We start from the raw sequence: 57352 nt of genomic DNA, 5'->3' as shown, positions 1-57352 counted from the left end.
GCCGAGGAACACCTGGCGGTCGGGGCCGCCGACCATCATGTAGTAGGTCTCGTGCTGGGTGTACGGCCAGCCGAAGACCCGCGACATGTAGTCCGACTGCGGGTGGCAGTGGACGGACAGGTTGCCGCCGCCGACGGTGTCGAGGTAGTCGAAGCGGATCGGGAACGAGGTGCCGAACGCCGTGTGCACCGGTTCTCCGAGGACGTCCTCGGGGTGCAGCGCGACCAGCGCCTGGAGCGGGACCTCGACGCGCGGGCCGTCCGGTGTGCCGACGAGGATTCCACTCTCCGGCGCGATCAGCTCGTACCCCAGGGCGGTGTTGGCGGCCTCGCGGTTGAAGCCGAGCTGTTCCTGCGCCCAGTGCCCGCCCCAGGACGTGACGTTGAAGGTGGGGCGGGTGCGGAAGGGCCGCCCGGCCAGGTCGGCGAGGGTGTCGCGCAGCGCGGGTCCCGTCAGCCAGGTCGGGGTCTCGCTCTCCTGGGTGTCCAGCCAGAGGTCGACCTTGGGGACGAGGGCGTCGCGGTGCCGGTCCAGGACGGGCCAGTCGATGTAGAAGAGTCGGCGAGTCGTGCCCGCCCCGGTGCCGGCCGGCTGTCCCAGATTGCGGCCGGTCCCGCCGGTGATCCCGGCCTCCGCGTAGCGCTTGGGCAGGTCCGCGTACCAGAGCCGGTCGTACGGCACGAGGGACGCTCCCGGCCCGAGGACGACGGTGACGGCGCCGTCGGCTGCCTCGGGCTTCGGCATCCCGGTGAAGAAGTCGGCGAGTCCCGCCCGGGACAGCGGGGCGAAGTCCGGGTCGTCCTCCAGCACCGCGGACGCGGTGCGGGCGAGGATGTCCGGCCAGGGCGCGAAGTGCTCGCGCATGTCGATCTGCTTCGCCGCGAGGCCGCGGGCGGCCAGCGCGTCGCAGATCCCGGCGCTGACGGCCGCCCAGTCGACGGCCACCGGGCCGTCCACGGCGAGGACCAGACCCGGTGCGAGTCCGGCGACGGCGTCCCGGAATCCGGCGCCGACCTTCCCTGTGACGCTGTGGCAGGGTTCGGCTTCGTAGCCACGAACTGCCGGCATGACGATGTCAGCCCTTCTGTCAGTACGGCTCGGGGTGTTCAGGCGGCCGGGCCGAGACGCGTGAGCGTCCCGACCCCCTCGACGGACAAGGCGGCGGGCAGCCCGGCAGGAGTGCCGGTGGCGAACGTCGGATTGATGTCGAACAGGGCGGAGAGCACCGCCTCGGCTCCGGCCGCACCCGCGATGCACTCGCGCGTGGCCACCCCGCGCTCCGCCACCCGGGCCCGGTGCCGTCCGTCCGCACCGGTGACGATCTCCATGGCCTGCCCCCACAGTCCGCCCGAGGCGGCCGACGGGAGGTCACGCAGCAGGGCGATCGCCCGGTCGCGGTGGCCGAGGCGGGCCAGGCCGTGGGCGGTGATGGCGGGCCAGGCGGGAAAGGCCCCGCCCGCGCCGTGATCGGGCCGGTCGGAGGCGGCGGCGATCGGGTCGTCGGGACTCAGCGCTCGCATCCACCCACCCACCAGCAGACGGTCGGTGACGAAGTCCGTCATCTCCCGCCGTATTCCGTCCGGGAGTTCACGGTGGAGGGTTGCCGCGACGAGGCCGAAGTCCAGGCAGTGCCCGATCGTGTCGGTCCCGTCCGGGCGGCGCACCTGCCAGCGGCCAGATCCGGCGTACAAGTCGACGAGCGCATCGGCGAGTTGACCGGCCTCGGTCTCGGCCCGGTCGGCGTCCTCGCGGCGGCCGAGCCGCCGGTACAGTCCGGCCAACGAGCGCGTCGAGGCGACGTAGGCGGCGTTGAACGAGGCGACGACCCCGGTGTAGGTGGGCACGCACTCCAGCAACTGCCATGGATCGTCACCGAAGTCCGCGAGCACACCACCGGTGGCCGGACTGCGCCTGTCGCGCCACCCGAGCCCCAACCGCTCCAGGTGCCCGAGGACGGTCGTCCCGCCGACGGTCTCCTCAAGGAAGGCGAGGTCGCCCGTGACGCAGACGTAGTGCTCGATGAGCCGGAACAGGGCGTAGTCGGTGGAGCTGTAGGCATTGCCCAGGGGGCCGCCGCCGAGGTTCTCGACACCGAAGGAGTCACGGTAGGGCCCGGCCAGGACCCGCAGCAGCCAGGACCGCAGCCCGGCCGGCTCCAACAGGGCGTACATCCGGCTCCACTCGCAGTGGTCCCAGAAGTAGGTGGTGGTCGGGCCCAGCCGGGGCCCGCCGGTGAGGAACACCGGCTCGCCGGGCCGGATACGGACGCTGCGCATGTACAGCGCCTGCAACGCCCCCATGTAGTAGGTGCGCGCGAGTTCGGCGTCCTCGGCGGTGAAGGTCGGCAGGTGCCCGGAGAAGTCGGGATTGCCGGGCGTGAACATGCTGGCCCAGAGCCGGCGCCAGCCGTCCGTCCCGGCACGCATCGTCGCCTCGAAGTCCTCGGCGGCGCCGCGGGCCTCGGCCGAGACGGCGTCCACGTCGGTTCCGTAGGCGCAGCTGATCCCGACGGACACGCTCCCGCCGGGCTCGATCCGGCAGGTCCAGGTCGCCCGGCCCCCGGCGCCCTCGATCCGCAGCCCCGCGGGCGGCCCGGCGAAGGCGAAGACGGCACGCGCAGGCGACCGTGAGTCCGCGACGGCGACCGTACCGCCCTCGATCCGGGGCACCCAGCGGCGTGACTCGCTCCAGTGCCGGGTACGGGCGACCTCGGTGCCGTCGAGACACATCACGACCTGGTCCGCTTCCACCCGCACCCGCACGTGGTGCCAGTCCCCGGCAGCGAGCGGGGCGTCGGTGGCCTCCCGTTCCCCTGTGACGCCGAGCCACGGACGGCCGTCGTCCACGCCGATCTGGAGCGAGTCGGGGTGGTTGCCATGGGTGAGAACGGTCCCGGACTGCCCGGCCGTGTCGAGCCGCAGCTCGAAGCCGATCGTCAGCCCCGGGGAGAGGGCGAAGGTGTCCAGGCCGGTCTCACCGTCGGGCGTCAGGACGACCGTCTCGTCGGCCCGGACGATCACGCCCCCGTCGGCCGTCTCCACCCGGAGCCCGCGTACGGCCCCGGCCACGCCGACCCGCGGCTCCGGCTCCCTGTCGTGGCTGACGTGCGCCGGGAGCGCGTCGTCCAGGAGCATCGGGCCGTGGTCCTCGTCGCGCTGGATCCCCGGGACCCGGGGCCTGCCCAGCCGCAGCCGCCGCGGTGCCGGGGAGAGCAGGTAGTGCCGCTCGCGTCCGGCCGTGGTGGCGCGGACCCGTTCCAGTGCCATGAAGTCGTGGTGCATGCCGTGGTTCCACGGGCCGTCGTACAGCCAGCCGTAGCCGACCTCGGCATGGGCGGCCATCGCGAACAGGTCCTGGGCCAGCTCGACCGTCCGTGCCTCGCTGCTCTCGTTGGTGACGACGATCCGCCACAGCAGCAGGTCCCGGGACAGCGCCATCCGGGTGTCGGTGGACAGCAGCAGCCCGTCGCCGCGGTGCTCGCGCCGGACGCCCCACGGCTTCCACAGGAACCGCTGCGCGGCCGGGACCACGCCGTCCACGCGCAGTTCGCCGGTGTGGTAGCCGAAGGTGAACGGCGGGGCGGCCAGCCAGGACAGGGAGGTCAGGTCGTGGTTGACGTGGGCCTGCCCCTGCTGGTTGCGCAGGGAGGGCAGGTGCGCGATCTCGTCCTGGTCGACCCAGTGCCCGGCGACGTCGTCCAGGTCGGGTACGCCGGTCGCGCCGATGTCCACGGGGCCGGCTGCGGTGTTGGCGGTCACTTGCTCGCTCCCGAGGTCAGTCCGGCGATGAACTGCTTCTGCAACGTGAGGTAGCCGGCGACGGGAACGACCGCCGCGAGGAGCATCACGCCGAACAACTGCGCGTAGTTGGTGGAGAACTGGCCGACCGACAGGTACAGCCCCGTGGTGATGGTCTGGCCGTGCAGCGGGCCGAGGATGAACTGCGGATTCATGAAGTCGTTCCAGATCCACAGCGACAGGAAGATCGCGACGGTCGCGGTGGCCGGACGCAGCAGCGGCATGACGATCGTCCGCCAGATCCGCAGCGTTCCGGCGCCGTCCACGGTCGCGGCCTCGATGATCTCGCCGGGGATCGACCGTAGGAAACCGGAGTACACGAACACCGCGAAGGACAGATAACCGCCGCCGACGTTGGCCAGGATCAGCCCCGGATAGGTGTGGTCCAGGTGCAGAAAGGTCAGGATGCGGATGGTCGGCAGCAGCACCACCGCGGGCGGGATCATCAGGCCGGCGGCGAAACCCGCCAGGACGATCCGGCGCAGCCGGGCCGAGCGCCGGGACAGCCAGAAGCTGAGGGCCGCCCCGAGCGGGATGATCAGCAGCACCGAGGCGAGGACGGTGACCGCGGAGTTGGTCAGCCCGATCTGTACGATCCGGTCGGGCCGGGCCAGGGCGTCCGTCAGGTTGTGGGTGGTCGGCGGAGCCGGGGGAGCCGCCGGGTCGCGGATGATCTGGTCCTGCGTCTTGAAGGCGTTGACGAGCGTGAGATAGACCGGGCTGACGAAGGCCAGCGTGATCAGTCCGGCCGCGACGAGATGGACCCGCCCGCCCCAGGCCCGGCGGTGCCCGCCCGGCGCGGGTACGGCCCTCGGTGCCGGTGTTCGCCGCTGGAGGGCCGGCCGTGGCGATGTCGACGTACTCACAGGTCCACCTCCCGGCGGCGCAGCAACGCGGTCACGGACAGCGCGATGACGACGGAGACGGCCAGCAGCAGCATCGCGACGGCCGAGGCGTAGCCGTAGCGGTCGTCCGTGAAGGCGAGCTGGATGATGTAGAGGGCGGTGGACTGGGTGGAGTTGGCCGGTCCGCCCGAGGTGAGCACCGAGATGATGTCGTACAGCTTCAGCATGGTGATCAGCGAGATGGTGACGCTGATGGTGGTGCCGGGGGCCAGCATCGGGAACGTGATCCGCCTGAACCGCTGCCAGCGGCCTGCCCCGTCCACCTTCGCGGCGTGGTACAGCTCCGCGGGGATCGACTGGAGTGCGGCCAGGTGCACGACGGTGGTGAAGCCGGTCAGCACCCAGGCCGCGACGAGCCCGACGGACACGACGGCCAGGTGCGGACTGCCCAGCCAGGTGATCGGCTCGTCGATGATGCCCAGGGAGACCAGGATGTTGTCGAGGACGCCGTCGCGGGCCAGGACGTAGCGCCAGACGTATCCGACGATGACACCGGACAGCACCTGCGGCAGGAACGCGACGGTACGCATCATCCGGAAGCTCAGCGACGTCTTGTCGAGCAGGATCGCGAAGCCGATACCGACGGCGTTGGCCACGACCGTGACCGCGGCGGCCAGCAGGAGGGTGAAGCCGAGGCTGCCGGCGAGGGCGCTGTCGTGCGCCATCTCCGTGTAGTTGGCGAGGCCGACGAAGTCGGACCGCGCCAGCAGCGGGTTCTCGTTCGTCAGGCTCTTCCAGGCACTCATGATCACGGGAACGATGATGAACAGGGCGTACAGGCCCAGCGCGACGAGCGCGATCGACCCCAGGGCGGGGTCGCCACGGCGTGGGCGGACTCGGGTGGTCATGGCTCTTCCCTCGAAGGAGATCTGCGGCGCCGGAGCCGGTACGGCCGGGGCCGGTGACGTGGCTTACTTGGTGGCCGAGTCCCAGGCGGCGTCCAGCTTGGCCAGCTGCCCGTCGATGTCGTCCGACGAGAACAGCGCCTGGCCGGCCGCGTAGAAGGCGTTGTTCACGCCCGAGGGCATGGAGTCGTCGTCGGTCGCCCAGCCGACCGCCGGGACCTTGCTGTTCTGCTGCGTGACGTAGGAGTACGAGTCCTTGAAGACCTTGGTGACGTGGACGCCGTAGTCGTCCAGGGTCCTGCCCTTGAGCATCGGGAACGCGCCGTCACCCTCGATCAGGGCCTTGTAGTTGGCCGGGTCCAGCGACCATGCCTCGGCGAACGCCGTCGCCTTGGCCGGGTCGGCCGTCTTGGCGCTGATCGCCATGGATCCGCCCACCGAGAACGGCACCACGAGCGACCCGTCCTCGGTGGGCGTGAGGAAGGCGCCGAAGTCGTCGGCGTGATCCTTGGGAACCGAACCGAGGAACCAGCTGCCCATCATGTACATCGCGGCCTTGCCGGAGGTGAAGTTCGTGAGGGAGTCGGCGTACTTGACGCCGAGGGCGCCGTCCTCGAAGTAGCCGTTCTTCACCATCGTCCGGTACTTGGCCACCGCCGCCCTGACGTTGGCGTCGGTGAAACGGACCTTGCCCGAGTAGCGCTTCTTCAGCCAGTTCGGGTCCTTGCCCAGCACGTCCGCGGACAGGATGCCGACCAGCGGCATCGCCGCCGAGAACGGATCGCCGCCGCCCAGTTCGACGGGGGTGACGCCGGCGGCCTTGAGTTTGGCGCACACGGCCATGAAGTCCGACCACGTCTTCGGAGCCGCGTCGATGTGGGCCTGGGCGAACAGCTTCTTGTTGTAGAACACCTCCGGGATGATCTGCGAGTTGGTCGGCGGGATGTACACCTTGCCCTTGTACGCGTTGCCCATGGGCAGCAGGAAGTTGGCGTTCACCCACTTCTGGTCGTACGGCCTGAGCAGCCCGGCCGTCGCGAACGTCGACGGGGTGATCGACTGGAGCAGATCCGGGAACTGCCCGGAAGCCTGCAACTGCTTGGCGTACGCGTCCCGGTCCGTGCTCGGCGCGACGATCTTCCGCACCGCGACGTCCGGGACCTTCTTCTCGGCGTCGGCGATCGAGGTGTCCCAGAACCCGGCGGTCAGGCTGGGGGTCTCGAAGGTGAGGTAGGTCAGGGTGCCGCCACCCTTCCCGCTTCCGGTCGACGCGGCAGAGCATCCGGTGAGGGCAAGCCCCGCGGCGAGGCAGGCAGCGGTCAGACGTGTACGCCGCATGGAAGTCTCCTGGAGGGACGATGGGGCCCGACGGGACGGGGCGGACCGGACAGGTCGACGCCGCCTCATCCTTCGAGATAACGTTATCCCGAGGATAGAAGCGCGTTGCGGGAATGTGTCAAGGGCCGGTCTGATATCGGTCCACTGTTTCGACGAGGAGCAACCGGATGGCCCGAGCACGACGTGAGAGCGGGGAACGGCCCAAGCGCCCGACGATGGTCGATGTGGCGCGCGAGGCCGGGGTGGCCCTGCGGACCGTCTCACGAGTGGTCAACAACGACCCCACGGTGGGTCCGGAGTACGCCGCCAAGGTCGAGGCCGCGATCACCGCGCTGAACTACCGCCCGGACGAACGCGCCCGGCAGCTGCGCACCGGCGTCACCGGAACCATCGGCGCCGCCGTCCGCCGCATCGCCGAGGTCAACCCGGAGCTGGCCGCCATCGAACGCACCGCCCGGGACTCGGGACTGACCCTCCTGGCCGCCTCCACGGACTTCGACGAGGCCAGAGAGCGCGACATCCTGATCTCCATGTGCCGGCAGCGCCTCGACGGCATCATCGTCGAGCCGTTCGGCGAGAACCACGCCTACCTCCAGCCCGAGCTGGACGCCGGCATGCCGCTGGTGGCCATGGACCGCCCGATGAGCGGAGTCTCCGTGGACTGCGTCATGTCCGACAACGCCTCCGGCATCGGCATGGCCTTCCACCACCTCCACCAGCACGGACACCGCCGCATCGCGTACATCGGCGACAGCGAACGCGTCTTCTCCGGCTACGAGCGCGCCGCGGCCTTCCGCGCGGCCCTGCGGGCCCACGGCCAACCCGTCGAAGGCATGGTGCACCCCGGCGAGATCACCGCCGAGCGGGTGGCCGCCGCGCTGGACACCGCCCTGCACGGCCCGGATCCGGCCACCGCCCTGGTCACCGGCAACATGGACACCACCCTCGCCGTCCTGCGGCACCTCGGTCCGCAGGCGGCGGCCGACCTGGCCATGGTCGGCTTCGACGAAGTGCCCCTGGCCGACCTCCTGCAACCGGCGCTCACCGTGGTCGCCCAGGAGACCGCCCAGATCGGTCGCACCGCCGTCGAACTGCTCCGCGCCCGCATCGCCGACCCCGGCCGCCCGGTCCGGACGGTGATCGTCCCGGTCACCCTGAAGGTCCGCGGCTCCGGAGAGGTACGCGTCTGAAACTCGGGGCCACAGGTCTTTGCCGGAGCTTTGGCACAGCTGCCCAGGGCATCGGGATTGCTTGCGATAACGTTATCTGAAACGTGGTTCGAAGGCGGCCGACCTGGACTCTTTTCCCGGAACGGCGCACAGCTCCGATCTACACCCTGCACTGCGAAGAACCCAATATCCGGCCCAGCCCCGAATCGCTTGTCCTGCTGGTGATCGACTGATGAGATCCAGTCATGACTGCTTCTGCTTCGGGACCGGCTCCGCTGACGGCGACGTACGACCGCATCGGAATCGGATACCAGAACGTCCGCCGGGCCGATCCCCGCTTGGCTGCCCTGATTCACCAGTCGCTGGGCGGGGCGCGCACTGTCGTCAACATCGGCGCGGGCGCCGGCTCCTACGAACCAGCCGACATGGAGGTCACCGCGGTCGACCCGTCACAGGTGATGCTCGATCAGCATCCGGGCAGGAAGAAGGTTCTGGCTGGAGCGGAGGACCTGCCCTTCGAGGACGGCATGTTCGATGCCGCGATGGCGGTGATGACGGTGCAGCACTGGCCCGACCTGCAGCGTGGTCTTGATGAGATGCGGCGCGTCTCCCGTCGGCAGGTCCTCTTCACCTTCGATCCGTACCATCTGCCCGAGCTGTGGCTGATCGAGGAGTACCTTCCGGAGCTCCGCCAGTTCGAGCAGGCCCGCTTCACGCCCCTGTCCACCGTGGTGGAAGCACTGGAAGCGCACACGGTGCTTCCGTTCCCCATTCCGCACGATTTCACCGACGGCTTCCAGAGCGCATACTGGCGGCGACCGGAGCACTTCCTTGATCCCGTCATCCGACAGGCGAATTCCACCTTCGCCCAGATGCCCGCGTCAGTGGTCGAGCCAGCGATCGAGCGGCTGCGCGCGGACCTGGCTTCGGGGGCCTGGCACCGCCGCCATGCCGACCTGCTGGAGCGGGACTCCGTCGACTATGGCTATCGCCTGCTCATCGCGGGGCGGTGACTCCGGCGCGGTGTGGCGCAAGGAGTGGTTGGCCTCCCTGGTCCTGCCCGGCCCCGTCGTCGTCCTCGTCCAGCACGGCACCTTCCGGGCCAGGCTGAGCCTGCTGAGCACGGAGGAGCGCCGACCGCGCACGCCACCGCCTGTCCAGGCGCGGCGACCGCCGGCTCAACGCGGCACTTCACACCGTGGCCATCACTCAGATCCGCGTGCCCGGGAGCCGGGGCCACACCTATTACCAGGCCGAACTCGCAGAAGGAAAGACATCTCGGGAAGCACAACGCTGCCTGAAACGCCGCCTCGCTGATCACGTCTGGCGCACGATGGTCGCCGACGAACGCCGCCGAACGACGGGCCCAGGAGGACAACCGGGGGCGACTACAGCATCCAGCGCGGCCGACCCAACCCCGACGGCCGACTCTTCGGACAAGTCACTCCCCGGACCCGCCAAAACCGTGCCTGCGCCACCGCACCAGGCGGCTTGACAAACACTGAGGCACCCAAGGGCACCGACCTGTCCGTCCACACCCGCGAGGACCTGGCCGCCGTCGTCGCCGAGTTCAACGGCCGCCCACGCAAGACGCTCGGCTGGGAAACCCCAGCCAAGCGCCTGCATACACTGCTCACGGCCGCCTAACACTGACCACGTGTTGCGATGATCGCTGGAATCCGCCCCACACACGCTGACGGGGGGCGACATGGTTGCTCTGGCGGGCCGACCTCCCGGGACCGGCATGATGTCAGTACCAGGTGGCATGCTCTGCCGCCATGAACAAAGAGCAGTTCTGGCAGCTCATCGAGGCAGCCCGCAACCAGGCGTCCAACCCGAACGACGGAGAAGCTGTCGCCCGCCGGGCAGCCTCGCAACTGGCCACGCACCCGGCCGAGGAGATCGTCGCGGTGAAGACCCGTCCGGCCGCGGTCACGTCACGGCCGCGGAAGACAGCCTCTCGCACTGTTGCGGGTCAGGGTTTCGCAGGAGTGCTCGCGATCGCCCCCGGCGGGCGCGTCATGAAGACGTCGATCGGGTCCTGGGCTTCCACGACGAATCCGTGGCGCTCGTAGAGCCGACGGGCAGCACTGCCCTGCAAGACGTTCAAGCCCACAGTCATGCCCTGTGCATCCGTTCGCTCCAGTACCGTGCGCAACACAGCGGAACCGAGACCTCGGCCCTGCCGGTGCGGAGCAAGGTAGAAGTGCTCCAGCCACTGCCTGCCCTCGGTGGGCCGGACCGTGACGCAGCCTGCCAGTTCACGGTCGATCACGATGATCGACGTGTGCTGCGGGGAGAAGGTGTCCCGCAGGCGCTGCCGTACCCGGTGCTCGTCGTAGCGCCCAAGGCGTTCCAGGTCCGCACGCATGACCGTGGCTCGCAACTCCGCGATCACCTCGATGTCCGCTGCCCCCGCGGAACGCAGCACCCAGCCCGTGCCGTGCGCCGACGTGGTCCGTGCGGGCACGGCCCTGCCCGATCCCGTACCGCTCTGTGTCACCCCGGCATCCATGGCCGGAGTATGCCAGTCCGCCTGTCCTGAACAGGCACGTGGGCATCTCAGCCGAACTGCCCCGTCCCACCGCGACCCCAGTCGTGGACCGCGGCCCGGGTCGTTGGCGGCCGGCGGCTACACCTCCGTCGCCCTCCTCGACACCGTCGTCCGCACCCACCGCATCCGTGTGTGCGGTCGGCCCGCGCCGGCCCAGCCTGACGCAGACAAGCCCCGGTGCACCCGCGCGGAGCCCCTTCAGGTGGCGTCGATGTCGAGTTTGCCGATCTTGTTGGGTGTGAGCAGGCCGAACCAGATGGCGCCGGGCTGGTGCGGGTTGATGTCGCAGGGGTAGGAGGCCGACGAGGGGGTGGGCCACATCGTGACGTCGCCGGTGCGTGGGTCGAGCCTGGCGATCTGGTAGCCGAGTCCGGCTGCGGCGGGGAAGCTCACCGAGGCGTAGATGTTGCCGTCGCTGCCCTCGGCGACCGGTCCGGGTGAGGGCAGGGGGTTGCCGATGCTGCCCTGGCCGAGCCCGTTGAGGACGCTGGTCAGGATGGCTGCCGGGGCCGCCAGGGGGTACTCCCTGATGTGCCCGGTGCGCGGATCGATCCGGGCGAGCTTCATGCCCAGTGACTCGCCGACCCAGATGGAGCCGTCCGAGGCGGTCCGGACGCCCACGGGGAAGGACGCGGGCGTGGGCATGGTGTAGCGCGTGAACTTCTTGGTGTCGACGTCGATCGTGGCGACCTGGTTCATCTGGGGCAGGCCGAACACGACGGTCCGGCCGGGGCCCGGCTTGATGATGCCGAACAGCGCGTGCACCTGCCCCAGAATCTCACCGGGCACCTTGTACTTGGTGAACTCGCCCGTGTGCGGGTCGTACCGTCCGACGGAGTTCAGGCCGCCGAGCGTGAACCACAGGGCCTTGTCCGGTCCCCAGGCGATGTCGTTGGCCAGACCCAGTCCGGTGTGGAGGGGGATGCCGAGGAGCGAGGTGGCGAACGCCTCGGCCCAGGGCAGCGGTACCTCGGTCATGCTGCCGTCGCGGGTGTCGACGCGCAGCAGGCTGTTGCCGGTCACTTGCGGCATCCACAGGTACCCGTCGCCGTCGAGGTCCATGCCGCCGGGCATGGACAGCGGCATCGGCGTGTCGAAGTTCGTGAACTTGCCCGTCCTGGTGTCGAAGCGGGCGATCTGGCTGCTGAGGTACTGCTCCACCCACAGGTTGTTGTCGTGGTCGAACTCGACCTCGCACACCCCGCCGACGGGGAGCGACGAAGGAACCGGACCGTACTCGGTGATGGGCGACCGCGCCGTCGCCTCCGGAGCCACCAGCAGCGCGCCTGTGAGTGCTGCCGCCGCGGCGAGCGTACCGAGAAGGGCGTGCCTGCGCCTGCCCGGCGCCCGCCCGGTCCTCGCCGCAGAATCCGTTGTCCGGTTCACTCCGCCCCCTCCGTTCGGCCTGTCACTGACTGTACGTCAGATCTTGCCCGGCGGGCGCACGACGGCACCGATGGCCGGATCCGACGATGAAGCGGTGGGTGACCTGTTTCAAGCTCGGGCTGATCAGTCCAGGTCGGACATGTCGAGCACGAAGCGGTGGCGGACGTCGTTGCGTGCCAGGCGGTCAAGGGCCGTATTCACCTGAGACGACGGCAGTAGTTCGATGTCGGCGGTGATGCCGTGTTCGGCGCAGAAACGCAACAGGGCGGCGGTGGACGGGCGGCCGCCGCTGCCGGCGGAGCTGAGGTTCTTGCGGCCGATGAGCAGGTCGATGGTGTCCACGGTGACCGGCCCGAGGTGGCCGAGGTGGCTGAGGGTGCCGTCCAGGGCGACCATGCGCAGGTAGGGGGTCAGGTCGTGGGGGGCGGAGATGGTGTCGATGACCACGTCGAACCGGTCGCGGACGGCTTCCAGTTGCCCGGCGTCGGTGGAGACGACGAATCGGTCTGCGCCGAGGCCGTGCGCCTCGCCGGCCTTGTCCGGGGTGCGGCTGATGACGGAGGTCGTGGCGCCGAGTGCGACGGCCAGTTTGACGGCGAGGTGCCCCAGGCCGCCCAGTCCGGCCACGGCGACCGTGCTGCCCGGGCCCACCTCCAGGGCGCGCAGGGGTTCCCAGACGGTGACGCCGGCGCAGAGCAGGGGAGCTGCCGCGGCCGCATCGAGGCCCGCGGGCAGGTGATAGGCGAACTTCTCGCGCACGAGGTGTTCACGGGAGTAACCGCCGAGGGTGGTCGCTGAGTCCTGCCGGTCGCTTCCGCCGTAGGTCAGGGTCGGGAAGTCGCGGCAGAAGTTCTCCTGACCGGCCTGGCACATCGGGCACGTCCCGCACGAGTCGACGATGTTGCCGACGGCCACGGGGTCGCCCGGGACGAAGTCGGTGACCGCGCTGCCGACCTCGCTCACCGTGCCTGTGAACTCGTGTCCCGGGACCAGGATCCCGTCCGTGTCGCTCTTGTGGGCGTGCACGGCGTGCAGGTCGCTGTGGCAGACGCCGCAGTAGTCCACGCGTACCGCGACGTCGTCCGGGCGCAGGTCTCGGCGGTGGAGGGTGGTGCGGCGCAGCGTGTGCGTCGTGGGGTCCGAGTACCTCGCCCGTCCCGATCTCATCCGCCTCGCCACCTGGGCCCGCCTGGAGCGGCGCCCGTCCGGGCATCTCGTCGCGGGGCAGCGCTACGACGATCACAAGCTCCGTGTCATCGCCGAGGCCCAGGCCGCTGGGCGCGTCAGGCAGGGCGACCCCTTCGACCTGATGGCCATGGTCATCGCCATGTCCATGGCCTGGTCGCCGGTGAGCAACGTCTACGCCGCCACCGCGGCGGAGCCCCCGGACGTACACGATCAGCGGCGCGCCCTGTTGCGGGACTGCGTTCGCCGCGCCGTCGCCCCTGGATGAGCAGCGTTCGCCGCGCCGTGAGGGGTGGCGCGTTCCCTCCGGTGCGAGCGGTACGGCCCGGTCGCCCGGCCGCGACGTGCGGGTGCCGACGCCACGGTGGTCGGCGTACGGCAGGGGCCGGGGCGGCGCGGGGCCCGGACCGTCGACGCGGTTGGGCGGCCCGCCCGTCCGCGGTGCACGGGAGGCAGGCAGATGGCTTTCCGTGCGCGAGTCAGGCAGATGGCCTTCCGCACCCCGCGCGAGTCAGGCAGATGGCCTTCCGCACCCCGGTCAGGCGGGCGGCTGCTCGAACTCGACATCGTGCAGGGCTCGGCCTGCGGAGGTGACGCGGATCGAACCGACGGCGGGTGGGTAGCCGGTGGCGATGATCGTGTAGTCGCCGGGGGGCAGGCCCTCCACGGTGTAGCCGCCGTCCGCGCCGGTGAGTGCGGTGGCGATGGCCCTGCCGTCGGGGTCGACGACCATGATCCGGGCCTCGCGTACCGGCCGGCCGTCCGACCCGGACCGCGCCGTGCCGGTCAGCAGGGCGTTCCCGAGCAGTTCGACGTCCTGCCGTACGGCGGCGTTCCGGGCCAGCGTGACCGTGGTGGCGGTGGGCCGATGGTTCTCGGCGCTGACCACCAGCGTGAAGCTGCCGGCGCTCGGACCGGGCAGCGCGAAGCCGCCGTCCGCCCCGGTGAGCGCGCTCGCGAGCACCTCACCGTGCACGTCGGTCAGCGTGACCGCCGCACCGGCGACCGGGGTACCGGGTCCGCTGACCGAGACCGAGCCGTGGAGCCGGGTGCTGCCGGTGAGCACCAGGTCCAGGGCCGACGGGCCGTTGATCGTGACGGTGGAGGCCTGCGGCTGGTGGGTCCCGGACGAGGTGACCAGGACGTAGCTGCCGGCGGCCGGGGCGGCCAGCCCGTACCGGCCCGAGCTGTCGGTGAGCGTGCCGGCCACCTGGTGGCCGTGCGGGTCGATCAGCGTCAGCGCCGCGCGGTCCACCGGTGTGCCGTCGGTGTCGGCCACGGTGCCTCTGAGCTGGTGTTCCGCCCCCGCCCGTAGGGCGGCCCCGTCGGTTGCCGCCGTGGCTGTCACCCGGGATCGCGGCAGGTCCGACGGCGGAGCCGCCGTCCGGGCGCGCGGGCTGCCTGCTGCCGCTACGCCGTCGGCCACGGTCCCCGGCACGGTGCGGCCGGGCTGCGTGGGGGGCGCGTGGGGCGGGGCGGAGCCGTTGTGGGTCACCATCATGAACACCACCGCGACCGCGATGCCGACGACCGTCTCGACGGCCCGGTCCCGCAGGAGCACGTGGACGGGCGACGGCCTGACGAGTTGGATCATCATGAGCGCGAGGGTCGTGATGAACACCACGCCCATGCTGTAGTTGCGGCTGACGGACAGCTCGGCCAGCACCTGGAACACGGCGACCAGGATGATCGCTCCTACGCTGTTGAGGCCGAGTTGCAGCAGGAACCCGGCGACCGCGAGCCCGACGAACGTCCCGATGACGCGGTGGCCGGCCCGCAGCACCCGGTCGGGGGTGGACGGCGCGGCCATCGGGACCACCGCGGTGACCGCGGCCCAGTACGGGTGGCCCATACCGGACGCCGTCGAGATCGCCCCCGCCGCCGCCGGCGCGAGCGTGCAGCGCACCAGGTGCCCACCCACCCCGGGTTGCCGCAGCACATGGCGCAGCCCGGGTGTGGGGATCGCCCGGCTCTGCGTCAGCCGTTCCGGTCTGTGCAACCCGGCCACGGTGGTGGCCGCGATGGCGAACAGTGCGGCTCCGGCGCAGACGAGGGCCGCCGTGCCGAGTGACCTGGGCGTCGAGGGGACGACGGAACACGCCCCGACCGCGAACGCTTGCAGCAGCGAACCGGGCGGATGCAGCCGGACCGCGTCGGAGAGCACCGTGATCACGCCCGACCACAGCGCCAGGATCGGCACGACGAGCCAGGTCCGGTCCGCCGAGAGCGCGACCGCGAGTCCGATCAGTACCGAAGCGGTGAATGTGGCACCGGCGAGCGCCTGTATCCCGAGCTTGACCCGCTGCACTTCGACCCGGCCGTACAGCGCGGTGAACGAACCGAACGTGGAATACAGCGACAGATCGAGGTGCCCGGTGGCCCACAGCACGGCGAGCGGTACGGAGACCGAGACCCCCACCCGGATCGCGACCAGCCCGTCACCGCGGTGGTACGGGCCGACGGCGATCAACCGCCGTGGATGCGGGAGCACCGCCGCGGCGCCCTCGATCATGGATGCCTCCCGTCGACTTTACTTCACTGGTAAATTACTTCCAGTGTTGCCGGGAAGAAGATGCACTGTCAACCGAATGTGTGGAGGAGGACGATGCCGGGCCGCCACGACCACGACAGCGTCGACGAGATCATTGACCGCTGGCGGGCCAAGCGGCCCGAGCTGGACCTTTCGCCGATCGCGATCATCGGCCGCATCGTGCGCGCCGCCCGGCTCGTCGTGCTCGCCAGCGACGAGTACCTCGCCGAGTACGGGCTCAGCCGGGGAGAGTTCGACATCCTCTCGGCACTGCGGCGGTACGACGAACCCCTGACGCCGAGTGCGCTGACCGCCGCGGTATTGGCCTCCCCGGCGGCGACGACCAAGCGGCTGCACTCGCTTCGGTCCCGCGGGCTGGTGGAGCGCAGCGTGAATCCGGACGACCGGCGCAGCGCGCTCGTGCGGATCACTGCGGCGGGCACCGCCACCATCGACCTGGTCATGCCCGCACAACTGGCCGTCGAGGCGGAACTGCTGACCACGCTCGACGACGCGGACAACGCCGCGCTGGCCGACGCGCTGCGGCAACTGCTCGCCGCCTGGGAACGCCGGATCTGACTGCGCGCGTCACCCGCCGCCGCACCGGACGCGCTTGGGCGCATCGCTACAGCGGTCAGGCGGTCTTGACGGTGGTGCCGGCGGATTCGAGCGCGGTCACCTCGTCGGCGGCTGCGGTGGTGTCGGTGACCAGGGTGTGCAGGAGGGTGGAGGGGCCGATGTGGGCGTAGGCGGTGCGGCCGAGCTTGCCGCCGTCCGCGGCGGCGATGGTGCGGCGGGCGGAGGTGATGCTCGCCTTTTTCACCGCGGCGTCGTCGAGGTCGTAGGCGGTCAGACCGTCGGCCGCGCTCAGTCCGCAGCAGCCGATGACGGCGGTGTCGAAACGCAGGGCCGCCAGGGAGGCGAGGGTGAGGGGGCCGGTGAGGGCTCCCTCGGCGGCGCGTGGCTGTCCGCCGGGCACCACCAGCGTGGCGGGGCCGGGTGTCTCGCCGAACAGGTGGATGGCCTGTAGGGACAGCGGCATCACGGTGATGGGCCGCTCGCGCAGGAGGCGGGCGACCTCCAGACAGGTGGTGCCGCTGTCCAGCACGACGCTCTCGCCGTCGGCGATGAGCGCGGAGACCTCGGCGGCGATCCGGCGCTTGGCCTCGACCGCCTCGTGGGCGCGCAGCGCGAAAGGCGGCTCCTCGCCCCTGAGCAGCAGGGTGCGTGCCCCGCCGCGGACGCGTTCGAGGACGCCCTGGGCGGCCAGGGCGTCGAGGTCGCGCCGGATGGTCATCTCCGAAGCACCGGTCAGCTCCGCGAGCTCCTGGACCGTGGCGCCGCCGGAGTCCCTGACGGCCTTCGCGATCAGCCCGTGCCGGTCTGCGTTGCTCATGCGGGGATTGAACACCATCGGGAAACGAACATGCAAGGTGTTCATTAGTGCGTCTTTCGAAAGCAATTTATGTTCGTTACGGTAGGTGGCGTGAAACCTTCGCTTCGAGCCGCCCGTCTGGCGACCTACGTCTACTTCGTGCTGTGCGGCACCCTGATGGGCACCTGGGTGGTGAACATCCCGGCCGTCGAGGAACGCGTGGGCATCAGTCACGCGACACTGGGCGGCCTGCTCGTGCTGCTCGGACTCGGGGCCTTCACCGGGATGCAGGTGGCCGGGCGCCTGACCGACCGCCTCGGTGCGCGCATCGTGGTACCCGCGGGCGGCGTGCTGTGCGGCGCGACCCTGGTGCTGCCCGGTCTTGCCCGAGATCTGTGGACCCTGGCAGGCGCACTACTGGTCTTCGGCTTCTGCAACGGCTCCCTGGACGTGAGCATGAATGCCCACGCCGTGCACGTGGAGAAGGCGTACGGTCGGCCCGTCATGTCAGGCTTCCACGCCACGTTCTCCGTCGGCGGTGTCCTCGCCTCGCTCGTCGGAGCGGGTGCTGCGAGCGTCGGCCTGAAACCGGCCGCGAGCATGGCCGCCACGGGAGTCGTGGGCATCGTGATCGCCCTGGCGTCGGCACGCGCCCTGTTGCCGGCCGCCTCCGTCGCCCCCGTCGCCGCCGGCACCGGCTCCGCGGAGGAGACCGGGGCAGCACCGGCGGTCACGCTCCGCAGCACCAGGCGGCTCGTCTGGCTCCTCGCCGTCCTGGCACTGATGGTCATGCTGTGCGAGGGCGCGGCCAACGACTGGAGTGCTCTGCACCTGAGGGACGTCCTCGGTGCGCCCGCCGGCACCGCGGCCTTCGCCTACGGCACCTTCGCGGCGGCCATGACCATCGGCCGACTGCTCGCCGACCGCCTCGTCGCCCGGTTCGGTTCCACGGCGATCCTGCGCCACGGCGCGGCCACGGCCGCCGTCGGCATCACGATCGTGGCTCTCGGCCCTTGGACCTGGGCCGCGTTCGTGGGCTGGGCACTCTTCGGGCTGGGCCTGTCGGGCTGTGTCCCGCAGTTGTTCAGCGCGGCCGGGCACGCCGACCCCGCGGCCGCCGGCGCCAACGTCTCCCGCGTCGCCGGGCTCGGCTACGTCGGCATGCTCGCCGGTCCCGCCGTCATCGGCTGGCTGACCCACTTCGTCCCCCTCAACCGCGCCTTCGTCCTGCTGACCCTGATGTGTGTGACCACCGCTGTGGCCGCCGGGATCCTGCGCACCGGATCCGACCCCGACCGCACGCGCCAGGGCGAGATGGCACGCAGCCTCCACTGACCGCTTGTGCGGCACGGCCCTGACACCGTGCCGCACAAGCCCTGTCCTCCCGGCCACCAGGGCCGGATCCGGCAACGCATCGTCCAGGGAAGCGCACGTGGCGGCCGGCACCAGTGGGTACTCCCGCCAGCCGCGCATGTGTGCCGCGGCGTCGCCCGTGCGCAGGGGACGTCGGCCGGGGGCGGCAACGATTTCGCCGACACAGGGGCCGAAGAGAGTGTCGCCGCTGCGCAGCGGAGGCAACGGCCGCTCCGCTATGCATCCGGCGTATGCACGCAGGCCGTGGCAGCTTCGCGGGCCGCAGCGAGGAAGCGGCGGATCAGGCCGGACGGGGTGCCCGCGGTGGGGTCCCAGGCGAGGCGGACCGGGATCGGCGGGGCCCCGGTCAGGGGGAGGAAGCGCAGCGAGGGGTGGTGGATGCGTCGTTCGGCGGCCGTCGGGACGATGCCGATGCCGCGCCCGGCGGCGACCGACTCCAGCCACTCGTCGAAGTTCGCGGTCTCCACGAACTGCCGGGGGCCGCCCCCGTGCGGCCAGGACCAGGGGCCGGTGGTGCCGCTGGCGGTGTTGACGACCAGCGTCCAGTCGCGGGCGTCCCTCCAGTCCAGGCGGTCGGCCGAGGCGCCGGTGCCGGACGGCAGGTCGTCGCGGGCCCGGACGGCGACGCGGGTCTCGTCGTACAGGTGCACGATCCGCACACGCGGCTCGACCGGCCGGGTGCCGCGCAGCAGGGCGATGTCGATGCTCTGGCGGTCGAGAGCGGCACAGGGGTCGTCGCAGCGCACCAGTTCGACCCGGGTGCCGGTGTCGCGTTCGAAGCGGGCGATGGTGCGCTGGGCCCAGGGGTCCGGCAGCAGCCAGCTGAAGCCGAGGCGCAGGGCGGATTCGCGGCGCGCGGCGGCGACGGCCGCGTCGAAGGCAGCCAGGGTGCGCTCGGCATGGAGGAGGAACTCCCGGCCGGTGTCGGTGAGGTGGACGTTGCGGGAGGAGCGGTCCACCAGGCGCACGCCGAGAGCCTTCTCCAACTGGGCGACGGTGCGGCTGAGGGCCGGCTGGGTGATCAGCAGTTCCTCGGCGGCCCGGGTGAAGGAGCGGTGCCGGGCAACGGCGGCGAAGGCTCGCAGATGCCGTAGCTCGATCCCGGAGACTCCGGCCGGACCGGGCGCCGTCATCCTCGCCCCGTTCCATACCGATGGCGCATGGATGCAGCGTAACCGGCATTTCCGGGCAGGGCGCGGGCGCTCTAACGTCTTGGGTGAAGCCGTCCCGCACGGGAAGTCACGAAAGCTGGTGAGCATGCCTGACCTGTCCGCATCAACCGACTGGTCCCGCTGCGGGTCCCGACCGCAGGCCGCCTCGCCGTGGCCGACCGTGCTGCGGGGCGCCGCGGCCCTGGCCGCCGCGATGGGGGTGGGGCGGTTCGCGTACACGCCGATCATGCCGCTGATGCACACCCAGGCCGGTATGTCGGACAGCCTGGGGGCCGCGCTGGCCACCGCCAACTACGTCGGCTACCTGGTCGGCGCCCTCCTCGGGATCGCCGTCCCCGCGCTGCTCCGCTCGGCGGCCGGGCTGCGTGCCGGGCTGCTGGTCCTGGCGGTGAGCCTCGCCCTGATGCCCCTCACCCACGACGGCGCCGCCTGGTGGGCACTGCGGCTGGTGGCGGGCGCGGCCAGCGCAGCCGTATTCATGATCGCGACGAGTGCCATGCTGGCGGGTCTCGCCGCGCACGCCGAGCACATGACCGGCTGGGCCTTCGGCGGGGTCGGCGGCGGAATCGCGCTGTCCGGGCTGGCGGTGGTGGCGGTGCAGCAGGTCGGCTCCTGGCAGGCGGCCTGGTCGGCCTGCGCCGGGCTCACCGCGCTGTTGACCGCCGCCGCCTGGAACCTGGCGTCACGAGACGCGACCGCCGTGGCCCCCGCCGCCGCGGCGACGGCCGAACGGCCGCGCACCCAGCGCTGGTTCGCGGCCCTGCTCGCCAGCTACCTGCTGGAGGGCATCGGCTACATCATCGCCGGGACCTTCCTGGTCGCCGCCCTCCAGCAGGGTGCGCCCGGCTGGATCGGCAGCGGTGCCTGGATCGTCGTCGGCCTGGCCGCGCTGCCGTCCTGCGCGCTGTGGATGCGCCTGGCCCGACGCATGTCCCGCCCGGTCCTCCTCATGATCGCCCTGTCTCTCCAGGCCGTCGGCATTGCTCTGCCCGCCCTGTACGCCGGCAGTGGCCCCGCGCTCGCCGCCGCCGTCCTGTTCGGCGCCACCTTCATGGGCGTGAGCACGATGGCTCTCGCCATCGGTACCCATCTGCGTATCCCGCGTGCCATCGCCCTGCTCACCACCGGCTACAGCCTCGGCCAGATCCTCGGCCCCCTGCTGGCCGCACCGCTGCTGCGGCACGGATACCACTCCGCGCTCCTGCTCGGCGCCGCCCTGGTGCTGGCGGCAGCCTGCGCCGCGGCCGCCTGCTGCATCAGGTTCCCCCACCACCTCACCCCCCACGCCCGGACCGTCTGAATCCCGGCGGGCGTGGCCGCGTCGCTCGGCGGGATCGGTGAACCAGCGGTAGATCTCGCCGCGGGCGAGCCCGGTGTGCCGGGACCGATCCGTTCTTCCACTGGTGGCAAGGAGGAATCTCCCGGCGATGCCTGCCGCGGAAGACCGGATCGTCCATCCAGGCGGCGGAGCGCGCCTACGACTGCTTCTTGGCGCGGAGTTCGTACTCCTCACGGGCGGCGAGGACTTCGTCCGTGTGCTGCACCGACCGTTCCGTGAGTGCTCGAAGGGGTTCGCGCAGTGTCTGGCCGAGCGGAGAAAGGCCGTATTCCACGCGGGCCGGTATCTCCGGGTACACGGTCCGCCGGACCAGTCCGTCGCGTTCCAGGATGCGCAGTGTCTGGGTGCGCATCTTCTCGCTCACCCCGGCCGGCCGCTGCCGCAACTGGGTGAACCGGCACGCCCCGTGCCTGCCGAGTTGGCGGAGGTTCTCGCCGACGCCGACCTGGGCATGAGCCGCGACGAGTTGCTGGCGACCTCCGGTGACCTGCACCGTCTGCTCGGACGTCCGACCACGTCCCTGGCCGACGCAATCGCTGACGCGCTGCCCCGAGAGCCGGCCGCCGCAGACCACGCCGGCTGATCGCGGAATTCTCCTGGCCACGCGCGCGCTTCCCGCAACCGTCTCGTGGGCCCATGACCGCGAGGACAACGGAACGGCTGCCCGATCAAGATCAACGGCAGCCAGGTCTTCCCGAGCCATCGCCTGCGGCCCCTCCATGTCATCGCGGCCCGGCGGGGCTTCAACGAACCCGCACACTGCGGCCGGGCCTTCCGCACTGCCTACGGCATGGCACCCGGGGACCACCGCCACTACGCCCAGCACGGCTCAGTGCAGGAATCGACAAGCACTGTGCGAGGAAAGTCAATGACGCCTCTTGCCGCCGTCGGCATCCTCGTGACCGCACCGCTCTTTGGCGAGTCCACAAGGATGAGGGGGAACCGTGAGTAGGTCGAGCACCACAGCACGCACAGCCTGGCGCGCCACGATGGTGCGGCTGATCGGGTGGATGGCGGTGGCGGCGGGGCTCATGACGCCCGCGTACGCCGGCCCTGCGAACGCCGACTGGGCCCGATCTGGCGGGCCAGGATCAAGGACGTCGACCAGTTCTGCGGATCGGTCAAGGACGTCCGGTGCACCAAAACCCTTGCGAAGACCGGGCCAGGGTTCCCCACCGAGGCGGCCAAGTTCGACTACATCCTCGGCCGGGGCGTGAACTTCCGTAGCTGCCGACTGCATACGCCCACCGAGGACCACCGGATCGTGGTCAGCGACCTCACCACGGCCGATGTTCCCCCGCCGGTGTGCACCGTGACCTGATGGAGGCTGACGGGGCAGGGCGGCTGCGTCTCCCCTCCGCCCTCGCAACCCGCGACCGGCGTGCCTTCGGTTTGCCGCCTTGGCGTACCTGCTGGGCCGGCTTCGGGCACAGGGAGACCCGAACTCGCCTCCACCGGGGCGTGACGATCAGTCAGACGGTGTCCGACCGTCTCTCTCATGAATCAGGAGTGATCATGCGAACCGCACGTTTGGCAGTGTCCGCCGGCGGTGCCGCGACCGGGCTGGCCCTGACACTGCTCGCCGCAGCGCCGGCGAGTGCGTACACGGACCACACCGTCTACTCGGAGCGGTCGGCGAAAGGCGGGTACGGCACCTCGAACGCATACCTGACCGGTGAGTACTTCTGGCTCAGGGTCTGCGACAGGGGGACGGCGGACGGTTACCGCGCCGTCGGCCGCTTGTCCAAAGACGGCACTTCCTGGAGCGTGACGCGACACGCCGCGGGCGGAAGCGGTTCCTGTGTCGGCGGCGCAGCAGACGGCGCGACCAGCGGCTTCCTGCCCCAGCCGTTCCACGGCAACTACACACTGACGGTTTGTCTGCGCAACACCGCAAGCGGTGCGGACTTCAACTGCAACGACACGGCGTTCTACTACGACGGCTCGGCCTGAGCACTGACCGATGGTCCGGAGCGGGGCCGGACCATCGGTACGGGCGGTGGCGAGCAGCCCGATCTACTCAGGGCGTCGAGCTGCACCTGATGCTCGACGCCGATCGGCCGGGGCCTACGCTGCAACCCGGCCGGGGCGGGGGAGCGGCCCGCGACCGCTGAACGGACCGAGCCGGTCCAGCGGGACGGGAAACCTGATCACCAGGCCGGCCGCCGGGACCGACACGGTCGGCGCGCGCGTCCCGGAGACGACCGGGAACGGCGACGGCGCGGAGGAGACCCACCCAGGAGCGGAGGCGCGGCATGGTTGATCCGACCCCGCCGCTCTCATCGGAGCGACTGGAGCGACTGAAGAAGCTCACCGGCGCGGTCCGGTTGCGGGCGGCTCTGTACCCGCAACCGGCGCCGGCGCAGTGCCGTCGCCGCTGACGTCAGTACGTCAGCGGCCAGCCGAAGGGTGTTCTCTCACGGCGGCCTTGGCCCATGCGTGGATCCGCGTACGGGCCGGATGACCGCCGACCCGGCCGGCAGGCCGGAGGACCGAGGACACCGTGCCCGCACCCGAACGACCCGCCTCCCGGCAGTCTCCGGCGCGGACACCTGCTGCTGGAATGGATCCGGCAGCCCGAGCAGGACGCACCGAAGCGCATGCAGGGCTTCGTCGGCTTCCTCCGCCAGGACCTCGACGCCGACACCGCCGACCTGACTCCCTGCCTTGGAGTTCTGGGACGGTCGAAGGCCAGGTAAACCGGGTGAAAATGCGCAAGTAGGTTATGTGCGGCCAAATCTCGTTCGAACTCCTCCGGGTCCGGATCCTCGCCCAGCCGTGAGCTTCACGGAACTGCGAACAGGGCCGATTTCAAGGAAATCGCCCTCACCCGCACCGCCGTCGCCTCTGGTGTGCTGTGCTGCGGCGACGCCGCTCAGTCGAGAGCGTATTTTGCACGTTTTCATCTGCGTTTACTGCAATTGGTACCCATGGGGGTGTGGCTGACCTGCGGGTATCGCCGGTGTGGCGGCAAGCAGCTCCCTGGGTGTCAGGAGTCCGGACTTTCCATCCTCGTGATGTCCGAAATGACGGTTCTTTCGGGCGGTCACAATGCCTGGAAACGGTTCTAACTCTCTCAAAACACCCACTTGCTCTCCCGTAACAATGTGACGAGCGACCTGGTGACGACCATCACAAAGCACTTGTCATCGCTATCAGCGGGATGAAATATCCCAGCAAGTCGTCGCCGGGCCGGAGCCTACGACGCCGCGCGACACCGCCCGTCGAATGCCGGCAGCGTCACCGGTCCTGTGGATGAACCGTACGGCCGCGCGACGAGCCACATGGCTCGCTCGTCGGCAACTCGCCGCCCCTGCGGCGTGTTCGTGTCACGTAGGTCGGCAGCACGACGTCTTCCGGACGGCACTGCCACCACCAGTCCCCGTAGACCGTCCGCACGGACGGTCCCCTTTCAACCGACTTCAGTTCCACATCTCGCAGGGAGACCGGTCATCGTTATGCGAATAGGCAGCGCAGGTACTACAGGGCGCACCCCGGCCGCATTCGCGGCAGCAGGGCTGGTTCTCGCCGCGACAGCTCTTTCCCCGGTGGCCTCCGCAGCCACCGGGATGCCGACTGTGCGGTTCGACTCCAGGGCCCAGTACCAGTCAGGCGACTCGAACTGGGGCGGCTACGTGGCCCAGGGCAGCTTCACCAAAATCACCGGCTCGTGGACCGAGCCGCATGTCGTCTGTCGTTCCAACAACGACAAGTTCGCCCCCTGGGTCGGGCTGGACGGCTGGGGCTCACGCACGGTGGAGCAGGCTGGGGTGCAGACCGACTGCTCCAGCGGTTCCCCGGTGAGAACCGCTTGGTACGAGATGTTTCCGTCCCCACCGGTGTACTGGCAGGATCCGGTCTCCGAGGGGGACAGCATGACCGCTTCGGTCACCTCCGATGGTGCGGGTGGCTACACGCTGGCCCTGACCGACAACACCAAGGGCTGGACCGAGAGCGTCAAAAAGACGGTTCAAGCAAATAGCGTCAGCGCGGAGGCGATCATCGAGTCGCCCAACCAGGCATATCCGAACATCGACAGCGTGCGTTTCACCCAAGTCGCGGTGGATGGAAAGTCCATGGACGCCTTGGCGCCGCAGGCGCTGACCAGTGGCGGCTACACCCCGGGGCCGCTGCACAACGGCTCGTTCACCATGCAGCCGGGTAACCCCCAGACGGGCAACCCGCAGCCCGGTAACCCGCAGCCCGGTAACCCACAGCCGGGCAACCCTCAGCCGGGCAACCCGTATCCGCAGCCAGGTAACCCCTATCCGCAGCCGGGGAATGCGTACCCTCAGCCGGGTAACCCGTATCCGCAGCCAGGTAACCCCTATCCGCAGCCGGGGAACGCGTACCCTCGGCCGGGCAACCCGTATCCGCTGCCGGGCAACCCGTACGCCCCCCAGCACTGACCTTGCCCAGTCCGCTCTCCCACGCCTCGATCACCGGCGAGCAATAGTCAAGACCTGTGGATCAAGCCCGTGGCGAGCCCCCAGCCTCATTGAGCGGTGTGCATCGTGAAGTCCGCAGGTCACGGGTCTGGTGTGAATGGTGAATTGGGTACTCGTGCCGGTCGGCGGCCGATGACCATGGCGTAGATCATCTGGCAGGTCTGGCTCCGGCGGGATGCAGGGTTCGGCTGCGCCCACGACCGGCCCCCGCCTACGATCCGTCGGCAGGTCGACACGCCGTGAGAAGGCGGGAGGGCGCGGGGGATGCAGGAGCGGCAGTGGATCACCGCCCGCCGGAGCGAACTGGACGCTCTCGCCGATGAGTTGGCCAAGCAACTCCAGGAGGTCCGGGCCGAGCGGGATGAACTGGCGATCGCGGAGCGGGTGCTGAACCGCGGCCGCGGCGTTGGACCAGGCCGTCAAGCTCACCGGCGACAGCAAGACCGACACCACCAACCGGGCCCTGCAGATTACGCCCACCTGGAGAAAGTCATCCAAGACTGCCGCACCCTGTACACCCGGCCGGCCGGCAGCGACGAGCTTCGAGCGTCTCTTCTTCGTTTGAACGCCTTACCGCGGTTCTGTGGTCATGTACCGCCTGTCCGCCACCCCGCCCCGGCGGCCTGGCTCCATCCGAGCCGGTCGCCGGGGCGTTCGCCATCGTGACGGCACAAGGGCATGGTCAGTCCTGACCCGGCTGGGTGGTCACCGTGCCGTCATCGGCTCCGGTGCGTTGTGGGCGCGACGGTAGGCCAGGGGTGACAGGCCCAGGTACGTGTGGAAGTGCTTGCGCAGGGCGACGGGGTCGCCGAAGCCGCAGACGGTGGCGATCCGTGCGACGGTCAGGTCGGTGGATTCCAGCAGCAGGCGCGCGTGCGCCAGCCGCTGCTGCGCCAGCCACTTCAGGGGGCTGCTGCCCACCTCGCTGCGGAACCGCCGGGTGAAGGTGCGCACGCTCATGTGCGCGTGCCGGGCCATGTCCTCCAGTGTGATCGGCTCGGCCAGCCGGTCCAGCGCCCACTGCCGGGTCGCCGAAGTGGAACGGTCGGTGTCCTGCGGAACCGGGTGCTCGATGAACTGGGCCTGCCCGCCCTCGCGCCACGGCGCCACGACGCAGCGCCGCGCGGCGGCCGAGGCCACCGCCGCCCCGTGGTCCAGACGGACCAGGTGCAGGCACAGATCGATGCCGGCCGCTCCGCCGGCGGACGTCAGGATGCGTCCGTTGTCGACGAACAATACGTCCGGATCGACCTCGACGTCGGGGAACAGCCGCGCCAGCGCGTCACACAGCGCCCAGTGGGTGGTGGCCCGCTGGCCGTCCAGCAGACCGGCCGCCGCGAGCAGGAAGGCCGAGGTGCACAGGCTGACGATGCGGGTTTGCGGCCCTATCCGGTCCAGCGCCGCGGCGAGTTCCTCGGGGAGCGCGCCGGTCGCGAGCAGCTGCTCGCTGGGCTCCTGCGTGGCCAGAACGACGGTGTCCGCGGTCTCCAGCACCGACTCGTCGTGGTCGACGACGATCCGGTAGTCCTCGTGCGTGCGCACCGGCCGGCCGCCGAGGGAGCAGGTGACGACGGAGTACAGACGGGTCCCATCTGGTTCACAGGCCTCGTTGAACACCCGGGCCGGGATGCCCAGGTCCAGCGGCTGGACTCCGTTGAGGGCGAGAACGACAACACGATGCGTCATGGCCAGAATGGTACGACAGATGTCCTCCCGGCCACTCACCCGCCTCCGCGAGCACACGCCACTGTTTCTTGTGCCGGGACCGCGGTCCCGGCGAAAGAAAGCGTGAGACGGACATGAGCGAGGACAACATGAGTGAGCACACGATGCGGGCAGTCACCGTCACGGAGTTCGGCGGAGCGGAGGTGTTGACCGTCGAGGAGGTCGCGCGCCCCGAGCCGCTGCCGACCGAGGTGCTGGTGCGGGTGCACGCCGCCGGCGTCAACCCGGTGGACTGGAAGACCCGCGAAGGTCAGGGCATGGCGGGGCTGCAGACGTTCCCGCTGATCCTGGGCTGGGACGTGTCCGGTGTCGTCGAGGAGGTCGGCTTCGGCGTCACCACCCTCGCGCCCGGCGACGAGGTGTACGGCATGCCGTGGTTCCCGCGTGCCGCCGGCGGCTACGCCGAGTACGTGACCGCACCGGCCCGCCAGTGGGCCCGCAAGCCGGCCACCCTCGACCACGCGCACGCGGCCGCCGTGCCGCTGGCGGCGCTGACCGCCTGGCAGACCGTGGTCGACACCGCCCACGTCCAGGCCGGCCAGCGCGTCCTGATCACGGCCGCCGCCGGCGGAGTGGGCCACTTCGCAGTCCAGTTCGCCCGGCACCTGGGCGCCCACGTGATCGCCACCGCCAGCGAAGCACGCCACCCCTGGCTCAAGGAACTCGGCGCCGACGAGACCATCGACTACACCACCACCCGCTTCGAGGACGTCGTCAAGGACGTCGACGTCGTCATCGACCTGGTGGGCGACGCCCACGACCAGACCAGCACCCGCTCGCTGAAGGTCCTGCGCCCCGGTGGCCTGCTGGTCGCCATCCCGGCCGGTGTCTCCCCGGAACTGGCCCAGGCTGCCGAGGCGGCCGGCGTGCGCGTCACTGCGTACCTGGTCGAGCCGGACGGTCCCGCGCTGGCCACGATCGCAGACCTGATCGAGGAGGGCGAGGTCGCCGTCGAGGTGGAGGAGACCTTCCTGCTGGAGCAGGCCGGCGCGGCCCACGCCCGCGTCGAGGCCGGCCGCACCCGCGGCAAGGTCGTCCTCACCGTGACCGACTGACCTTCCCTGCAAACAGTCAGGAGCAGCACCGTGTACTACGAGATCCGCCGCTACCAGGCGCAGCCCGGACGCCGCGAGGAGTGGGTGCGCTATATGGAGGACGTGGTCATCCCGTTCCATGCCTCGCTGGGCATGGACGTGACCGCCTCCTTCGTCGACGCCCAGGACGAGGACGGCTACGTGTGGATCCGCCGGTTCGAGGACGAAGCCCAGAGCGAGGCCCTGTACACGGCCGTGTACGAGCACGACCGCTGGAAGAACGAGATCGGCCCGGTCGTCTACGACCTGCTGATCCCCGAGAAGTCCGTCGTCACCCGCGTGGTCCCCACCCCGGCCTCACCCCTGCGATGACCTGGCTTGCGGCCGCTTCATCCGCCACCGCACCGCACCGCACAGCGCAGCACAACAGCGAAGAGAAGGAACCCAACCCATGAGCAAGAAACTCAACCTCGCTGCGGCCGTAGCTGCCGCAGCGGCCGTCTTCGTGTCGGCCCCCTACGCGTCGGCCGCCGCGGGGCGGGAACACCCCAAGCCCGTCGTCACGGGCGTCAAGACCGTGGCCCCGTTCGACTGGTCCGCCGGGGAGGTACCGGAGAACATCACCGTCAACCCGGACAGCACCCTGACGGTCTCGATGCTGGGCAGCTACGCCGGCGAGCGGCCGGAGCTGGTGCGGGTGAGCGCCAACGGGCAGCACAAGACTGTGCTGGTGACCGGCGTGCTCGGTGACGGCTTCACCGGGAACACCCGGGGCAGCGACGGGACCATCTACTACAACGTGTGGTCCAAGGACGCCTCGCGCGCAGGAGTGTGGAAGCTGCCCCCGGGCGGCCACCCCAGCCGCCTCGCGGCCCTGCCCGCGGACGGCCTGCCGAACGGGCTCGCGATCGACCCTTCCGGACACGTACTCTACGTCTCCGACAGCTACAAGGGCACGATCTGGGCCGTCCCGGTCGCAGGGGGCCAAGCCAGAGCGTGGCTGACCGACCAGGCTCTCGCGCCGGTCCCGACGGCTTCGATACCGATAGGCGTCAACGGGCTGCGCTACCACAACGGGGCGGTATGGGTCACGAACTTCAACAAAAGCACCCTGCTGCGGGTTCCCGTGACCGCTGCCGGGAAGCCGGGCCGCATCCACCAGGTGACCGGTGGTGAGGTGGGCATTGACGACTTCAACTTCCTCTCTGCCCGCTCCGACATTGTGTTCACCGCGCTGAACACGCAGAACAAGGTGGACGTGGTCTACCCGAACGGCACGAAGGTCACCGTGCTCACTGCGGCCGACGGGCTGGCCAGCCCCACCGCCACCGCCGTGCGCGGCCACGAGCTGTACATCACCGACGCCTCGCTTGCCGCCCCGCACCACGCGCAGCTGCAGGGCGGCCGGATCAACCTCGCGGGGTTGCAGGGCAGCTGACCGTGCAGCGCCGGAGCCACGGCCTCACACTTCGCCGCTCCCCGGCCTCGCCGGGGGGCGGCGTCGGTGTGCCGTCCGCACGCCGACCGAGCGCGGCAGTTGTCGCAGTGATCGGCGGTCGCCTGCAGTTGAGGCTGATCCAGGGGGGGGCGATCTTGCGCACACATCACGCTCCATCTCCAGCTCGCGGATGCGCCTGTCCCCTCTTCAGGGCCTCGGCCCGCAGCCGCCGAGCGTCTCTCACCCGGCAGCCCTCCGGCCCACTGCGCGGAACTGCTGCTCGGCTACGTTCGCCCCAGCGATGACGGTTCAGGCATAGCGGTTGAAAAGGGAAGCAATGTATCCCTCCAGCCTGTGCGTCAGGACACCGGCTGTCAGATCGACGCGGCCCAGTTCACGCCAGGGGACAGCGACCTTCTCCGCGTCCGGAGCGAATCCCAGCGCGTCCAGCAGCCGCCAGTAGAGATGGGCGGTGCCATCCTCGGCCAAGGTTCCTCCCGCGGCGACGTAGCGATCGGCGAAGCGCATGCCCGTGGGAATCCCGTGCAGCAGAGCGAGGGCCGTCGAGCAATGAGCCACGTCCAAGTCGGCCGGCCCCCAGGACGCCTCCACCCAGTCGACGACCCCACTGATCTGAGGATCATCGTCGGTGCCTGTGAAGAGGACATTGCCGGGATGGAAGTCCCGGTGCAGGAAGCACCCCTGATAGGCCGGGGGCTCCCGGCGGATGACGTCGACAGCCAGCCGCCAGAGCTCAGGCCGCTCGGTCGCCGCGGGCGGAGTCACTCGCTCGGGAGAGGCCCATGCCTGGTAGGTGCGAGGCCGCTGTTGCACGGTCACCGGCAGCCGATGGATACGCACCAGTTGCCGGGCCAGTAGTTCAGCACGGTCGTCAGCACCCTGATCGCCCAGGCGCACGGTCCCCGGCAGCAGGGACATCAGCAAGGAGGGGTGATCGCAGTACTGCGCCGTCGCATCCACCGCCGCCGGCGTGGCCGCGGGCACGTCCGTTTCCCCGAGCAGGCGAAGGACGGTCGCCTCACGGGTCAGGAGGCCCTCCGCGTGCCGAACGAAGAAAGGCTCGACGAAGGACCGCAGGACAAGTGAGCGCCGGCCATCGGGACCACAGAGGTCCAGACGTCGCATCTCCGACGTCCAGCCGCCGCGCAGGCGCACAACCATTTCGATGTACTCCCCCTCGTACAGTTCCTTCTCCGCCCAGGAGCGCGTGGCACCCCAGCCCTGACCGTCAAGATCCGCGCCGATGTCCTCGGCCCCCTCATCCGAAACCATGGAGGCAGGCTAACCGGCTCCCAGCGAACGCAACTCGTGAACTGAATTCGACAGCAGTGTCTCGCAGCTGCCGGGGCGGGCCGTTGCGCATCGCAGCCACGGCCGTGTCCACCGGTCAGCCGGCCGAGGGGCAACGTGTTCACGCCTATCAGCGCGTATCCGTGACACGTGGTCACCAGTTGCCTCGGGGTCGCACGGCGCCAGGCTGGACCTCGCGCCGGTACTCGCGGAAGTCCGGCAAGCCGTGCTCGTCCTGGACGACTGCCCGTCCTGCGTCATGGGCACGGGTGGTCCTTGCTCGTGAAGTCCGTGTCGAGGGGCTCGAACGTGGCGTCGGCGAGATCCATGCTGAAGGTCTGGCGGGACCGGGGGTCCCAGAGCCAGATGCGGTCGGCGTCGGGACCGAACGTGAGCACCGGGTGGGTGAGGGGCACGGTGCCCCCGTAGGAGGCACCGGGAAAGCCGCGTTCGGGGCGGGCCACGGGTGTGACGGGCCGGACGCAGACCAGGACGGGGCGCAGGCCGTAGTAGGGCGGAGGCTCCTGGAAGCGGGCCGCGGCGTTCTCGGCCGTGGCCGAGGCGTCGGCGCGGAGATAGAACGGCATCGCGACGAGGACCAGGCCGGCGAAGAGGCCGGCACCCGCCGCGATGGCGGCGTTGCCCAGATCCTGGGCGTCGGGATTCGCATGGAACCGCCGGTTCCAGCCGTACGCCGCGACCCCGAACGCCACGCAGTAGAGCACCCCCGCCACCGGCAGTGCTCCCGCCCACAGGCGGTCGCTCGTGCCCGCGTGCACCGAGTCGGACGGTATGCCGAACGAGCTGATGTAGCGGTCCTGGACCAGCCCGCCGAGCCAGGTCACGAACGGCAGCAGGACCGGCGAAGCCAGAGGCAGGGCCCACAGGGCCGCCCGCCGCGCAGGGGAGTCCCGCAGCGCGTGGCGAAGACCCGCGATCAGCCAGGGCAGACCGAACAGCACGGTCGCCGACCATCCGAAGGGCTGCCAGCCGGTGTGCGGCGCAATGGCCAGGACGGCGGCCGAAAAGGCCACCACGTTCCCGAGGTTGACCAGCAGGAGGTTGGCCCTGACATCGGTGGACGGCGCGTCGGCGGGATCGAGGTCGACGGCCGAGGCGTGCACGTGACCGGCCAGCTCCCGGGTGCGCAGGTCGGCGAGCGCGCCTGCCCGGCCGCGGGGTTCGACAGCTCGGACCACCCGGCCGCGCTGTGGGACGCCGGGAGCGGGACGCACCCGCCAGGCCGTGTACCGCTCCGGCTCGTGCTCCAGGAGGGCGGCGTCCCGAGCCCACATGTTCAGCGAGGCCGCCACCGCGAGCCGGTCGACCAGGCCGAGCGCCCGCTCGACAGCACCTTCCCGTGCCCCGGTCAGCCGGACCTCCACCACGCGGGCGACGCGCTCGGGCGGGCAGCCGGCCCGTTCGGGTTCCTCCGCGGGACGCACCGGCCACCCGCGCTGGGCGAACAACTCCTCGGCCAGAGCTGTCTCGTTGGGGTCGTCGGCGATCTCGACCAGGATCACCACGCGACGGTCGAACGGCAGGCTGGAGCCGGCCCGTAAGCCCTCTCTCGCGGTGGATCGGGCCCCGCCGCGGGAGAAGCCCTCGGCGATCCCTCCGAAGACGTCTCTGGAGTTGCGACCGGTCGGCGACTGCATAGCGCCCACCTTGGAGGAAGGGAACCGCCTGCGGCAAGCTCGTCGCCGGCTCCGCCCTGACGCCTGACGATTCCGCACTGTCCGCACCAGGTGCCACCGCAACCCGTCCCCCCGCGAAGGCTCGGGACTTCGGGGCCGGACGCCGCCGAGAAGGAGGTTCCTGACTCCTTTCCCCCGGCGGGCGGGGCCGCGTAGCCTAACCGTAGGGAGGGGCCTACTTGTGTGACTGTTGCCTGTAGCGGGTTCAGGTGGTTCGTTGCAGGCTATTGCCGAATGTGACGACTTTTGAATAAACGTCTTGACTGGCCCATTTAGTTCGACGAGCCGACGCGTCCTGGTGATCCCATCGACGTACTGCGGGGCGGCCGTCCCAAGAATGAGCGGACCGAGGCTCTGCGGCGGCTCGCCTCTGCGGCCGGGAACGGCAATCCCTCGGATATCAACCGATTCGCCGCCGGTCTGCTGTGGAACGGTGACCCTTACGGCGCGGTGCGGGTGTGGCGTGTTCTGCTGGCCCAGCAACCGGACATGATCATCGCGCGTCTCAATCTGGCCACCTGCCATCTGGTCACCGGTCTGCGCGCCGAGTGCGCACGCGTACTACGGGCCTGCCGCGACAGCGCGAACCCCGGTACTCCCGAGCGGCGCGTGGCTGAGCAGCGCATCGCAGAGCTGGCGGGCGAGGCGGGACAGACGCGGCTTGAAGCTTCCCCTTGATCGTGGACACCTGGAGACTGGGACCTGAGGTTCCAGAGGAAGTAGCACCAGGTGGGAAGCAAGTACACGAAGCGGTACACCGAGGAGTTCAAACGTGACGCCATCGCGCTCGTCGACTCCTCGGGCAAGACGGTCACCGCCGTCGCCCGGGAACTCGGCATCAGCTCCGGGTCCCTGCGCGGCTGGTACCGCAAGGCCAAGGCCGACCGGGGCGAGGACCAGGGCGGCGAGCTGACCAGCGCCGGGCGCGATGAACTGCGGCGGCTGCGGCGGGAGAACCGCGAACAGCAGCAGACGATCGGGATCCTGGAAAAAGCGACTGCCTTCTTCGTGAAGGAGAACGACCGGTGAGCGGGCTCTACCGGTTCATCCACGCGGAGAAGGCGAACTACCCGGTCACGTTGCTGTGCCGGGTGCTGCACGTGACCCGCTCCTCCTGTTACGCCTGGCGCGACGGCGAGGCCGCCCGCCGGGCCCGGCAGGCCGCCGACGACGCACTCGCGCACGAGATCACGGTGCTGCACATCGTCTCCCGCCGCACCTGCGGCGTCCCGCGCGTCCACACTGAACTGCGGCGCCTGGGCGACGGGTGAACCGCAAGCGCATCGCCCGCATCATGCGCGAGCGCAACATCCGGGGCGTCACCCGGCGCAAGCACCACTGGCTGACCCGGCCCGACAAGAAGGCGAAGCCGACCCCGGACCTGACCGGCCGCGACTTCCACGCCGAGCGGCCCGGCACCAAGCTGGCCGGCGACATCACCTGCCTGCCCGCCGCCGAGGGCCGGCTCCACCTCGCCTGCTGGCTGGACCTGGCCACCCGCGAGGTCATCGGCTATGCCATGGCTGATCACCACCGCGCCGAACTCGTCGTCGACGCGCTCGATATGGCCCACGGCCGGAGCCACCTGGAGCCGGGCTGTGTGATCCACAGTGATCGCGGCAGCGAGTACACCTCGGCCCAATTCCGAGACCGAATAAGCGAGTCGGGGTTGCGGCAGAGCTGCGGACGCACCGGATCATGCTTCGACAACGCCGCCGCGGAGAGTTTCCGGGCCCTGCTCAAGGAGGAGATCGGCACCCGGACCTGGCCGGACCGGGCGACCGCCCGCACCGAGGTCTTCAACTTCATCGAGACCTTCTACAACCGCCGACGCCTGCGCAAGCACAAGATCTTCGGCTACCTCACCCCGGCCGAGACCAGGCAACGGCATCAACACACCCTCGCGGCAAAACCATCGAGTGTCCAAGAACACGGGGAAACTTCAGACTCCGGCTCGCCGAGCGTTGACATGGAGTGCGCTCCAACTGATGAAATCCTCGTCACGACCACGAAATGAGGGGGCTGGCCATGCGTTACCGGGTGCTCGGCGGGACCGGCATCGAAGTGAGTGCGTACTGCCTCGGGACCATGATGTTCGGCGCTGTCGGCAATCCCGATCACGACGACTGCGTCCGCATCATCCACGCGGCTCTCGACCGGGGGATCAACTTCGTCGACACGGCCGACATGTACTCGGCGGGCGAGTCCGAGGAAATCGTCGGCAAGGCGCTCCGAGACCGCCGCGACGAGGTGGTGCTGGCCACCAAGGTCCACTTCCGCATGGGCGAGGGCCCCAACCGCAGCGGCAACTCACGCCGCTGGATCATCAAGGAGGTCGAAGAGAGCCTCAGACGCCTGCGGACGGACTGGATCGACATCTATCAGGTCCACCGCCCCGACCACACAACGGACATCGAGGAGACACTCTCCGCCCTGAGCGACCTCGTCCACCAGGGCAAGATCCGCGCCTTCGGCTGCTCCACCTTCCCGGCCGAGGAGATCGTCGAGGCGCACCACGTCTCCGAGCGGCGGGCCCTCCTGCGCTTCAGGACGGAGCAGCCGCCGTACTCGCTGCTCGCCCGGGGCGTGGAGACGTCCGTGTTCCCGGTCTGCCAACGGCACGGGATGGGCGTGCTGACGTGGAGTCCGCTCGCCTCGGGCTTCCTGTCCGGGGCATACCGCAAGGGCCGGCCCATCGACCTGTCCACGGGCCGTGCGGCGCTCACCCCGGCGCGCTTCGATCCGTCGATCCCCGAGAACGTCGCCAAGCTGGAAACGGTGGAAAAGCTCGCGCTGCTCGCGGACAGCCTCGGCTGCTCCCTCCCCCAACTCGCCGTGGCCTTTCCCCTCGCACACCCCGCCGTGACCTCGGTCATCATCGGCCCACGGACCATGGACCAGCTGGAAGGCACCCTGAACGGCGACTCGCTCACCCTGGACGACGACACGCTCGACCAGATCGACGGCATCGTGCCGCCCGGCTCCAACCAGTACCACCCCGACGGGGCCTGGCGCGCCCCCGCGCTCGTCGACACCGCCCGGCGCCGCCGGCCACTCGCGGAGCGTGCGGCGGGCTGACTTCCGGCACGCGCCGCCGCGCCGGGACACCGAGGTGGTCCGTGACGCCGCGCTGGTGCACCCGACGCCGCACTCGTACGGCCGGCGTGTGAGCGGTACGGTCGGCGCCCGGCGCGGCGAGACGTGGTTGCCGGCCGCAACTCCACCGACCCTCGTCACCGGCCGACGCGCCCACCACGTAGGACGGTACGACCGCGGCGACGCGGCGGTACGACCGCGGCGACGCGGCGGTACGACCGCGGCGACGCGGCGGGAACGTGCCGGTCTGGGCCGGGCCGAGGCCGGCTCGCTGATGCTCACCGGGCGACCTCGGCATCTCCGAGCCGTGGCCGGTGTGTCCGTCCCCGGAGCCTGGTTCGGGAGTATGTCAGGAGGCGTATGCCTCCAGTTCGGAGAGTTGGGCGGCCGGCCAGCCGGTGTTGGCGGAGAAGGTCAGACGAACGTAGCGGCTGCTGGTGGTGGGGAAGGTGAGGGTGGCGGTGTTGGCGGTCGCCGGATTGAACGTGTACGAGGTGGCGGCGGCGACCGAGGTGTAGGTGGCGTTGTCGGTGCTGCCGGTGACCGCGATGGTCTGGGAGCGGGTGGCCCAGGCGGTGGCCGGCGGGAGCTTCAACACGATCCGCCCGACGTTGGTCGCCTGGCCGAGGTCCACGGTGATGGACTGCGGGAAGGCGTTTCCGGCCGACTCCCAGTAGGTGTTGGCGTTGCCGTCGACCGCGTTGCCGGAGACGTAGGTCTGGGTGTGGCTGGTCTCGGTGGTCGGGCGGCCCTGGGCCAGGTTGGGATTGGCGGACGTGGCCGTGCCGCTCAGCCCCACGGTCAGCGGGCTGTTCGCGTCGTCGCTGGGCACGCTGAGCGTTCCGGTCCTGGTGCCGGTGGTTGTCGGGGCGAAGGTGACGTTGGCCGTGCACGACGCGCCCGCCGCCAGGGTCGTTCCGCAGGTGTTGGTCTGGGCGAAGTCACCGGTGGTGGCGACCGTGCCCAGATCGGCGGTGGCGGTGCCGTTGTTGGTGACCGTCACGGTCTGCGCCGGGCTGGTGGTGCCGACCACCCGCGAGGCGAAGGACAGGCCGGCCGGCGAGGCGGACAGGGAGACGCCGTTGGAGCCTACGCCGGTGAGGCCGGCGGTGACCGGGCCGCCGGGTGCGGTGCTGGGCACGGTGAGCGTGCCGGTGCGGGTGCCGGTGGCGGTGGGACGGAAGGTGACACTGACCGTGCAGGACGCGCCGGCGGCCAGCGAGGTGCCGCAGGTGTTGGTCTGGGCGTAGTCGCCGGTCACGGTGACCGAGCCGATCGGAGCGGCGGACGTGCCGCCGTTGGTGACGGTGACGGTCTGCGCCGGGCTGGTGGTGCCGACCTGCCGCGCGGCGAAGGACAGCAGGCCGGGTGAACCGGTCAGGCCGCCGGGACTGGCGCCGCCACCGGGGTAGATGTAGTTCGGGGCCGGCCAGGTTCCGGTGCACACCGTGGAGGTGAGGCTCCAGCCGGTGTTACCGGTGCCGATGAGCTGCGGCACCCAACTCCCGCCCACGCAGCTGTGGATGGAGATGCCCGCGCCGATGTGGTCCGCGCGGACGTTGGTGAACGACGCGGTGGCCCCGGACTGCACCTGGAGCATGTAGGTGCCGGTGCCGTCTATCTTCACGTTGGTGAAGTTGACGGTCTTGTTGTTGCCCTGGATGAACTGGACGGCGGCGTAGGAGCTGTCCAGGATGTCGGTGTCGGTGACGTTGATCGTGGCGTTGATCGGCTCGTTCGCCCCGTCGAACCACATGGCGCCGATCCCGAAGACCCAGTTGTAGTCGGCGTTCCCGGCGCGCAGCAGCGTGTTGCGGGCGACGGTATGGGTGCCGGCCAGCTGGGTGCCGTAAGTGGAGTTCACGTTGGAGTAGCGGTTGGCGACGTGGATGCCGCCGCCGTTGGTGAGGGTGTCGCTGACGACGTTGTCGGTGATGTTGATGTCCTTGCCGCCGTAGGTGACGATGTTGTTGGCCAGGATCGGTGCGACCACGGTGTTGTGGTCGAAGGAGTTGTTGACGTTCGGTACGCGGTCGGCCCACATCGCCAGGCCGTCGTCCCCGGAGTTGCGGACGAAGGTGTTGGTGACCCGGGAGTTTGTGACGCCGGTGTGGAAGTTCACGCCGTCGGCGGTCTGGTCGAGGATGCGGCTGTTCTTGATGACGAAGTTGTCCATCGGACCGTCCATCCAGGCCCCGACCTTGGTGTGTTGCATCCAGACGTTGTCCACGACCGAGTCGGTCATGGCGCCGCCGATCGCGTTGACCTGGTCTCCGTCCACCCGTTCAGTGATCTCGCCCATGATGGCGAAGTCCTTGAGGGTGACGTTGCGGCTCGGGCCGCCGGCCTCGTGCGGGCGGATGGTGCCGGTGTAGCCGCCGCCGGTGACGTACTTGCCGTAGATCCCGACCCCGCGCTTGCGGTCGGTGGGGTGGCGGCCGGTGAGCACGCTGTACCAGGGGCCGGCGCCGGCGAGGGTCACGCCGTCCACGACGACGTGGTCCCACAGGGTGTACGTCCCCTCGGGGATCCAGACGACCTTGCCCTGGGCCTTGCCTGCGTCGACCGCGGCCTGGAAAGCGGCGGTGGAATCGGTGGTGCCGTTGCGAACGGCGCCGAAATCGTCGACCGACAGCGACCCGGCGGGACGGGCGACCGGGTTGGGGACGACCTCGAAGTCGGCCAGGTCGACGGTGATCGGGATGCCTCCGGTGGACTGGATCCGCACCTTGTCCCCGGCGGCGAGCGTGGACCCGAACATGGTCCGCGTCTCGTCGTAGAAGTGGTGGGGATTGGTGCCCGGGGTGTTGTTGAACGGGTAGCCGCCGTAGAACCAGCCGTACCGGGAGGTGAGCGGCAGATCCTTGACATGGGCGCCGTTGACGCGCAGGTCGGCGGTGGTGTCCTGGCCGGTCCCGGCGCTGTTGTCCGGAATGCTGTAGCGGACCGTCACACCGTTGGCGGGCTTGGTGAGCGTGAACTCGACGTACTGGCCGGAGCCGCTGAGCGTGACCGCTCTGCGCCCGGACGCCTCTGAGGGAAGGTGGGTGTAAACCCGGTCGGAGCCGATCACCTGGCCCGTGGTGACGGCGTCCTCGGCCTCGATCTCCGTGAACGGCACGGTGGCACCGCGCCCCGGAAAGTCGAACGGGGACTCCGCCCGTGTGGTGGCCGCCGCGGCGGTGCCCGACGTCGACGCCTGCCCTCCCGCGGTCATCGCCACGATCACCGCGAGAGTCCAGGCGCGTAGCCTGCCGGTCTTCTTCATCAACGGGACCCTTCCAGTGGAAAGGAGAAGAGCCGGACGTTCCGCGGTCATGTGGGTACCTGGACCGCCGCTGCCCGGCGGGATGTCCACACCGTAAAATGATGACAGTGTTCCGTCAATATGGCGACGAGATGACGCAAGTTCGCGACCTTGTCGCGGAATCCGCCGTGTCGATCTCCCGCGCCGCAGGTCGGACGAGCCGAAACCGCGGAATGACCGAGCATCCACCGCGCGCCGTATGCAGGGACTTTCGTGCCATGCGTGAGTACAGCCGCGTCGAGCGGGGCTTGGAGCGCGGCGGGCCGGGGCGAGCTGGACCAGGCCCGCCACCGGCGACGCAACGCTGGTCCGGGAGTTCGCCCCCTGCTCCGTCTTTGCGCGCGAGGGCTACAGGCCGGACCAGCCCCTTAAACACCCCTACTCCCCGGTTGACGAACCACCGCTAGAGCGCGCGCAGGGTCCAGCTCCAGCGGTGGACACCCGGCGGGACGAGATACGGCGCCGATGTGTCGGGACCGCACGAGGCGGTGCCCAGACCCCGGTGAGCGGCGTCGATGTGCACCACGCACCCCGCGCGTGGCACCAGTTCGTCGTGGTGCCGGGCGCGGGTCAGGTCCTCGGCGCGGTAGCGGGTCACCGACACCTGACGGGGCTCGTCCAGCCGGACCGTGAGACCGGTGGCGTCCGCAGCCGCGAGCGTGAAGTGCCGTACGCCGTGCCGGCCGCCGCTCTCCTGCGGACGCAGATACGGGGTGAACAACTCGTCCACGGTCCCGGAGTGGTGGCCGACGGGGGCTCCCGTACTGCGGTCGGGATACGACTCCCAGGGGCCCGGCCCGTACCACTCCATCCGGTCGAGTCCCGCGACCGTCTCGAAGACGGAGCCGACCCGTGCCACATCGCCCAGGGCGTCCGGCAACTCGGCCGACTCCTCGACGCGGATGCCGTCCTCGTCCGGTGTGAACACCTGCCTATGACGGACGACGCCCACCTCGGCGGCGTATTCGGCGAGCACGGTCACGCTCCCGCCCGACCTGCGCACCTCGACGACCTCACGCTCCAGCACGTCGAGCCCCCAGGCCCGCCAGCGCGGCCCCATGCCGCCCAGCTCGTCGTTGTCCGTGGGCGCCCGCCACAGCGACAGCGTGGGCGCGGCCGTGAGCAGGGGATGGACCAGCAGCCCGTCCGCGTCGACCTCGACGCGGCGGTCCGCGACCGGGACGGGCTTGCTCTCGGGCGCTGTCCGCAGCCGCACCTGAGGCAGACACACCACCGTGCCGCGCGGCGCCCACGGCTCGTCCCGCGCGGTCGTCACCCGCAGGGTCAGCCATGCCTCGCCCCCGTCCGCCGGCAGCTCGAACGGCAGCGGCACCGCCGCCGTACCGGCCGGACGCAGGTCGGGCAGCTCGGCCGGGGCCGTCAGGGTGCCGCCGTCGGCGAGCGACAGCTCCCACTCGGCGGCCAGCCAGTCGAGGTCACGGAAGTGCTGGTGGTTGCCGATGACGATGCCCTCGTGCCGGATGTGCTTCAGGCGCACGGGCGCCGCGATCTCCCGATGCTCGTACATCGCGGGCTTGGGTGTGCGGTCCGGGAACACCATCCCGTCCGCGCAGAACACGCCGTCGTTCGGCTCGTCCCCGAAGTCGCCGCCGTACGCCCAGCGGTGGCCGGGCGCGGTGGCACCGTTCTTGTAGAGTCCGGCACCAGCCCGTCCGGCCGGTTGTCCGTCGCTCACGCGTTGGAGGATGCCGTGATCCCAGAACTCCCAGATGAAGCCGCCTTGAAGGCCCGGGGTGGACTCGATGGTGGCCCAGTGGTCGGCGAGCGTGCCGTTGCTGTTGCCCATGGCGTGCGAGTACTCGCACTGGATCAGCGGCTTGATCTGCTCGCCGGACAGGGCGTGCGCGACGCAGTCCTCGATCGGCGCGTACATGGGGCAGGCGATGTCCGAGGCGACCGTGGGGTCACCCCAGCCGAGCTTGGCCGCGCCCTCGTACTGCACCGGCCGCGTCGGATCGTGGCGGCGCAGCCAGCCCGCCGCCGCGTCGTGGTTGGCGCCGTAGTCGGACTCGTTGCCCAACGACCAGATGATCACTGACGGGTGGTTCTTGTCGCGCAGCACCATGCGCGAGACGCGGTCCACGAAGGCGTTCAGATACCGCGGGTCGTCGGCGATCTCGTGGGCGTGGTCGTGCGACTCGATGTCCGCCTCGTCCACGACGTAGAAGCCCAGTTCGTCGGCGAGGTCGTACAGGTACGGGTCGTTCGGGTAGTGGGAGGTGCGGATCGCGTTGAAGCCGAACCGCTTCAGCGTGACCAGGTCCGCGCGCATCTCCTCGTGCGACACCGTACGTCCGGTCAGCGGATGGAAGTCATGGCGGTTGACGCCGCGAATGTAGATCCGTTCGCCGTTGAGCAGGAGGTCCCGGCCGCGGATCTCCACCTCGCGGAAGCCGATCCGGTGGTGCGAGGTGTCGGCGACCGAGCCGTCGGCCCGGTGCAGCCGCACGGTCAGGTCGTACAACTCGGGGGTCTCGGCGGTCCACGCCCGCACCTCGGCCACGGTCGCCGCCAGGCGTGCCTCGCCGAGGAAGTCCGAGACCCGTTCGTCCTCGGCGTTGGCGCGGTCGAACTCCGTGTCCTGGGCGATGAGTTGCCCATCGAGTTCGCCGGTGACGTGCCAGCCCTCGGGCAGCGCGCCGCCCGCGTTGCGCACCCGGCAGTCCACGCGCAGTTCGCCGTCGAGCCGGGCCCGCACGGTCACGTCCGCGAGGTGCAGCGGATCCGTCGTGTACAGCAGGACCGAGCGCGTGACGCCCCCGTGCCACCACTGGTCCTGGTCCTCGATGTGCGAGGCGTCCGACCACTTCACGACGGTCAGGCGTACGGTGGCGCGCTCTTTGGGGCGGACGATGTCGGACAGGTCGAACTCGGCTGCGAGGTGGGAGTCCTTGGAGATGCCGACCGGCCGCCCGTCGACATGGACGAGCAGTACGCTCTCGGCGGCGCCGACCTGCAACACGATCCGACGGCCGGCCCACTCGCCGGGCACGGTCACCTCACGCTCGTAGACGCCGGTCGGGTTGGCCGCGGGAGATCCGGGCGGGAACTCGGGGAACGGCATGCGCACGTTGGTGTACTGCGGCAGGTCGTCCGTGCCCTGCAAGGTCCAGGCGCCGGGGACGTGCTGGGACGACCAGCCTCCGGTGACGGGGGAGTCGGGGGAGGGCAGCAGTCGGAAGCGCCACTCGCCGTCCAGCGGGAGCGCTCCGGAACGACGGTCGACCGCGCACATCGGCAGCCGCCCCCAGGAGGTCACCTCGGGTGCCTCCCAGGGACGGAGGGCGAAAAGGGGATCGCGGCTCATCATCGGATGGCCCCCTTGCCCAGGTCACCGATGATCTGCTTGGCGCCGATCGCGAACACGATCAGCAGCGGGATGAGAGCGAGCAGGGCTCCGGTCATGACCATTCCGTAGTCGGTGGTGCCGTGGCTGCCGTTGAGCTGGGACAGCGCGACCTGGAGGGTGACGTTGTCCGGGTTGGTGAGGGCGATCAGGGGCCAGGCGTAGTCGTTCCACTGGCCCATGAAGGTGAAGATGCCGAGGAAGGCGAGGCCGGGGCGGACGACCGGGAGGGCCACGGACCACCACTGGCGCAGGAATCCGGCACCGTCGATCCGCGAGGCGTCGAGCAGTTCGTCGTGGATGGCGCCCCGCATGTACTGGCGCATCCAGAAGATGCCGAACGCGTTGGCCGCGGCCGGGACGATGAGCGAGGTCATCGAACCGATCCAGCCGATCTTCGCCATGATCACGAACTGCGGGATGGCCGCCAGCTGCCCCGGCACCATGAAGATGACCATGAGCAGGGCGAACAGCACCTTGCGACCGGGGAAGTCGAACTTGGCGAAGACGAAGGCCGCCAGCGAGTCGAACAGCAGGACCAGGAACGTCACGGAGGTCGCCACCAGCAGCGAGTTGAACATCGAGCCGAAGAAGTCGACGTTCTCGAAGAGGTGGCGCGCGTTCTGCAGGAACTGGGAACCCGGAAGCAGCTTCGGCGGGTACGAGAAGATCTCCGTCGACGAGCGCGTCGACATGATCACGGCCCAGTAGAACGGGAAGGCCGACAGCAGGAGCCCGACGATCAGGACGGCATGGAGGGCGATGCCCCGGCTCCGGGTGCCCCGGATGCCCTTCGGTCGCCGTGTGCCTTGGATGGATGCCATGGTGACCGGCCTCACTAGTCTTCGCCCCGGCGCTGCACCAGGCGCCAGTTGATGATCGAGAAGAGGATGACGACGAGGAAGATGCCCCAGGCCACGGCGGCGCCGTAGCCGAAGTCGTTGTTGTCGAAGGTCTGCTGGAAGAAGTAGAGGACCATGGTCCGGCCGCCGTGGCCGGGACCGCCCGAGAACGTCGACTCGTTGGAGGCGTTCTGCAGCAGCACCTGCGGTTCGGAGAAGCTCTGCAGGCCGGTGACGGTCGAGACGACCATCACGAACAGCAGCGTCGGCCGCATCATCGGCAGCGTGATCCGGAAGAAGGTCTGCACGGGCCCGGCGCCGTCCATGCGCGCCGCCTCGTACACCTCGCCCGGGATGGTCTGCAGACCGGCGAGGAAGATCAGCGCGTTGTAGCCGACCCACTGCCAGGTCATCAGTGTCGCGATGGCGACCTTGATGCCCCACGGGGTGTTCAGCCATGCCACCTGGTCCAGTCCCACCGCCCGCAACAAGCCGTTGATCAGACCGAAGTTGGTGGAGAACACCGAGCCGAAGATGATCGCGACCGCCACGACCGAGGTGACGCTCGGCAGGAAGTAGGCGAAGCGGTAGACGTTCTTGAAACGGACCGCCGAGTTGAGCATCACGGCCGTCACCATCGCCAGGAAGATCATGGGGAAGGTGGCGAGGGCCCAGATGAGGAGCGTGTTCCCGACGGACTGCCAGAAGTCGGCGTCGCCCAGCAGGTACTGGTACTGCGACAGGCCCGCCCACTCCATCGACCCGAGGCCGTCCCAGCGGTGCAGGGAGACGTAGAAGGAGAAGCCGACGGGGATCAGGCCGAAGGCGAGGAAGAGGAGGTAGAAGGGGGAGATCGCGGCGTACAGGCGCCAGTACTTGCGGAAGCCCTTCCTGGGCCGCACGGCGGGTGCGTCCGCGAGGACCGCCGGGGGCTCGTCCAGTGTGGAGGCGGTGGCCATCAGCGGTTCACCCCCAGGTGATCGGCGATGCGCCGGCACTTGCCCATGGCGTCACTCCATGCCTTCTTCGGGTCCTTGCCGAGGACGCCGACGTTCTTGATCTCGTCGAGGATGGGCTGCGAGAGCGCCACGTCGTACGGGCTGTTGTAGGCGACGGCGATCTTCTGCGCGGCGGGCCCGAAGATGTCGGTGGTGACCTGGCCGCCGAAGAAGGGGTTCGGCTCTTGCAGTCGCCCCAGCCGGTACGAGGCGGGGGTGGAGGGGAAGAGACCCGCGTCGACGTAGCCCTGGCCCTGGTTGGCCGCGTTGAGCATCCAGGTGATGATCTCGAACGCCTTCTCCGGCTCGCGGCATGCCTTGGTGATCGTCAGGAACGAGCCACCGATGTTGGAGGGCCGCACCGGCATCTGCGCCACACGCCACTTGCCCTCGGTCTTCGGTACACCGCTCTTGAGGTCGTACATCGCCCAGGAGGCGTTCAGATTGCTCGGCAGCTTGCCGTCCTCGACGGCTGACAACCAGTCCGGCGTGCCGCTGACGAGATTCGAGACGATCCTGCGCTGCCTGGCCTCCACGGCCAGCGCCCACGCGTCGCGGACATGCTGCTGGTCACCGATGAAGTTGCGGTCCTTGTCGACGTACCGCTTGCTGCCCTGCTGCACCACGTTCACGAAGACACTGTTGATGTCGGTGAGCAGAAAGGTACCCGGGCTCCGCTTCTTCAACTGCTCGCCCGCTGTGAAGAACTTCTCCCAGGTGTTCAGCTCCCGGGAGACGTCCGCAGGTTCGTACGGCAGGCCCGCCTTCTGGAACACGGCGTACTGGTAGTAGTGCGCCACCGGACCGCAGTCGATCGGAAAGCCGACCATGGTGCCGTCGTCGGCGATGCCCTGCTGCCACTTCCACGGCAGGTACTGGTTCCTGTACTTCTCCGCGCCGAGGGTGCGCAGGTCGACGAACTGGTCGGCGTCGGGCAGGTAGGACGCCATGTCCTCGCCCTTGAGGCCCGCGATGTCGGGTATGCGGGCCTGGCCGGTCAGCGTGGTGAGCAGTTTCGACCGGTAGTAGCCGCCGATCTTGATGGCCTTGAGGTCCACCGTGGAGTCGTAGCGGGTCTTGGCGTTCTTGACGACCGTGTCGCCGAGGCCGCCGTCCCAGTACCACAGGACCATGTTCCGGCCGGTGGACCCGGTCGGAACGGCACAGCCGGACGCCAGGCCGCCGAGCGCCGTGGCAGCCGTACCGGCCAGGCCTGCGCGCAGCATGCCTCTTCGTGAGAGCCGCACTGCTCCCACCGCCTTTCGGATCTGTTCAGGACTTCGCAAAACGCGCGAATGTGTACGAAGGTCAGTACTGCCTTGCGGGAGGTGTGACGGGGGCGTGGACGACCGCAGGACCCGGATCCTTCGGCAGCCGGTCCGCCAGGAAGGCGTACGCCCGCTTCAGCTCGGGGTCGGTCAGTGAGCGCCACCAGCGGTCGACGCCGTACCAGCCGGGGGCCGCCAGCGCTCCGGTGTGGTGCTGCACGGACAGTCCGGCGGCGAGCACCGCGAACCGCAGCCGCTCCGTGAGTGGCCAGCCGCCGAGCGACGCTGTGACGAAGCTCGCGCCGAAGACGTCCCCGGCTCCGGTCGCATCCAGGACGTCGACGTCGAGGGCCGGGACCTCCGCGTACTCGCCGGTGGTCTGGTCGACGGCGACCGCGCCGTCGCCGCCTCGGGTGACCACGGCCACCGGCACCAGCTCCGAGAGCGCGCCGAGCGCCGCGCCCGCGCTGTCGGTCCGGGTGTACGCCATCGCCTCGGTCTCGTTGGGGAGGAAGGCGTGGCACAGGGAGAGCTGGTCCAGGAGGTCCGAGGACCACTGCTGGGAGGGGTCCCAGCCGACGTCGGCGTAGATCTCCGTGCCGTTCGCGGCCGCCTTGGCGAGCCACGCGCGCGGTTCGGTCTCGATGTGCACGAGGGCGGTGCGCGCCTCGGGCGGGTCGCCGATCAACGTGTCCTGCGAGTACGGGGGCTCCTGGCCGTGGGTGAGAAGGGCCCGGTCGTGGCCGTGCGCGAGCGAGACGGTGACCGGGGTGTGCCAGCCGTGCGCCGTGCGGGAGAGCGAGAGGTCGACGCCTTCCTGGCCGGCGAGGACGTCCCGGCAGTACGTTCCGTAGAAGTCGTCCCCGAAGACCGTGGCCAGGGAGGTTCTGAGACCGAACCGGGAAGCGGCCACCGCCAGGTTGGCGATGCCGCCGGGGCTGCTGCCCATCCCGGCCGTCCAGATCTCCTCGCCGGGCGTCGGAGGCTTGCCCAGCCCCGTGAGGACGAGGTCGTAGAAGAGCAGCCCGGTCAGCAGCACATCGGGCCGGTCGTCGTCCACGTGAACGTCCTCTCGTCAAAACTTTTCATTTCAGTGACCGGAATGGTGCGCTACTCGGCCGAGATTGGTCAATGCCCGAGCAGAAGTGAGCGTAGAAATGATTGAAGATGACGAGTAGTGTTCAGCACGTGCTGGCCGAACGTAGACACCAACTCATCCTGCGAGCCCTGCGCTCCGGCGGCCCCGCGGCCGTGACCGATCTCTCCGAACAACTCGGTGTGAGCCCTGCCACCATCCGGCGTGACCTGGTCAGGCTGGAGGAGGACGGCTTGCTCACGCGGGTGCACGGCGGCGCTGTCGTCGACGAGGGCGACCAGCCCTTCGCCGAGGTCGCCGAGATGCGCGTCCCCGAGAAGGACGCCATAGCCGTGCGCGCCGCGGAACTGATCAAAGACGGTCAGTCGGTGCTGCTGGACATCGGCACCACCGCCTACCGGCTGGCCCGGCAGCTGCACGGCCGCCGGCTCACCGTGATCACCAGCAACCTGGTGGTCTACGAGGAACTGGCCGACGACGAGAGCATCGAGCTGGTCCTGCTCGGCGGCATGGTCCGCCGTGAGTACCGCTCCCTGGTCGGCTTCCTCACCGAGGACAACCTGCGCCAACTGCACGCCGACTGGCTCTTCCTCGGCACCAGTGGGGTGCGGCCGGGCGGACAGGTGATGGACACGACGGTCGTCGAGGTGCCGGTGAAGCGGGCCATGATCAAGACCGGTGACAAGGTCGCTCTGCTCGCCGACTCGGCGAAGTTTCCGGGTACCGGGATGGCGAAGGTCTGTGATCCCGGGGAACTGGACGTGGTGGTGACGGACGCACCGGTGGACGCGGCGACGCGCTCCTCGCTGGAGGAGGCGGACGTCGAGGTGATCGTGGCAGGAAAGGTACAGACGTGAAGTTGACGATTCTGGGCGGCGGCGGGTTCCGGGTGCCGCTCGTGTACGGGGCGCTCCTGACGGACCAGGGCGAGGGCAGGGTCACCCGTGTCGTGCTGCACGACCTGGACGCCGGGCGGCTGTCGGCCGTGACCCGGGTGCTGGCCGAGCAGGCGGCGGGCGTGCCCGACGCGCCCGAGGTGATCGCCACCACCGACCTCGACGAGGCCCTGCGCGGCACCGACTTCGTCTTCTCCGCGATCCGGGTCGGCGGCCTGGAGGGCCGGGCGAACGACGAGCGGGTGGCACTGACGGAGGGCGTGCTGGGCCAGGAGACGGTCGGGGCGGGAGGCATCGCCTACGGCCTGCGGACCGTGCCCGTCGCGGTCGACATCGCGCGGCGGGTGGCCCGCCTGGCCCCGGACGCCTGGGTCATCAACTTCACCAACCCGGCAGGCCTGGTCACCGAGGCCATGTCCCGCCACCTCGGCGACCGTGTCATCGGCATCTGCGACTCCCCGGTCGGGCTGGGGCGCCGTATCGCCCGTGTACTGGGCGCCGACCCGAAACAGGCGTGGATCGACTACGTCGGCCTCAACCACCTCGGCTGGGTGCGCGGCCTGCGCGTCGCCGGCCGCGACGAACTCCCGCGCCTGCTCGCCGACCGCGACCTGCTCGGCTCCTTCGAGGAGGGCAAACTCTTCGGTGTCGAGTGGTTGCAGTCCCTCGGTGCGATCCCGAACGAGTACCTGCACTACTACTACTTCAACCGGGAGACCGTGCGCGCCTACCAGCAGGCGGAGAAGACCCGCGGCGCCTTCCTGCGCGACCAGCAGGCGCACTTCTACGAGGAGATGCAGCGCCCGGCTGCCAAGGCCCTGGCGACCTGGGACCATACCCGCGCCGAGCGCGAGGCGACGTACATGGCGGAGAACCGGGAGACGGCGGGCGCGGGCGAACGCGACGCCGACGACCTCTCCGGCGGCTACGAGAAGGTGGCCCTGGCCCTGATGCGGGCCATCGCGCGCGACGAGCGCACCACCCTGATCCTCAACGTGCGCAACCGCAGCACCCTGTCGGTACTGGATTCCGAGGCCGTCATCGAGGTCCCCTGCCTGGTCGACGCCAACGGCGCGCACCCGGTCACCGTCGCCCCGCTGCCCGACCACGCCACCGGCCTGGTCTGCTCGGTGAAGGCGGTCGAGCGGGAGGTCATGTCCGCGGCGGAGTCGGGCTCGCGCACGACGGCCGTGAAGGCGTTCGCACAGCACCCGCTCGTCGACTCCGTCAACGTGGCCCGCCGGCTGGTCGACGGCTACACCGCCGTCCACCCCGGTCTGGCCTACCTCAAGTAGACGCTTTCCCGCCCTCTCTGGAGACTTTTCATGCATGACGAACGCCGCCGGATCGAGGAGCGCGTAGCGCGTCTCCACAACCAGCGCATCAAGCCCGCGATCTACGCGGCCACCACCCCCCTCGCGGTCGAGGCATGGCAGGCTCCGGGCGAGCCGGTCCCGTTCGACGAGGCCGCGGCGGCCCCGTACGAGCCGTTCGCGATGAACACCCCCTGGGGACCGCCCTGGGGCACGACCTGGTTCCGGATGAGCGGACAGGTGCCCGCCGAGTGGGCCGGCAAGCGCGTCGAGACGGTCATCGACCTCGGCTTCGTGGGCGACTGGCCGGGCAACCAGGCCGAGGCCCTGGTCCATCTGAACGACGGCACCCCGCTGAAGGCGGTCAACCCGCTCAACCAGTACGTGCCGATCGCCAACCCCGCGGCGGGCGGCGAGGAGATCCACTACCTCGTCGAGGCCGCCTCCAACCCGGACATCCTCGCAGGCGACTTCGCGGGCCCGACCCCGCTGGGCGACGTCCTCACCGCCGGCGACCAGCCCCTGTACACCTTCAAGCGCGCCGACCTCGCCGTCCTGGACGAGAACGTCTGGCACCTGGACCTCGACATCGAGGTGCTGTACGAACTGATGCTGGAGCTCGGCGAGCACGACCCGCGCCGGCACGAGATCATGCACGCCCTGGACCGGGCGATGGACCTGCTCGACCTGGACGACATCTCCGGCTCGGCGGCCCACGTCCGTGCCGCGCTCGCGCCGGTGCTGTCCAAGCCCGCGCACGCCAGTGCCCACACCGTCTCCGGTGTCGGCCACGCGCACATCGACTCGGCCTGGCTGTGGCCGATCCGCGAGACCAAGCGCAAGACCTCCCGCACCTTCTCGAACGTCACCTCGCTGGCCGACGAGTACGAGGAGTTCGTCTTCGCCTGCTCGCAGGCCCAGCAGTACGAGTGGGTGCGCGACAACTACCCGCAGGTGTGGGCCCGCATCCAGGAGTCGGTGAAGAAGGGCCAGTGGGCGCCGGTCGGCGGCATGTGGGTCGAGGCCGACGGCAACCTGCCCGGCGGTGAGGCGGTCGCCCGCCAGCTCATCCACGGCAAGCGGTTCTTCATCGAGCACTTCGGCATCGAGACCAAGGGTGTGTGGCTGCCGGACTCCTTCGGTTACAACGCGGCCTACCCGCAGCTCGCCAAGCTCGCCGGCAACGAGTGGTTCCTCACCCAGAAGATCTCCTGGAACCAGACCAACAAGTTCCCGCACCACACCTTCTGGTGGGAGGGCATCGACGGCACCCGGATCTTCACCCACTTCCCGCCGGTCGACACCTACAACGCCCGCTTCAGCGGCGAGGAGATGTCCCGTGCGGTGCGCAACTACCAGGAGAAGGGCGGTGCGACGCGCTCGCTCGCTCCCTTCGGCTGGGGTGACGGCGGCGGCGGCCCCACCCGCGAGGTCATGGAGCGGGCCCGGCGCCTGAAGGACCTGGAGGGCTCTGCGAGGGTCGAGGTCGAACACCCCGACGCGTTCTTCGCCAAGGCCCGCGAGGAGTACCCGGACGCCCCGGTCTGGTTCGGTGAGCTGTACCTGGAACTGCACCGCGCCACCTACACCTCCCAGGCCCGCACCAAGCAGGGCAACCGGCGCAGCGAACACAAGCTTCGCGAGGCCGAGTTGTGGGCCACGACGGCGGCGTTGCACGCGCCGGGCTACTCCTACCCGTACGAGAAGCTGGACCGGCTGTGGAAGACGGTGCTGCTGCACCAGTTCCACGACATCCTGCCGGGGTCGTCGATCGCCTGGGTGCACCGCGAGGCGGAGGCCGAATACGCGCGTGTCGCTCAGGAACTGGAGGAGATGACGGCCGAGGCCGTCGCCGCGCTGGGCGGTGGCGGGGCCCGTGTCTTCAACACGAGCCCGTACGACCGCGCCGAGGTGGTCCGTACGGCCGAGGGCACACCGGCGTACGTGGAGGTCCCGGCGAGCGGCAGCGCACCCGTCGAGGCCGCCGAGCCCGCGCAGCCCGTGACGGTCGACGGACGCGTCCTCGACAACGGGCTGGTGCGGGTCGAGGTCGCCGAGGACGGGACCCTGTCCTCCGTACGCGACCTGCGTGCGAACCGCGAAGTCCTCGCGGACAAGGGCAACCTGCTCCGTCTGCACACCGACCTCCCGAACTACTGGGACGCCTGGGACATCGACAAGCACTACAACAACCGGTACACGGACCTCCTGGACGCCGAGTCCGTCACGGTCGTCGAGGAGGGCCCGCTCATCGCCGCGATCCGTGTCGAGCGTGCCTTCGGCAAGGGCTCGCGCATCACGCAAACGATCACCGTCCGCGCCGGCAGCCCCCGTATCGACATCGAGACCGACATCGACTGGCACGAGGCGGAGAAGATCCTCAAGGCGGGCTTCCCGGTGGACGTCCGGGCGCCGCACTCCTCCGCGGAGATCCAGTTCGGCCACGTCCAGCGGCCCACCCACACCAACACCAGTTGGGAGGCGGCCCGCTTCGAGGTCTCCGGCCACCGCTGGGTGCACATCGGCGAGCCCGGCTACGGCGTCGCGGTCATCAACGACTCGACGTACGGGCACGACGTCTCCCGCACGGTCCGCGAGGACGGCGGTACGACCACCACGGTCCGCCTCAGCCTGGTGCGTGCCCCGCGCGTCCCCGACCCGGGGGCGGACCAGGGACGACACCGCTTCACGTACTCCCTGCTGCCCGGCGCGAGCATCGGGGACGCGGTCGCGGAGGGCTACGCGCTCAACCTGCCGCTGCGGGTGGCGGACGCGGCGGGCGCCCCGGAACCGGTCGTCTCCGTGGACGGCGAGGGCGTGACCGTCGAGGCCGTGAAGCTCGCCGACGACGAGTCGGGCGACGTGGTGGTGCGGCTCTACGAGTCGCGCGGCGGGCGTGCCACCGGCACCCTGCACACCGGCTTCCCGCTCGCGGGCGCCCACGTCACCGACCTGCTGGAGCGACCGCTGAACCAGGCGGACATCGACGGGAGGGGCGGCGTCACCGTGGAACTGCGACCCTTCCAGATCCTGACGCTCCGCCTGGAGCGCGCCGCGACCGGCCGATAGGTCCGATCCGCCGAGGGTGGGCGCGGCAGCCACTGCCGCGCCCATTCTTTCATTCCCTGAAGTCCCTTGCTCCGCCGAGGAGTCGATCCCCGCCGGTCGGGGGCGAGGGTCCGGCTCCGCGGCAGCCGTTCGTCTCCTTCGAGACCGGCTGACGGGCGGGATCGACCAGCGGCGTCTTCCCTGCTACCCGCACCGACCAGGGGCCTTCTACGGGCTCAGCGCATCCGCCACCGCCCGAGCGGCGACGCCGTCGGCGACCGTCGCACCCTCCCAGCCGGCGAGCACACGGTCCAGGTGCTCGTGGGCCGGGCGCGCGGCCAGGACCTCGGCCGCCTTCCACAGGCGCCGCCACCGCGTGACCGCTTCGTCCACCGCGGCGTGGGTGCCGTCGCCCCTGACGCGCACCCGGCGCAGCAGGGCGGCGCTGGCGGCGCGTGCGTACGCGGTGAAAGCAAGCTCCTCGGCCAGCCGGAAGAAGGCGTACCTGCCGAACTGGTAGTCCCGCGCCGCGTCGCCCTCCTTGCCGTCGAGGGCGGCCAGTTCGCACACGTAGCGGAGGTTGCCGTACTCCTGGAACCCCGCCGCGGCGGCCAAGGCGCCGGTGTGGACGGTGAGCGTGCCGAACGGGGTGTCCTGGATCCGGGCCGGACGGCCGTCGAGCGCGCCGGTCCTCGCGGCGGAGTGCCCCAGCGCCTCGGTTGCCGCCGCGAGCCGGTCGGGTGCCGCCCTGAGGCCGTACGTGTCGAAGCGGAAGTAGCGCCCGGACAGGCCGTGGACATCGTGCTCGGGGAACGCCGCGGACAGCAGGACCGCGATGGGCAGTGCGTAGACTCCGGCCCACCAGCTCTGCCCCTCCACCACCTCGATCTCGGTCCCCTCGCGCTGCGGCCGGAGACGGTGGACGGCCAGTCCGTGCGGCAGAAGACCCGGATTGGCCTGGGCATACGTCAGCCACGGCACTGCCGCGTCGTCTACGAGGAGCAGTGCGCCGCCGCCGGCGTGGGCCTCGGCAACGGCGTTCGGATAGTCGTCGCGGGTGGCGCTCGCGTCGGTGACGGTCACGCCCGTCACGCGCTCCATGACGGAACGCCATCCCGTGCCCTGCGCCGAGAGGGCGACGTCGGAGCGTTCCGCGAAGCGTTGGGGAACGGTCGTCATCCGCCGAGTGGCGATCTCCAAGGACCACTCGGCCCCGATCACCTCGCTGACCGCCTCGACACCATGGCGTTTCAACAAGCTCGCGGCACACCCCAGCTCGCACACCGGAGTGGCCACCACGGCGTCCGCTTCGCCTTCCAGCCGCACGACGTGCGGCGTCGGGCCGGCCGTGCCGGTCACCGCCGGAGTTCCCTGCCGGCAGGGGGCGCCGGGGCCGGTGGCCGGCCGCCGGGCGCGGCGGTGCCCGGCGGCGCCGCGTACTCGCCTGCCGCGGGCGTCCGGCCGGCGCCGGCGAGTTCGGCGCGCAGCCGCGTCCGGTCGACCTTGCCGTTGGGGGTGCGGGGCAGCGCCGCGAACGCGGCGACCCGGACAGGCACCGCCGCAGGATGCAACTGCCTCCGACATGCCTCAAGCACCTCCTCGGTACGGATGCCGGCCGGTGCCACGGCGAGTGCGACAGCCCTCCCGCCACCGGCCGCCGGCACATCCACCGCGCAGCACTCGCGGACTCCGGCGGCCCCCGTGGCGGCGGCTTCCACCTCCGCGGTCTCGATCCTCACCCCTCTGACCTTCAGCATGTGGTCTTCGCGCCCCTGGTAGAGGCAGGTTCCGTCGTCCAGCACGCGGACCAGGTCCCCCGTGCGGTACGCCCGGCCCCCGGGAGCGGATGCCAGGGGGACGAAGCGCGCGGCGGTGGCCTCCGGGTCGCCCCAGTAGCCGTCCGCGAGGGTCGTGCCCGCGACCCACAGTTCTCCCGCCGCTCCGGGGCGCGCCGGAACGAGTCCGTCCTGCGTCAGCACCCAGCAGGCGTCGCCCGGCACCGGGACCCCGATCGGGACGGCTTCTCGCGGAGGGCCGCTCACGCGGTGGTAGAGGCACACGTTCGTCTCGGTCGGCCCGTAGAGGTTGGCGTGGACCGCGCCGGGCGTGGCGTTCACCAGCGCCGCCAGCTCCCGTGGAGGGAAGACCTCACCGGCGAACAGCACCACGCGCAGCGAGACGAGGGCGTCGGCGACAGCTGACGCGGCGGCGCCGAGGCGGGCCAGCGGAAAGGGAACGGAGTACCACACGGTCACCCGGTGCCGGCGGATCCAGTGCGCCAGGTCCACCGGGAAGGACGCGAGGTGCTGGGGCACCAGGTCGAGGGCCGCGCCGGCGACGACGCTCGCGTAGAGGTCGAGCACGGAGATGTCGAAGGCGAACGTGGTGAAGCCGGCGATCACGTCCCGGTCGCCGATGTCGAACTCCCGTACGGCCCAGTCGCAGAAGGACCGTCCTGCGCGGTGGGAGACGACCACACCCTTGGGCCGCCCTGTCGACCCCGAGGTGTAGAGGACATATGCGGGACCGTCGGCGCGCGCGGACCACTGCGGTACGGGCGCGGGCGCCGCCGCGGGGGACCCGGCGACGCCGTCCTCGGACAGCAGTGCCGTCCGGTCGACGGGCACGGCGGACACGGACGTGGCCGCCAGCTCGCTCACGGCACGGGCGCCCGGCCCGGCGACGGCCGCGACCGTGCAGTCGGCCAGCACGTATCGCACTCTCTCCGCGGGCCAGTCGGCGTCGAGCGGAACGCACACCGCGCCGCAGGCGAGCACGGCGTGCATCGTCGCCACGGTGGCGGCGTCCCGTACGCCCGTTACGGCCACCCGGTCACCGGGCCGGACGCCGGAACGGGTCAGGGCGTGCGCGATGAGGCGCGCCGCCCGTGCCAGCTCCCGGTAGGTCACAGGGCCGGCCGCGTCGATCACCGCCCTGTTGTCCGGGGCCCTTCGCGCGGTGTCGTCCAGCACGGCAAGGTGCCGCACGCCCGTCTCCTGCGGCGCTCGGGCGGTCACGCGCTCGCCCCCCGCCCGGAGAGGTACGCGGCCAACTGCCGGGCGGTGTCGAAGTTCGCCAGCGAGAGGTCCTCGGGCGCGATCACCACGCCGTGTGCCGTCTCCGCCCACGCGACCATCTCCATCAGGGTGAGGGAGTCGAGCCGTCCGGAGCTGAACAGCCGCTCGTCGGCGCCGCAGGGACGGGCGAGCCGGCCGCCGTACCAGTCCGTTACTTCGGCGAGCAGGTCTTCGGAGGCCTCGTTCATGGAGTGGCTCCTGCCGGGGCGCGGTGCACAGCGAGAAGAAGACAACAGGGACGACCGTCGGACGCGCAGGCTCTCTCTGTCAACAGAACGCCGCATTTTATTGACAGTGTGACGCAAAATCGTTGCAACTCTTTGAGAATCGTCAACTGCCATGTATAACGCTGGAGGTGGGAGAGGCACGGGTGTCCCGAGGCGCTCGCACTCCGCCTCCGGAAGATCACTCGGTGAGACGGAAGGGGCGGCCGATGTTATTCCTCGACTCAGCCGATGTGACGCGCTCCCAGCCCTGGCTGGACATGGCGGTGGTGCGGGGCGTCACGACCAACGCGACACTGATGCGCAAGGCCGGCGTGATGCCGGTCCAGCTCGTCGTCAAACGCCTCCTCGACCTGGACCCGGGCGAACTCCACGTCCAGGTGCTGTCCGAGGACGAGGAGACCGCGTACGGCGAGGCACTCGCGCTGGCCGATCTCGACAACCGCGTACGGATCAAGGTTCCTTTCGTCACCTCAGGCGGCCGCTACCGCACCGCGCTCATCCGGCGCCTGCAGAGTTCCGGCGTCGCGGTGAACGTCACCGCCTGCACCTCTCGCGCGCAGGCGTACGCCGCGCTGGCCCTTTGCCCCTCCTACATCAGCCTGTTGTGGTGCCGGACCCGGGACGCCGGGGAGAGCCCGGCGGAGGTGACGGCCGCCCTTGCCCGCCGCCGGGATCGCGACGCTCCGGACTGCCGAGTACTCATCGGCAGCATTCGCGAAGGCGCGGACGTCACCGCGGCGCTCGACTCGTGCGCGGACATCGTCACCGTGCCCCCGGCCGTCCTGGAGGACTGGCTCCACAGCCCCGCGAGTGTCGCCATGGCAGGGCAGTTCGCCGCCGACGCGGCGGAGCTGACGCTGTGACGAGAGCCGTGCCGTTCGCCGCCCCCCTGGTGACCGAGGACGCGGTCGAGGCGGTCACGGACGTCCTGCGCAGCGGATGGATCGGGACCGGTCGGATCGCCCAGCTGGCCGAGCAGGAACTGGCGGACTACCTCGGGGTGCCGGCGGCCATGGTGGTCAGCTCCGGCACGGCGGCCCTGCACCTCGCCCTGAGCGCCCTGGGTGTCGGCCCCGGTGACGAGGTGATCGTCCCCACCGTCACCTTCACCGCCACAGCGGCGGCGGTGGTCCACGCCGGAGCGACACCGGTTCTCGTGGACGTGGAAGAGGACACGCTGCTCATCGACGTGGCCGCGGTACGCAGGGCGCTCACCCCGCGCACCCGGGCCGTGCTGGCCGTGCACTTCACGGGCAGGATGGCCGACGTACGCGCCCTGCGCGCCCTGTGCGACGCCCACGGACTGCTGCTCGTCGAGGACAGCGCGCACGCGTTGCCGGCCGAACGTGACGGAGTGGGCCCAGGCATCCTCGGCGACGCCGCCGCCTTCTCCTTCTTCGTGACCAAGCCCCTCACCAGCGCGGAGGGCGGCCTTCTCGTCCTGGGCCCGGCAAAGGCCATGGAGCGTGCCCGGGTGCTCGCCCAGCACGGCATCGACCGGGACGCCTACGCCCGGCACCGCGAGTTCGGACGGTCACCGCACTACGACGTGGTCGCGGCCGGCCACAAGTACAACATGCCCGACACGGCAGCCGCGCTGCTGCGCACACAGGTGGCCAAGGCGGACCAGTGGTACGAGCGACGGCGGTCCATCGCCGCCACGTACCACACGCAACTGCCCGCCGCCCAGGGGCTGCAACTGCCCGCCGAGGACAGTGAGGGCAACACATCCTCCTGGTACCTCTACGTCGTCCAGCTGCCGTCCGGCCTCGATCGCGACGCTGTCGCCGAAGAACTCGCACGCAGGGGCGTCGGCACCAGCGTGCACTTCCGCCCCCTGCACCAGATGTCGTACTACAGCAGGACGTTCGGCGTGCGGCGGGAGGACTTCCCCCGCGCCGAGGCCGCTTTCCCCCGCCTGCTCTCTCTGCCGATCTTCCCCGCCATGACGGACGAGGACACCGCCCACGTGGTCACGGAGTTCACCTCGCTCTTGAAGGAGTTGGGGAAGGAATGAGACAGGTGGTGGTGCTGTGCGGCGGTTACGGGCGCCGGATGGGAGAGATCACCGGAGGCCGGCAGAAGTGCCTGGTCACCGTCGCCGGCCGTCCTTTCCTCTGGCACGTCCTCGACGCGGCGGCCGTGGAGCCCACGATCGACGAGATCGTGCTGCTGGCCGCCCATGAGGCCGCCCG

General features: G+C 70.2%; 48 protein-coding genes and 3 pseudogenes (2 of these 51 cut by a window edge). 27 read left to right on the top strand and 24 right to left on the bottom strand.

All coding sequences use genetic code 11. The annotated features are described in order from the left end of the window. The 5 genes from ACFC09_RS18065 to ACFC09_RS18045 form a co-directional block, all read right to left on the bottom strand. Positions 1–1068, bottom strand: the 5' portion of a protein-coding gene (locus ACFC09_RS18065; protein ID WP_376529031.1) for a class I mannose-6-phosphate isomerase. 636 nt of this gene lie to the left of the window's left edge; the window shows 1068 of its 1704 coding nt (coding positions 1–1068); the start codon lies at positions 1066–1068; its stop codon lies beyond the left edge, outside the window. A 38-nt stretch (positions 1069–1106) separates the two neighbouring features. Continuing rightward, positions 1107–3758, bottom strand: coding sequence for a hypothetical protein (locus ACFC09_RS18060; protein WP_376529029.1), 2652 nt, complete (start codon positions 3756–3758; stop codon positions 1107–1109). After that, positions 3755–4663, bottom strand: a complete 909-nt coding sequence (locus ACFC09_RS18055) for a carbohydrate ABC transporter permease (protein ID WP_376529026.1) — start codon at positions 4661–4663, stop codon at positions 3755–3757. The genes ACFC09_RS18060 and ACFC09_RS18055 overlap by 4 nt, the downstream gene beginning before the upstream one ends. Beyond that, positions 4660–5550 carry a carbohydrate ABC transporter permease gene (locus ACFC09_RS18050; protein ID WP_376529023.1) on the bottom strand — a complete coding sequence of 297 codons (891 nt, stop codon included), beginning with the start codon at positions 5548–5550 and terminating at the stop codon, positions 4660–4662. Before ACFC09_RS18050 ends, ACFC09_RS18055 begins: the two co-directional genes overlap by 4 nt. A gap of 63 nt (positions 5551–5613) precedes the next feature. After that, a complete protein-coding gene (locus ACFC09_RS18045; RefSeq protein ID WP_376529021.1) occupies positions 5614–6885 on the bottom strand; it encodes an ABC transporter substrate-binding protein in 1272 nt (423 codons plus the stop codon). A 167-nt stretch (positions 6886–7052) separates the two neighbouring features. Between ACFC09_RS18045 and ACFC09_RS18040 the strand changes: the two genes are divergently transcribed. The 5 genes and pseudogenes from ACFC09_RS18040 (at position 7053) to ACFC09_RS18020 (ending at position 10129) form a co-directional block, all read left to right on the top strand. Next, positions 7053–8075 (top strand): LacI family DNA-binding transcriptional regulator, encoded by a 1023-nt coding sequence (locus ACFC09_RS18040; RefSeq protein WP_376529018.1) that lies wholly within the window; start codon positions 7053–7055, stop codon positions 8073–8075. A gap of 224 nt (positions 8076–8299) precedes the next feature. Further along, positions 8300–9067, top strand: coding sequence for a class I SAM-dependent methyltransferase (locus tag ACFC09_RS18035; RefSeq protein ID WP_376529016.1), 768 nt, complete (start codon positions 8300–8302; stop codon positions 9065–9067). Between the two features lie 122 nt (positions 9068–9189). After that, positions 9190–9549, top strand: a pseudogene (locus ACFC09_RS18030) (transposase); the annotation flags it as partial. 11 nt (positions 9550–9560) lie between these two features. Next, a pseudogene (locus ACFC09_RS18025) lies at positions 9561–9701 on the top strand (IS30 family transposase); the annotation flags it as partial. 131 nt (positions 9702–9832) lie between these two features. Next, a complete protein-coding gene (locus ACFC09_RS18020) occupies positions 9833–10129 on the top strand; it encodes a DUF4240 domain-containing protein (protein WP_376529014.1) in 297 nt (98 codons plus the stop codon). Here ACFC09_RS18020 and ACFC09_RS18015 read toward each other — a convergent pair. The 3 genes from ACFC09_RS18015 to ACFC09_RS18005 all read right to left on the bottom strand — a co-directional run bounded on the left by ACFC09_RS18015 (position 10030) and on the right by ACFC09_RS18005 (position 13161). Next, positions 10030–10569, bottom strand: a complete 540-nt coding sequence (locus ACFC09_RS18015; protein WP_376529011.1) for a GNAT family N-acetyltransferase — start codon at positions 10567–10569, stop codon at positions 10030–10032. The genes ACFC09_RS18020 and ACFC09_RS18015 overlap by 100 nt on opposite strands. 237 nt (positions 10570–10806) lie before the next feature. After that, a complete protein-coding gene (locus tag ACFC09_RS18010) occupies positions 10807–11994 on the bottom strand; it encodes a hypothetical protein (protein ID WP_376529008.1) in 1188 nt (395 codons plus the stop codon). Between the two features lie 123 nt (positions 11995–12117). Then, entirely contained in the window at positions 12118–13161 is a 1044-nt protein-coding gene (locus tag ACFC09_RS18005; RefSeq protein ID WP_376529006.1) for an NAD(P)-dependent alcohol dehydrogenase, read from the bottom strand. On the opposite strand from ACFC09_RS18005, the pseudogene ACFC09_RS18000 reads away from it, so the two are divergent. Further along, positions 13136–13447: pseudogene (locus ACFC09_RS18000) on the top strand (TetR/AcrR family transcriptional regulator); the annotation flags it as partial. The gene ACFC09_RS18005 and the pseudogene ACFC09_RS18000 overlap by 26 nt on opposite strands. Before the next feature lie 270 nt (positions 13448–13717). Here the strand turns inward: ACFC09_RS18000 and ACFC09_RS17995 are convergent. Further along, positions 13718–15691 carry a carboxypeptidase regulatory-like domain-containing protein gene (locus ACFC09_RS17995; protein WP_376529004.1) on the bottom strand — a complete coding sequence of 658 codons (1974 nt, stop codon included), beginning with the start codon at positions 15689–15691 and terminating at the stop codon, positions 13718–13720. Between the two features lie 93 nt (positions 15692–15784). On the opposite strand from ACFC09_RS17995, the gene ACFC09_RS17990 reads away from it, so the two are divergent. Further along, entirely contained in the window at positions 15785–16288 is a 504-nt protein-coding gene (locus ACFC09_RS17990; protein ID WP_376529001.1) for a MarR family winged helix-turn-helix transcriptional regulator, read from the top strand. A gap of 55 nt (positions 16289–16343) precedes the next feature. On the opposite strand, the gene ACFC09_RS17985 is transcribed toward ACFC09_RS17990, so the two are convergent. Beyond that, on the bottom strand, positions 16344–17105 hold the full coding sequence (locus tag ACFC09_RS17985) for a DeoR/GlpR family DNA-binding transcription regulator (RefSeq protein ID WP_376528999.1): 762 nt from the start codon (positions 17103–17105) through the stop codon (positions 16344–16346). 69 nt (positions 17106–17174) lie between these two features. Here ACFC09_RS17985 and ACFC09_RS17980 point away from each other — a divergent pair, with 69 nt between their 5' ends. Beyond that, positions 17175–18419, top strand: coding sequence for an MFS transporter (locus ACFC09_RS17980; protein WP_376528997.1), 1245 nt, complete (start codon positions 17175–17177; stop codon positions 18417–18419). Positions 18420–18673: 254 nt separating this feature from the next. Here ACFC09_RS17980 and ACFC09_RS17975 read toward each other — a convergent pair whose 3' ends face one another. Further along, the gene (locus ACFC09_RS17975; RefSeq protein WP_376528994.1) at positions 18674–19591 is read right to left on the bottom strand and encodes a LysR family transcriptional regulator; all 918 of its coding nucleotides are present in this window, start codon (positions 19589–19591) and stop codon (positions 18674–18676) included. A gap of 124 nt (positions 19592–19715) precedes the next feature. Here ACFC09_RS17975 and ACFC09_RS17970 point away from each other — a divergent pair, with 124 nt between their 5' ends. Further along, positions 19716–20930 (top strand): YbfB/YjiJ family MFS transporter, encoded by a 1215-nt coding sequence (locus ACFC09_RS17970; protein ID WP_376528991.1) that lies wholly within the window; start codon positions 19716–19718, stop codon positions 20928–20930. Between the two features lie 175 nt (positions 20931–21105). On the opposite strand, the gene ACFC09_RS17965 is transcribed toward ACFC09_RS17970, so the two are convergent. Then, positions 21106–21333, bottom strand: coding sequence for a winged helix-turn-helix transcriptional regulator (locus tag ACFC09_RS17965; protein WP_376529199.1), 228 nt, complete (start codon positions 21331–21333; stop codon positions 21106–21108). A gap of 42 nt (positions 21334–21375) precedes the next feature. Here ACFC09_RS17965 and ACFC09_RS17960 point away from each other — a divergent pair, with 42 nt between their 5' ends. The 4 genes from ACFC09_RS17960 to ACFC09_RS17945 all read left to right on the top strand — a co-directional run bounded on the left by ACFC09_RS17960 (position 21376) and on the right by ACFC09_RS17945 (position 25378). Then, on the top strand, positions 21376–21552 hold the full coding sequence (locus ACFC09_RS17960) for a hypothetical protein (RefSeq protein WP_376529204.1): 177 nt from the start codon (positions 21376–21378) through the stop codon (positions 21550–21552). Positions 21553–21975: 423 nt separating this feature from the next. Further along, positions 21976–22290 (top strand): hypothetical protein, encoded by a 315-nt coding sequence (locus tag ACFC09_RS17955; protein WP_376528988.1) that lies wholly within the window; start codon positions 21976–21978, stop codon positions 22288–22290. 194 nt (positions 22291–22484) lie between these two features. Then, a complete protein-coding gene (locus tag ACFC09_RS17950) occupies positions 22485–22922 on the top strand; it encodes a hypothetical protein (RefSeq protein WP_376528986.1) in 438 nt (145 codons plus the stop codon). Between the two features lie 1625 nt (positions 22923–24547). After that, entirely contained in the window at positions 24548–25378 is an 831-nt protein-coding gene (locus tag ACFC09_RS17945; RefSeq protein ID WP_376528983.1) for a G1 family glutamic endopeptidase, read from the top strand. A gap of 744 nt (positions 25379–26122) precedes the next feature. On the opposite strand, the gene ACFC09_RS17940 is transcribed toward ACFC09_RS17945, so the two are convergent. Then, positions 26123–27103: a GlxA family transcriptional regulator gene (locus ACFC09_RS17940; RefSeq protein ID WP_376528980.1), complete on the bottom strand. Its 981-nt coding sequence runs from the start codon at positions 27101–27103 to the stop codon at positions 26123–26125. A gap of 128 nt (positions 27104–27231) precedes the next feature. On the opposite strand from ACFC09_RS17940, the gene ACFC09_RS17935 reads away from it, so the two are divergent. The 3 genes from ACFC09_RS17935 (at position 27232) to ACFC09_RS17925 (ending at position 29614) form a co-directional block, all read left to right on the top strand. Next, entirely contained in the window at positions 27232–28197 is a 966-nt protein-coding gene (locus tag ACFC09_RS17935) for an NADP-dependent oxidoreductase (RefSeq protein WP_376529196.1), read from the top strand. A 30-nt stretch (positions 28198–28227) separates the two neighbouring features. Continuing rightward, positions 28228–28548 carry an NIPSNAP family protein gene (locus tag ACFC09_RS17930; RefSeq protein ID WP_376528977.1) on the top strand — a complete coding sequence of 107 codons (321 nt, stop codon included), beginning with the start codon at positions 28228–28230 and terminating at the stop codon, positions 28546–28548. Between the two features lie 79 nt (positions 28549–28627). After that, positions 28628–29614 carry an SMP-30/gluconolactonase/LRE family protein gene (locus ACFC09_RS17925; RefSeq protein WP_376528974.1) on the top strand — a complete coding sequence of 329 codons (987 nt, stop codon included), beginning with the start codon at positions 28628–28630 and terminating at the stop codon, positions 29612–29614. A 309-nt stretch (positions 29615–29923) separates the two neighbouring features. Here the strand turns inward: ACFC09_RS17925 and ACFC09_RS17920 are convergent, their stop codons facing one another. Further along, a complete protein-coding gene (locus ACFC09_RS17920) occupies positions 29924–30907 on the bottom strand; it encodes a phosphotransferase family protein (RefSeq protein ID WP_376528971.1) in 984 nt (327 codons plus the stop codon). Between the two features lie 275 nt (positions 30908–31182). After that, complete coding sequence (locus tag ACFC09_RS17915) at positions 31183–32583, bottom strand: hypothetical protein (RefSeq protein ID WP_376528969.1); 1401 nt, start codon at positions 32581–32583, stop codon at positions 31183–31185. A 528-nt stretch (positions 32584–33111) separates the two neighbouring features. On the opposite strand from ACFC09_RS17915, the gene ACFC09_RS17910 reads away from it, so the two are divergent. The 5 genes from ACFC09_RS17910 to ACFC09_RS17890 are packed head-to-tail and all read left to right on the top strand — an operon-like array spanning position 33112 to position 35700. Then, positions 33112–33300, top strand: a complete 189-nt coding sequence (locus tag ACFC09_RS17910; protein ID WP_376528967.1) for a hypothetical protein — start codon at positions 33112–33114, stop codon at positions 33298–33300. 51 nt (positions 33301–33351) lie between these two features. Then, positions 33352–33651, top strand: a complete 300-nt coding sequence (locus tag ACFC09_RS17905) for a transposase (protein WP_376528965.1) — start codon at positions 33352–33354, stop codon at positions 33649–33651. Next, entirely contained in the window at positions 33648–33893 is a 246-nt protein-coding gene (locus ACFC09_RS17900) for a hypothetical protein (protein WP_376528962.1), read from the top strand. Before ACFC09_RS17905 ends, ACFC09_RS17900 begins: the two co-directional genes overlap by 4 nt. Beyond that, a complete protein-coding gene (locus ACFC09_RS17895; protein WP_376528960.1) occupies positions 33890–34639 on the top strand; it encodes an IS3 family transposase in 750 nt (249 codons plus the stop codon). The genes ACFC09_RS17900 and ACFC09_RS17895 overlap by 4 nt, the downstream gene beginning before the upstream one ends. A gap of 11 nt (positions 34640–34650) precedes the next feature. Continuing rightward, positions 34651–35700, top strand: coding sequence for an aldo/keto reductase (locus ACFC09_RS17890; protein ID WP_376528958.1), 1050 nt, complete (start codon positions 34651–34653; stop codon positions 35698–35700). A 367-nt stretch (positions 35701–36067) separates the two neighbouring features. Here ACFC09_RS17890 and ACFC09_RS17885 read toward each other — a convergent pair whose 3' ends face one another. The 6 genes from ACFC09_RS17885 to ACFC09_RS17860 all read right to left on the bottom strand — a co-directional run bounded on the left by ACFC09_RS17885 (position 36068) and on the right by ACFC09_RS17860 (position 46560). Continuing rightward, positions 36068–38986 (bottom strand): choice-of-anchor D domain-containing protein, encoded by a 2919-nt coding sequence (locus tag ACFC09_RS17885; protein WP_376528956.1) that lies wholly within the window; start codon positions 38984–38986, stop codon positions 36068–36070. A gap of 442 nt (positions 38987–39428) precedes the next feature. Continuing rightward, positions 39429–42353, bottom strand: coding sequence for a glycoside hydrolase family 2 TIM barrel-domain containing protein (locus ACFC09_RS17880; protein ID WP_376529193.1), 2925 nt, complete (start codon positions 42351–42353; stop codon positions 39429–39431). Further along, positions 42353–43216, bottom strand: coding sequence for a carbohydrate ABC transporter permease (locus ACFC09_RS17875; protein WP_376528954.1), 864 nt, complete (start codon positions 43214–43216; stop codon positions 42353–42355). The genes ACFC09_RS17880 and ACFC09_RS17875 overlap by 1 nt, the downstream gene beginning before the upstream one ends. A gap of 14 nt (positions 43217–43230) precedes the next feature. Then, positions 43231–44193 (bottom strand): carbohydrate ABC transporter permease, encoded by a 963-nt coding sequence (locus ACFC09_RS17870; protein WP_376528951.1) that lies wholly within the window; start codon positions 44191–44193, stop codon positions 43231–43233. After that, a complete protein-coding gene (locus tag ACFC09_RS17865; protein WP_376528949.1) occupies positions 44193–45479 on the bottom strand; it encodes an ABC transporter substrate-binding protein in 1287 nt (428 codons plus the stop codon). Before ACFC09_RS17865 ends, ACFC09_RS17870 begins: the two co-directional genes overlap by 1 nt. Before the next feature lie 61 nt (positions 45480–45540). After that, positions 45541–46560, bottom strand: a complete 1020-nt coding sequence (locus ACFC09_RS17860) for a carbohydrate kinase family protein (RefSeq protein WP_376528947.1) — start codon at positions 46558–46560, stop codon at positions 45541–45543. A gap of 128 nt (positions 46561–46688) precedes the next feature. Here ACFC09_RS17860 and ACFC09_RS17855 point away from each other — a divergent pair, with 128 nt between their 5' ends. From ACFC09_RS17855 to ACFC09_RS17845, 3 genes are read left to right on the top strand one after another with little or no spacing between them, the layout of a single operon-like run. Beyond that, a complete protein-coding gene (locus ACFC09_RS17855) occupies positions 46689–47453 on the top strand; it encodes a DeoR/GlpR family DNA-binding transcription regulator (protein WP_376529190.1) in 765 nt (254 codons plus the stop codon). Continuing rightward, a complete protein-coding gene (locus tag ACFC09_RS17850) occupies positions 47450–48787 on the top strand; it encodes a 6-phospho-beta-glucosidase (RefSeq protein WP_376528944.1) in 1338 nt (445 codons plus the stop codon). Before ACFC09_RS17855 ends, ACFC09_RS17850 begins: the two co-directional genes overlap by 4 nt. 30 nt (positions 48788–48817) lie before the next feature. After that, on the top strand, positions 48818–51874 hold the full coding sequence (locus ACFC09_RS17845; protein ID WP_376528942.1) for an alpha-mannosidase: 3057 nt from the start codon (positions 48818–48820) through the stop codon (positions 51872–51874). Between the two features lie 207 nt (positions 51875–52081). Here ACFC09_RS17845 and ACFC09_RS17840 read toward each other — a convergent pair whose 3' ends face one another. The 3 genes from ACFC09_RS17840 to ACFC09_RS17830 are packed head-to-tail and all read right to left on the bottom strand — an operon-like array spanning position 52082 to position 55118. Further along, a complete protein-coding gene (locus ACFC09_RS17840) occupies positions 52082–53212 on the bottom strand; it encodes a hypothetical protein (RefSeq protein WP_376528939.1) in 1131 nt (376 codons plus the stop codon). Beyond that, positions 53209–54840: an amino acid adenylation domain-containing protein gene (locus ACFC09_RS17835; RefSeq protein WP_376528936.1), complete on the bottom strand. Its 1632-nt coding sequence runs from the start codon at positions 54838–54840 to the stop codon at positions 53209–53211. The genes ACFC09_RS17840 and ACFC09_RS17835 overlap by 4 nt, the downstream gene beginning before the upstream one ends. A 26-nt stretch (positions 54841–54866) precedes the next feature. Then, on the bottom strand, positions 54867–55118 hold the full coding sequence (locus ACFC09_RS17830) for an acyl carrier protein (protein WP_376528934.1): 252 nt from the start codon (positions 55116–55118) through the stop codon (positions 54867–54869). Positions 55119–55363: 245 nt separating this feature from the next. Here ACFC09_RS17830 and ACFC09_RS17825 point away from each other — a divergent pair, with 245 nt between their 5' ends. The 3 genes in view from ACFC09_RS17825 to ACFC09_RS17815 are tightly spaced (each overlapping or abutting the next) and all read left to right on the top strand, a layout consistent with a single transcriptional unit that may run on beyond the window. Beyond that, a complete protein-coding gene (locus tag ACFC09_RS17825) occupies positions 55364–56020 on the top strand; it encodes a transaldolase family protein (protein ID WP_376528931.1) in 657 nt (218 codons plus the stop codon). After that, positions 56017–57174 (top strand): DegT/DnrJ/EryC1/StrS family aminotransferase, encoded by a 1158-nt coding sequence (locus tag ACFC09_RS17820; protein WP_376528928.1) that lies wholly within the window; start codon positions 56017–56019, stop codon positions 57172–57174. The genes ACFC09_RS17825 and ACFC09_RS17820 overlap by 4 nt, the downstream gene beginning before the upstream one ends. Next, positions 57171–57352 carry the 5' end (the start) of an NDP-sugar synthase gene (locus tag ACFC09_RS17815; RefSeq protein ID WP_376528926.1) on the top strand. 553 nt of this gene lie beyond the right edge of the window, so 182 of the gene's 735 nt are visible here — the first part of the coding sequence; it begins with the start codon at positions 57171–57173; the stop codon falls past the right edge of the window. The genes ACFC09_RS17820 and ACFC09_RS17815 overlap by 4 nt, the downstream gene beginning before the upstream one ends.

This window comes from Streptomyces sp. NPDC056161 (assembly GCF_042268025.1).
GTDB lineage: Bacteria > Actinomycetota > Actinomycetes > Streptomycetales > Streptomycetaceae > Streptomyces.
Note: the sequence above shows the minus strand (reverse complement) of the source record. Positions and strands in the feature narration are given on the sequence as shown.

Coding starts and splice junctions, on each gene's coding strand:
- ACFC09_RS18050 (WP_376529023.1), bottom strand. CDS start 5,550: ATGACCACCCGAGTCCGCCCACGCCGTGGCGACCCCGCCCTGGGGTCG.
- ACFC09_RS18045 (WP_376529021.1), bottom strand. CDS start 6,885: ATGCGGCGTACACGTCTGACCGCTGCCTGCCTCGCCGCGGGGCTTGCC.
- ACFC09_RS18040 (WP_376529018.1), top strand. CDS start 7,053: ATGGCCCGAGCACGACGTGAGAGCGGGGAACGGCCCAAGCGCCCGACG.
- ACFC09_RS18035 (WP_376529016.1), top strand. CDS start 8,300: ATGACTGCTTCTGCTTCGGGACCGGCTCCGCTGACGGCGACGTACGAC.
- ACFC09_RS18020 (WP_376529014.1), top strand. CDS start 9,833: ATGAACAAAGAGCAGTTCTGGCAGCTCATCGAGGCAGCCCGCAACCAG.
- ACFC09_RS18015 (WP_376529011.1), bottom strand. CDS start 10,569: ATGGATGCCGGGGTGACACAGAGCGGTACGGGATCGGGCAGGGCCGTG.
- ACFC09_RS18005 (WP_376529006.1), bottom strand. CDS start 13,161: ATGAGATCGGGACGGGCGAGGTACTCGGACCCCACGACGCACACGCTG.
- ACFC09_RS17995 (WP_376529004.1), bottom strand. CDS start 15,691: ATGATCGAGGGCGCCGCGGCGGTGCTCCCGCATCCACGGCGGTTGATC.
- ACFC09_RS17990 (WP_376529001.1), top strand. CDS start 15,785: ATGCCGGGCCGCCACGACCACGACAGCGTCGACGAGATCATTGACCGC.
- ACFC09_RS17985 (WP_376528999.1), bottom strand. CDS start 17,105: ATGAGCAACGCAGACCGGCACGGGCTGATCGCGAAGGCCGTCAGGGAC.
- ACFC09_RS17980 (WP_376528997.1), top strand. CDS start 17,175: ATGTTCGTTACGGTAGGTGGCGTGAAACCTTCGCTTCGAGCCGCCCGT.
- ACFC09_RS17975 (WP_376528994.1), bottom strand. CDS start 19,591: ATGACGGCGCCCGGTCCGGCCGGAGTCTCCGGGATCGAGCTACGGCAT.
- ACFC09_RS17970 (WP_376528991.1), top strand. CDS start 19,716: ATGCCTGACCTGTCCGCATCAACCGACTGGTCCCGCTGCGGGTCCCGA.
- ACFC09_RS17950 (WP_376528986.1), top strand. CDS start 22,485: ATGCGAACCGCACGTTTGGCAGTGTCCGCCGGCGGTGCCGCGACCGGG.
- ACFC09_RS17940 (WP_376528980.1), bottom strand. CDS start 27,103: ATGACGCATCGTGTTGTCGTTCTCGCCCTCAACGGAGTCCAGCCGCTG.
- ACFC09_RS17935 (WP_376529196.1), top strand. CDS start 27,232: ATGAGTGAGCACACGATGCGGGCAGTCACCGTCACGGAGTTCGGCGGA.
- ACFC09_RS17925 (WP_376528974.1), top strand. CDS start 28,628: ATGAGCAAGAAACTCAACCTCGCTGCGGCCGTAGCTGCCGCAGCGGCC.
- ACFC09_RS17920 (WP_376528971.1), bottom strand. CDS start 30,907: ATGGTTTCGGATGAGGGGGCCGAGGACATCGGCGCGGATCTTGACGGT.
- ACFC09_RS17915 (WP_376528969.1), bottom strand. CDS start 32,583: ATGCAGTCGCCGACCGGTCGCAACTCCAGAGACGTCTTCGGAGGGATC.
- ACFC09_RS17910 (WP_376528967.1), top strand. CDS start 33,112: ATGATCATCGCGCGTCTCAATCTGGCCACCTGCCATCTGGTCACCGGT.
- ACFC09_RS17890 (WP_376528958.1), top strand. CDS start 34,651: ATGCGTTACCGGGTGCTCGGCGGGACCGGCATCGAAGTGAGTGCGTAC.
- ACFC09_RS17885 (WP_376528956.1), bottom strand. CDS start 38,986: ATGAAGAAGACCGGCAGGCTACGCGCCTGGACTCTCGCGGTGATCGTG.
- ACFC09_RS17880 (WP_376529193.1), bottom strand. CDS start 42,353: ATGAGCCGCGATCCCCTTTTCGCCCTCCGTCCCTGGGAGGCACCCGAG.
- ACFC09_RS17875 (WP_376528954.1), bottom strand. CDS start 43,216: ATGGCATCCATCCAAGGCACACGGCGACCGAAGGGCATCCGGGGCACC.
- ACFC09_RS17870 (WP_376528951.1), bottom strand. CDS start 44,193: ATGGCCACCGCCTCCACACTGGACGAGCCCCCGGCGGTCCTCGCGGAC.
- ACFC09_RS17845 (WP_376528942.1), top strand. CDS start 48,818: ATGCATGACGAACGCCGCCGGATCGAGGAGCGCGTAGCGCGTCTCCAC.
- ACFC09_RS17830 (WP_376528934.1), bottom strand. CDS start 55,118: ATGAACGAGGCCTCCGAAGACCTGCTCGCCGAAGTAACGGACTGGTAC.
- ACFC09_RS17825 (WP_376528931.1), top strand. CDS start 55,364: ATGTTATTCCTCGACTCAGCCGATGTGACGCGCTCCCAGCCCTGGCTG.